We start from the raw sequence: 57,671 nt of genomic DNA, 5'->3' as shown, positions 1-57,671 counted from the left end.
TCTGGCCTTCGCTGAAGCCTAATGCCGCCATATCGTCCGGGTTGATAAAGACGACTTCACGCTGACCATAAACGCCGCGATAGCGGTCATCAAGGCCGTAAATCGTCGTGTTGTACTGATCGTGCGAACGCAGGGTTTGCAGCGTGAAGGGCACCTCCTGATCCAACTGCGGAAACAGCGAGTCAGGCAGCGCGGCAGGGCTGAACTCGGCCTTACCGGTCGGCGTGTTGAAGCGCAGTTCGGCGGCGGCATTACCCAGATAGAACCCACCAGGCTGATCGCATTTGCTGTTAAAGTCGGCAAAGCCAGGAATCGTGGCTGCGATGTGATCGCGAATCAGGTTGTAGTCCGCCGCCAGATCCAGCCACTTCACCTTTTCATCGCCCAGTACCGCATGCGCAATGCTGGCGACAATCGACGTTTCTGAACGTTGTGTATCCGCCAGCGGAATACCCACGCCTTCAGACGCGTGCACCATGCTAAAGGAATCTTCCACGGTAATATACTGATTGCCCGTCGCCTGCAAATCGCGCTCGGTGCGGCCCAGCGTAGGCAGAATCAGGCCCTCATGACCGGGAACCAGATGGCTGCGGTTCAGTTTGGTACTGATATGCACGGTCAGGCCACAACGTGACAGCGCTTCTTCGGTGCGCGGTGAATCCGGTGCCGCCGCCGCCAGGTTGCCACCCAGCGCGATAAGCACTTTGATTTCGTCACGCAGCATGGCATTCAGTGCTTCAACGGTGTTATGACCTGCCGCACGCGGTGGCTCAAAATTGAAGTGCTGACCCAGCGCATCCAGGAACGGTTTTGCCGGTTTCTCATCAATGCCCATGGTGCGGTTACCCTGCACATTACTGTGACCACGAACAGGGCACAGACCCGCACCTTTTTTACCTAACTGGCCAAACAGCAGCTGCAGGTTAGTAATTTCGCGCACGGTATCGACGGAGTGTTTGTGCTGAGTGATACCCATCGCCCAGGTACAGATGACCCGATCGGCGCTCTGGTAAATCGCTGCCGCTTCACGGATCTGCGCTTCAGTCAGGCCGGACTGCGCCACAATCTGCATCCAGTCGGTGTTATCCACGGCGTCAAAGTAGGCTTCAACGCCGTGCGTTTTGGCATTCAGGAACGCCTGATCGAACAGGCCGCTTTCGCCTGCCGCAATGCGCGCGCGATGCGTTTCCAGCAGGGCTTTAACCATGCCGCGCACCGCGGCCATATCGCCACCCAGGTGCGGCTGATAATAGGCCGAGCTGATGGTACCGGCTTTCGAGGTCACAATTTCCAGCGGCTTCTGCGGATCGGCGAATCGTTCCAGACCGCGTTCGCGCAGCGTATTGAAGGTCACAATTTTTGCACCGTGATCGGCAGCGTGACGCAGGCTGTGCAACATGCGTGGATGGTTAGTGCCCGGGTTCTGTCCAAAAACAAAAATCGCATCCGCGTGGTCAAAATCATCCAGACGAATCGTGCCTTTACCCACGCCAATGCTGCGCTTCAGTCCCGCACCGCTGGCTTCGTGACACATGTTCGAGCAGTCAGGGAAGTTATTGGTGCCCAGCATGCGGCCAAACAGCTGATAAAGCCATGACGCTTCATTACTGGCGCGACCTGAGGTGTAAAGCTCCATCTGGTCTGGATTGTCCATCGCTTTGATGTGCTGCGCGATAAGCGCATAGGCGTCATCCCAACTGATGGGCTCGTAGTGATCGGTTTCACGGTTGTAGCGCAGGGGATGCGTCAGGCGGCCCTGATACTCCAGAAAGTAATCGCTTTGAGCATAGAGCGTGGTCACGCTGTGTTTCGCAAAGAAGTCGGCATCCACAACGCGGCGTGTCGCTTCCCAGGTTACCGCTTTCGCTCCGTTTTCACAAAAGCTGAAAGTACTTTTATTGTCATCGCCCCAGGCGCAGCCCGGGCAGTCAAAGCCACGCGCCTTGTTCATGCGCATGAGATTGCGCAGGTTTTTCAGGGCAGCTTTACTGTCGAAAACAAAACGTGTCGTGGCTTCCAGTGAACCCCAGCCACCCGCGGCGGCGCGGTATGGTTTAATTTGGCGCTTAAATTTCATCATAGGTGCAGGCTTATTTTTTTGTTGGACGAATGTTGCAAGGATATATCCTGATAGTGAAGATTAGTGTGCGTTCGACGACATAGCTTGTCTAATTGATTGACTTAATGGTGCGATAGGTCGCGTTTATCGTGACGGCACAACAACTGTGATGCTGTTCATATTTTACCCTTTCATAACTTCTCCGTATCAGGTGTTATCGGCACATCGCGCTAATACTTGCTGTTTATGACACAAAAAGGCGCGAAACCATGAAACACCTGACCAGCCAGATTCATGCATTTGGCAAGGCGTTGATGATGCCTATTTCGGTGATCGCGGCAGCCGGTATTTTTCTGGGGCTGGCCGCGGCCATGCAGAACCCCGCAGTGACGGGGGAAGCCTTTGCGCAAATGCAGGTGGCCCAGCTCATTATCGGTTTTATTCGCAAAGTCGCAGGAGCGCTGTTTGCCAATCTGCCCCTGTTCTTTGCCGTCGCCAGTGCGATTGGTCTGGCAAAAGTCGAGAAACCGACCGCCGCCTTTGCGGCGGTGATTGGCTATATCGCCATGAACGTGGGGATTAATGCGACGCTGGCCGCAAAAGGCATAACGGCGGCCACCACCACGCCTCAGGCGCTGCAACAGGCGGGACTGGATCAAACGACCGCCATGATGACCTCGGCGGAATATATCCAGATGCTGGGGATTTTTACCTACAACATGAGCGTGCTGGGTGGCGTGGTGGCCGGCCTGCTCACCGTAATGTTGCACAATCGTTTTTATACGCAGCAACTTCCTACAGCGATCAGCTTCTTTGGCGGCCGACGTTTTGTGCCCATTGTCACCGTCGTGGTTCTGCCGCTGGTGGGTGTATTGCTGGCGCTGATCTGGCCAACCCTTGGAGAGGGCATCGCCTGGGTGGGTCAGATGATTGGCCACAGTGGTCAGTACGGTGCATTTCTGCTGGGGGCGGCTGAACGCCTGCTGATTCCCACCGGGCTGCACCATATTCTCAATGAAACGGTCCGCTTTACGCCGATTGGCGGTATGGCGGTTGTGGACGGACAGACCCTTGTCGGCGCATTGAATATTTTCAATGCCTCGCTGACACATCCTGGCCTCATCCCGGATGCCACGCTGCGAACGGCTACCCAGTTCCTGGCGCAGGGAAAAATACCGGTGATGATGTTCGGGCTGCCTGCTGCAGCACTGGCGATCTATCACACCGCACGTCCGGAGCATAAACAACGCGTGAAAGCGCTGGTGCTGGCCGGCGCGCTGACCTCCTTTACCACCGGGATCACCGAACCTCTGGAGTTCTGCTTTATTTTTGTGTCGCCCGTGCTCTATGTGTTGCATGCGTTTTTGACCGGCCTTTCATTTATGTTGATGTCAATGCTGCATCTGATGATTGGCAACGTGCAGGGCGGCATTATCGACCTGGTGGTCTTCGGTGTGCTGGGTGGCAGTAAAACCCACTGGTGGTGGACGCTGGTGCTTGGCGTGATCTACGCACCGATCTATTACTACGGGTTCCGTTTTGTCATTACCCGCATGAATGTCGAAACACCGGGACGGGAAACCGAGGAGGAAAAACCGCAGGTCGTTGATGGCAGTGAACGCACTCAGGTCATTATCAGTGGATTGGGTGGGGCTGCCAATATAGAGGACATCGATTGCTGCTTTACGCGCTTACGGGTGCGGGTAAAAGATATGAAAGAGGTGGTGGATCACACCCTGATGAGTACGGGCGCGAATGGCGTGAATCGCGTCAGTGAGCAGGATGTTCAGGTGATTTACGGTCCTCAGGTCGAAAAGATTGCGCAGGAAGTGAAATCGATGCTTGGCGTCGGCTGACGGCGGCCTCACTGGGCGCAGCAGGTGCGCCCTCCCTGTCTGACATATTACAGCATTCCGTTCCGTTCTAAGCTCCGTTTTTATCCGTTCCCCTCACGTTCACGATTAACACAAAAATATAAGCAATGCTTTATGTTTCATTTTGTGATCTGTGCTTGAATTTTACCGGTAACACTCTATGGTAAGAGGTGGAAAGTGCAATACACGCAATTAACAGGGGGTTATTTATGGCGAAAAACAGGTTAGTTAAAGTCCTTGAAATATCGGCAATTGTTGTTTTCACACTTGTCGTGATCTATTTACTGGCGACGGGCGTACTGTCGTCAACGGGCATTGATCACGCCTGGCCTTATCCAACGAAGTAACAACGGGCAACACCAGGGAAAACACCATAAAAAATAATAATTCTGCCAGCCTGACCTGAAAGAGTCCGGCCTGTTGCGCGCCCATTACGCCTTTCGTCTCGCCCCCAAAAGTATCTCCTGTCATCCGGACACTCGGGCTGTATTACTGCACTCTGCCTGTAGCGGAATCCTGAACGCACGCTGACTGGCATTCTGTTGCGCCCTCGGCACATAATAGACGTTCAACTGAGCGACGTTATGGCGGGCACAAAAAATCGACATCAAGCAACTCATCTACCTCTGCAACCTCGAACGCGAACGCCATTTTGGCCGTGCCGCTGAGGCGAGTTTTGTCAGCCAGCCTACCTTATCAATGCGGTTAAAAAATCTGGAACGCGAACTGGGGTTATCCCTGATCAACCGCAGCAATAACTTTGCCGGATTCACGCCAGAAGGGGATCGGGTGCTGGCCTGGGCGCGGGAAATCGTCTCCGTTTATCAGGGGCTGAAGCTGGAAGTCGAGTCACTGAAACACGGCGTTAACGGCACATTGCGGCTGGGTGTGGTACCGCAGTGCAGCGTGTCGCTGGCCCAGCTGCTCAAAGCGGTTCAGGTGCGCTATCCACAACTCGATTACCGTATTGCCGTCCTGAGCGCCGACCAGCTGCTGGAGGCGCTGAACAGTCATACGGTCGATGTCGGGATTGGTTTTTTTGAAATGGCGACGCTGCGTGAACTGCATTTTCAGGCCGCGTTGCTGGCGGACCGTGGCGTTGAAGCGGTGTTTCATCCCGGACATTTTCAGCACTTAAGCGAGGTTGAAAGCCTAGATCTGCCAACGCTGGCCCGTCAGCCGCTGTGTCTGGCTGAACCCACGCGCTATTTTCGTCGCTATCTGGATATGGCGCTGCGGGAGATGTCGCTGATGCCGCGCGTGGTGGTAGAAAGCGCCTCCATTATGCAACTGCTGCAGTGTACGCAGGTCGGGTTGGGCGTACTGGTTTCGCCACGCGGTCATCTGCTGCCCGCGTCTTTACACGGACTGGAACAGCGACCTGTCATAATGCCAAAGATGGCGCGCCAGGCGGCCCTGGTGGTCGCTGAACCGGGTCGGGCAACGCCGCTGGCACAGCACTTCTATGACGAAGCGCGCAGTCATCTGGATCTTTAGCGCGCCTCACCACAGGCATAAAATAAACGGCTGTTCCAGTTTGCCCGCGCGATGGCCTGGATAAGCGCGAACTGATCGGCAACGGACCAGCCGGATTCTTGCAATGGCTGGAGATCGGCGGCGCAAAAACGTTCTGGCTGGCGGGTCAGCAGGGCGGTTAACGCGCTGACCGCCCGGTCAGCGTCGGTCAGGTTAGCATTATCAACAGTGCCAGACTGGCCGCTACAGGGCGTTAACGACGGTGGACGCCAGCGATTTCCCAGCAGGCTTGCCGCTGTAGCCTCAACCCGGGCGGTGAAGACCGTCTCCTCCTGATGATTCAACCTGTGCCAATGCTCTAATAACGCCGGTGCGTGCGCCAGCAACCAGAGGGCGTCCTCTGGCGCAGACGATGTCTGGCATTGCGCCACGGCCTTATGCTGCGCCTCGCTGGCATAGCGGGGCTCAAGCGGTTTCAGGACTGGCTGCCAGACGCCGGGGGCATCGGTGGCTGGCGCATCCGGTGCAGGTGACATGCCGGGGATCCAGCGTACCGGCATGTTCAGCAGAGCATGAATACCGGCGATCAGGCGTGCCTGGTAACAGACAAAGCCGACCAAATGATTAAGCGTGACAATATCGGCTTCGCTCAGACCTGCGGCGTGAAGGGCGCGCACACTGTCGGCAGTAATCAGAGTGGGTTGCATGGCCAGCAGTCGGGCGTACTGGGTAATTTGTGTCAGGCGGTTATTGCTCTCGCGCGACGAGTCAGGGCCAGGCAGAGGATTGAGTCTTGCAGAGTAGTGATTGCAGAGCCGCTGAATGCCCGTAACCTGCGCCACGGTCAGCGCGCTGCTTAACCGATCGTAAAGCGTCAGCGTATGGGTCAGCGTAACGTCAACCTGGTCGGGAAACAGCAGGTCAACAATCTCATGAGCAATCTGAATGGCGGGTTGTCCGGCCTGCAACACCGGCTGAACAGAAGAGGTTTCCTGCGCTAACCCCAACAAGAACCGATCGTCGATATGCGCTGCTTCAGGAAAAAGCGGGGCAGCCGGAACGGTACGCGGACAGGTCTGGCTCTCGTAAAACCAGTGATCCTGGCCAGTATAGCGGCGTTGTTGCATCATCAGTCCTTTTGCAAAATCTGATGCGGCACATGCGGGACAGAGTCAGTGAACCGGTCGCAGGCCGCAGGGCTGACTTATCCTCGCCCACGGGCAGGGCACGGCAAAAGACCGATCGGTGATAATTAATAGCAATAAGGAATAACGAGGGCGCAGGCGGGGAAGGACAGGGCGAGCAGCGCTCGCCCATGAGGAAACTTATTTCAGTTCCAGTTCGTTCATCGCGGCGATGCTGAAACCGCCGTCGACGTGAACGATCTCGCCGGTGATACCACCCGCCAGATCGGAACACAGGAAGGCCGCAGAGTTACCGACGTCTTCGATGGTCACGGTACGGCGAATCGGGGTTACCGCTTCACAGTGAGCCAGCATCTTACGGAAATCTTTGATGCCTGAAGCCGCCAGCGTACGGATTGGACCGGCAGAAACGGCGTTCACACGCACGCCTTCTGGTCCCATGGCATTGGCCATGTAACGTACGTTTGCTTCCAGAGACGCTTTTGCCAGGCCCATTACGTTGTAGTTAGGGATAGCGCGCTCTGCACCCAGGTAGGACAGCGTCAGCAGCGCTGAGTTGGGGTTCAGCATCGCACGGCACTCTTTTGCCATGGCAACAAAGCTGTAGGCACTGATGTCGTGCGCAATTTTGAAACCTTCGCGGGTTACGGCATTCACGTAATCGCCATCCAGCTGGTCGCCTGGGGCAAAACCAATTGAGTGAACGAAACCGTCAAATTTCGGCCAGGTTTTTGCCAGCTCAGCGAACAGGGACTGGATGCTTTCATCTTCTGCAACATCACATGGCAGTACGATGTCAGAACCCAAATCTTTGGCGAACTCTTCCACACGACCTTTCAGTTTGTCGTTTTGGTAGGTGAAAGCCAGTTCTGCGCCCTGTTTGTGCATCGCCTGTGCAATACCGTAGGCGATGGAAAGTTTACTGGCAACACCAGTAATCAGAATGCGCTTACCGGAAAGAAAACCCATAGCTGTAATCCTTATGGTCATGGTAGTTGGCGGTCGCGTTGTTTAAATAATAGACGACCGACGTTAATCGACGTGCGGATTCTAGCACGTCTGCCTTAAATCAGGAAAACTGCGCACAGTTTTCCACAAAACCCCGAAAAATCAACGCTCGCGTCGCCACGCTTCGGCCGTTAACGCTTCGCCGAAATGGCTATTGATCAGACGTTTGGTCAGATCATGCAGCGGAGAAGCCAGCACGTCGGCCGTCCCGCCGCGTTCCACGACTTCGCCTTGATGCATGACCAACACTTTGTCGCTGATATGCTTCATCATCCCTAAATGTTGCGTCACGTAGATGTAGGCGATGCCGTGTTTTTCCTGCAGCTCCAGCATCAGGTTGACCAACTGTGAGCGCATGGTCATATCCAGTGAGGCTAGCGCTTCATCAGCAATAATCACTTTGGGTTGCAGAATTAATGCCCGCGCCAGGCCCAGACGCTGTTTTTGGCCTGGTGCCAGCATATGCGGATAATAACCGGCATGGTCGCGCAGTAATCCCACCTGACGCAGCGTGCCAATGATCCGTTTCTCGCGCGCCTCGGCGTCAAGATCGGTATTCAGGCGCAGCGGCAGCTCCAGAATCTGACTGACGCGCTGCCGGGGATTAAGCGACGTAGAAGGATCCTGGAAAATCATACGGATGCGCTGGCTACGGTAGCCATAATCCCCAAAGCTCAGCGCATGATCGTCAATAATGATTTCCCCCTCCGTTGGGGCAACGGTGCCGCTGAGCATTTTTGCCAGCGTTGATTTGCCGGAGCCATTTTCGCCGATGATCGCCAGCGTCTGCTTCTCCCGCAGCGTGAAGCTTACGGACTTCACCGCCTCGACATGCTGACGGCGAAACAGACCGGTGCGATAACGAAACGTTTTGCTCAGATTGCGCACTTCCAGTAGCGTTTCCATGCTATTGGCCCTCCACGTTGAGCGGAAAATGGCAGGCATAGAGATGCGAACGGGAGCCCGTCAGCCGTGGCGTTTCCACACATTTACGCTGTGCATATGGGCAGCGCGGCCCAAGACGGCAGCCAATGGGCAGGCTTTCAAGCGATGGAATCGCGCCGGATAAGGTATTCAGGCGGCTCTTGTGAGGAAGCGGTCGGCCAAAGTCTGGCATCGCACGAATCAGCGCCTGGGTATACGGATGGTGCGGCGTGGTCATCAGGTCTTCACTCTGCGCCGTTTCCACGGTTTGTCCGCAGTACATAACGTTGATCCTGTCAGCCCAGTGACTCAGAGTACGCAGGTCATGGCTGATTAGCAGAATCGTGGTGTTGTTGTTCTGATTCAGACGGCTCAACAGGCGAAAGATCTGCGCCTGCGTTGTCGGCTCCATGGCGTTGGTCGGTTCGTCGGCAATCAGCAGGCGCGGCTGATTCGCCAGTGCGATGGCAATCATCACTTTCTGACACTCGCCCTCGGTGAGTTCGTAGGGAAAGCTGCGCATGATGTCTTTGTGATCTTTAATACCGACGCGGTGCAGCAGCTCGATGGCGCGGTTTTTTCGCCAGAACCAAAAGCGCTTCATCCACGGTCCTTTGTACGTCCAGCGCGGAATCGCCTGCATCAACTGACGGCCGACACTTTCCGAGGGATCGAGACAGGACTGCGGTTCCTGGAAAATCATCGACACATTGTGACCTACGATGCGGCGACGCTCACGCGGCGACAAACGCAGCAAATCCACGTCATCAAAGACCATACGGTCTGCGGTGACGCGCCAGTTGTCGTTGGTCACGCCACAAATCGCCTTGGCAACCAGACTTTTGCCCGAGCCCGACTCACCCACCAGACCGCGAATTTCGCCTTCAGTCAGTGATAAATTGATGCGGTCTACCGCTTTGACCGGCCCGTCAGCGGTCATAAATTCAATCGTCAGATTACGAATATCCAGTAACGGCATTATTCCACTCCTGCCTCGACGGCCCGACGAATGCCGTCACCGAGCAGATTAACCATTAACACGCTGACCATCAGCGCGGCACCGGGAAGCATGACAGTCCAGGGCGCAACATACACCAGCTCCAGCGAATCACCCAGCATCGCACCCCACTCAGGCGAGGGCAACTGCGCGCCGAGGTCAAGAAAACCCAGTGCGGCGATATCGAGAATAGCCATCGACAGCGCGCGCGTAATTTCACTGATCAGCATAGGCAAAACGTTAGGCAAAATGGCGTGCCACAAAATATTGATGCTGGTGGCGCCATCCAGGCGAGCCGCAATCACATACTCTTTTTCCAGTTCGTCATGAACGGCGCTGTAGATTTCGCGCACCAGGCGCGGCATCAGCGCCAGCCACACGGCCAGTAATGCGTGCTCCAGGCGCGGCCCCAGAAACGCCACTACGATAATGGCCAGCAAGAGTGAGGGAATGGACAGCAGCGTATCCAGGACATGATTCAGCACCGCAGAACGCACACCGTGCGTCATGCCCGCCACAATCCCCAGCACCAGCGCCCAGAAGGTGGCAAACAGCGTGACGAGAATGGCCGATCCAACCGTGGGGGCCACGCCGTTCAGCAGGCGGCTCAGTAAATCACGCCCCAGATCGTCCGTCCCGAGAAAAAAGGAAACCTCACCGTAGCGCGACCAGGAGGGCGGTAGCAGTTGATAACCCAGAAATTGCTGGTCGATGTTGTAAGGGGCCAGAAAATGGCCGAACAGACACAGTAGCAGCAGCGCGCCAAAGCCGTACAGGCCAATCATCGCCGGCATATCGCCATAAAAATGGTGCCAGCTCTGGCGAAACGCACTGGGCAGGCGTTTTTCGGCGTAGATGTTATCGGACGGCATACCATTCCTTATGTTTCAGCGGATTCAGCGCCGCGCCGACGATGTCAGCGAGCACATTCACCACAATCACCAGTCCACCGGTCACCATTACGCCTGCTGAGATGGCCGCATAGTCCTGCTGACGGATGGCGTTAATCAGCCAGCGCCCCAGGCCAGGCCAGTTAAAAACCATCTCCGTAATCATCGCCAGCGTTAACATGCTGGAGAACTGTAAACCCAGGCGCGGAATGACAGGCGGAAGGGCGTTATGCAGCACATGACGGCGAATAACGGTAAAGCGCGAGAGCCCGCGGGTCGCCGCAGCTTTAACATAGTTTTTATCGACGACATCGCTGGTGCTGATGCGCAGTAAACGCACAATCTCAGTGGTCGGGGCCATCGCCAGCACGGTCACCGGTAAAATCAGGTGCATCAGCACGCTGATCATCATTTCATGCCGCCATGGTGAGGGGCTGAGCCAGGCATCGATTAAAGCAAAACCGGTTATGTTCTGGACCGGATAGAGCAGATCATAGCGACCGGAAACCGGCAGCCAGCCCAGCGTTAACGAGAAAAACAGGGTAAACAGCAGGGCGAGCCAGAAGACCGGGATCGAAAAACCCAGCAAGGCAAATGCGCTGATAACTTTGTCCTGCCATTTATGACGCAGGGCACCCGCACAAATCCCCAGCGGAATGCCGACGATTAAGGCAAGCGTAAAGGCCATCAGGCACAGCTCCATGGTGGCCGGAAAGACCTCGCGCAGTTGCAGGCCAATTTCCTGACCATTGGTGCTGGATACGCCAAAGTCCAGTTGCAGCATGCCTTTAAACCAAAACCACCAGGCATCGAACAGTGAGGCGCCTTCGAGCGGGGCATTCGGTGTGAAGTAGCTCAGGCTGAAACTCACCAGCGAGAGAAAAAACAGCGTAATCACCAGTAACACCAGCCGACGCAAAATATAAATGATCACTTATCGATCCTCCCGCTCATCACGATAAACGCCAGCAAAGGAAGCGTTACCAAACGGACTCAGTACCAGGCCTTTAATATCATGCCGGTAGGCTTGCAGGCGCAAGGATGAAGCCAGCGGCAGGACGGGCAGTTCCTGAGCTAAAATTTGCTGGGCTTTATCATAGCTTTCAATGCGTCCGGACAGCTGTTGCGACAGCAGAGCATTTTTCAGCGTGCTGTCAAACGCAGGCGAGCACCAGTGCGCATAGTTGGTCTGTGAGGCAATCGCCGCGCAGCTCAGCAGGGGACGAAAGAAACTGTCAGGATCGTTACTGTCGGTTGCCCAGCCTGCCAGGGTCAGGTCGTGGTTCATCGCCATCAACTGTGCTTCCTGAAAACGGCCTTCAACCGGCACGATAGTGACGTTAACGCCAATTTGTGCCAGATCGGCCTGAATCAGTTCTGCCGTTTTCAGCGGCGCGGGGTTCCAGGACTGCGAGGCGGCAGGCACCACCAGACGCAGGTGAAGATCGGTCACGCCCGCCGCTTCCAGCGCAGCCCTAGCCTTTTTCGGATCGTAGGCGGTGATGCTGGCATCCGTATCGTAAGCCCAGGAGGCACGCGGCAAAATCGAGGCCGCAGTTTCTGCCGTGCCGTAATAAATCGACTCCATCAGGCGTTCATTATTAATGGCCAGCGCCAGCGCGTGACGCACTTCCGGTCTGTCGAGCGGGGGTTTTCGCGTGTTGAAGGCCAGATAGGCGATGTTCATACCGGGCCGCAACGTCATACGTAGCCGGGGATCGTCGCGCAGAATGGAAATCTGGCTGGCGGCAGGATAGGCCAGCACATCGCACTCACCGGTCAGCAGTTTCGATAACCGGCCGGTGCCGCCCGCGCCAAGATCAATCACCACCTGTTGCAGGCGCGGTACGCCTTTCCAGTAGTAGGGATTGCGGGCCAGGCGAATATATTGCCCACTGCGGTATTCACTCAGCTGAAACGGGCCGGTGCCCACAGGTAGCCGATCCAGCGTTTCCTGATGACCTGTTTTGTCCAGGCTGTCTGCGTATTCCTTCGAGAGGATGGGCGCATAGTGGGTTGCCATGTGCCAGAGAAACGACGCATCAGGGCTGTTCAGGCGAATTTCGACCGTATAGTTATCGATCTTTTTCACGCTCTGCACGGCGTCAGCGAACTGCAGGCTGTCGAAATAGGGATAATAGCCGCCATTAACGTCATGCCAGGGATGTTTACGGTCAAACATGCGCGCAAAGCTAAAGACCACATCGTCGGCATTCATCGTGCGGGTAGGCGTAAAGTTTGAGGTGTGCTGAAACTGCACACCGTGACGCAAGTGAAAGCGATAGGTCGCGCCGTTATCACGCACCTCCCAGCTGTCGGCCAGGTCAGCCTGTAAACGATAGGTATAGGGATCGACATCAAGCAGGCGGTCATAGAGCTGCGCCGCCAGTGTGTCCACCGTTAAACCACTACTGGCCATCTGCGGGTTAAACGTATTTAGCGTCCCGTTGACGCAATAGACAAAGCCGCTTTGACGAATATCCGTGGCAGGTGCGGGCGCGGACCACACAGGCGCGCTCAACACGCTGAGACTCAGCAACAGCGAAGGCATTAGTTTTAACATAGAACTCAACGATTCTCGGGCATTGGGCAAAGTGTATCGCAAAGCGCGCGTGGTCCCAACTCTGCGTCATCGATTGCCGACGATTCGTACAGCAGGTGTAAACGACCCGCGCAAAAAGGCGCAGCGTTGGTGTGGAGATGAGAAAAATTCTCAATAACACTTTACAGATGCAAACAGGAATGATTATTATTCAGTTGCACTTCGACGGGGCTCTACCGAAGAAGAGCACGACATTGCTCACATTGCTTCCAGTTGCCCGCTTCGGCGGGCCCTTTTTTTACCCGCCTGAATGCATTACAGCATGCTCCGGCACGTTGTCAGCTTCTGTACGTATATAAAAGCCCGCTAATGTTGTCCGTCGCGCGCCTGAATACCGTGTTTTTTCATGATGGCACGGAGTTGATGATAGGTGACGCCCAGTAAGCTGGCCGCGCGGCGCTGATTATACTTTGCCTGTTGCAGGCTGATTTCCACCACGTCACGTTCCTGCTGGTTCTGCCACTGGCGCAGATCAAGCGGAAGTGAAGGCAGGGCGGTTGGCGACTCGGTAGCAGGCAAGGGGGCGGCCCTGTCTGCGGCTTCACTGCGGCGGGCAAACGGGTTAATGATGATTTCATCCAGCGCGGTATCGCTGGTGTTATGGCGATAGACGGATCGTTCGACCACGTTTTTCAGCTCGCGCACGTTGCCCGGCCAGTGATGCTCAAGCAAGGTTTGCTGTGCGCGGGGCGTAAAGCCGGGAAACAACGGCAGTTTGAGCTCCCGACACATCTGTATGGCAAAATGGTCAGCCATGACCAGAATGTCGCTGCGGCGCTCCCGAAGCGGCGGCAACTGCACCACATCAAAGGCCAGGCGATCCAGCAGATCGGCCCGAAACTTACCGGCTTCGGCCAGCGCGGGTAAATCTTCATTGGTGGCGCAGATCAGACGCACATTAACCTGAAAAACATGGTTTCCGCCCACGCGTTCCAGTTGGCCGTATTCAATTACCCGCAACAGTTTTTCCTGAACCAGCATGGGGGCTGTCGCCAGTTCATCAAGAAACAAGGTGCCACCATCCGCGCGCTCAAAGCGGCCCAGATGACGTTTTTGCGCACCGGTAAAGGCACCTGCCTCATGGCCAAAAAGCTCAGAATCAAGCAGATTCTCGTTCAGCGCCGCACAGTTAAGAGAGACAAAAGGGCCCTGCCAGCGGTCAGAAAGGTAGTGCAGACGGCTGGCAATCAGCTCTTTACCTGTCCCGCGTTCGCCCACCACCAGCACAGGCTTCTCCAGCGGCGCGAGCTTTGACACCTGCTCCAGCACTTCCAGAAAGTTATTTGATTCGCCCAGCAAATTGTCGTTGTTCACAGACATGATGAATTTCGCCACTGATTAATCAATTTAACTATATTAGGTCAGGCAAAAAAAACTGCCAGCTTATTATCGTAATTAAAATCAATAAGATAAAAATTGGCACGCATCTTGAATTAGTCCTCGCCAACAAGCTAAAACTATGACCATCAAGAGGAGCATCATTATGGGTATTTTTTCTCGTTTCGCTGACATCGTTAATGCCAACATCAATTCACTGCTGGAACGCGCAGAGGATCCGCAGAAACTGGTGCGCCTGATGATTCAGGAGATGGAAGATACGCTGGTCGAGGTGCGTTCGACGTCAGCCCGCGCGCTGGCCGAAAAGAAACAGCTGTCACGCCGTATCGAGCAGGCTGAGCTGCAGCAGGCTGAATGGCAGGAAAAAGCAGAACTGGCGATTCGCAAAGATAAAGAAGATCTGGCCCGTTCTGCGCTTATCGAAAAACAGAAGCTGACCGATCTGATCGCCTCGCTCAAACGCGAAGTCGAACAGGTTGACGAAACGCTGACGCGCATGAAAGGTGAGATTGCTGAGCTGGAGAAAAAACTGAGCGAAACCCGCGCGCGCCAGCAGGCGTTGACGCTGCGCCATCAGGCCGCCTCGTCATCCCGTGATGTCCGCCGTCAGCTGGACAGTGGTAAAATTGATGAAGCCATGGCGCGTTTCGAATCGTTTGAACGCCGAATCGATCATATGGAAGCGGAAGCGGAGAGCCACGGTTTTGGTAAACCTAAAACCCTGGATCAGCAGTTTACTGAGCTGAAAGCCGATGACGAAATCAGTCAGCAACTGAATGCGCTGAAAGCCAAAATGAACCGCAGCGAATAAACCGCCGCTGACAGTAGGAAAGGATTAAGGAGAGTCAATGAGCGCACTATTTTTGGCGATACCTCTTACAATATTTGTGCTGTTCGTGGCCCCCGTCTGGCTGTGGTTACACTACAGTAACAAGCGCAGCGGCGGAGCGGAGCTGTCACAGAGTCAGATGCAGCGTCTGCAACAGGTGACCCGGGATGCTCAGCGCATGCGCGAACGCATTGATGCGTTAGAAGCGATCCTGGATGCAGAACATCCTAACTGGAGGCAGCCATGATAAGAGGCCGTAAATTATGGCGTAAGCCTGACGAAGGAAAGCTGATGGGCGTCTGTGCCGGGCTGGCTGAGTATCTGGATGTGCCGGTGCGGCTGCTGCGTATCATTGTGGTGTTATCGCTGTTCTTTGGGCTGTTTGTGTTTACCGTGATTGCCTACTTTGCGCTGGGTTTTGTGCTGGACGTAAAACCTGCTGGCGTCGACAACGGTGAAGCTCAGCCCACAGCCAGCGAACTGCTTGACCAACTGGAAACCGCACTGCAACAGGATGAGCGTAATGTTCGCGATATAGAACGTTACGTCACCTCTGAAACGTTTAGTGTGCGCAGTCGTTTCCGTCAGATTTAATTATCGTCTGCTACGGGCCAGACCGGCCCGTCTGCTGATGACCGGGAGGTATTCATGACCGTTTCGCGCGCAGCAACGTTTCGCCATCGTGCCACACCTGCATTGAAGTCAGCCGCCAGATTCATCATTATCAATGCTGTTACTTACGGGCCTGCCGGCGTGACCGGCTGGGCCGTCAAATCGGTCGCGCGCCGTCCACTGCGCATTTTGCTTGGCCTGGCGCTTGAGCCGCTATTGAAACGCGTGATGAACCGGGTAGCGTCGCGCTTCATCAGGGAAAACGATGAAAAGACTGCAAACTGAACTGATAGCATTAATGAATCGCGGCGTCGACCGCCACCTTCGCCTGGCGGTCACCGGTCTCAGCCGCAGTGGTAAAACAGCTTTTATCACCTCGCTGGTCAACCAACTTCTTTCTGTCCACAGCGGCGCTCGTTTGCCGCTGTTTTCCGTTGTGCGTGATGAACGCCTGTTAGGGGTGAAACGCGTGCCGCAACGTGACATGGGCACGGCCCGTTTCACCTATGACGAAGGGCTGGCGCAGCTTTACGGTTCACCGCCTGCCTGGCCCACGCCCACGCGTGGCGTCAGCGAAATGCGCCTGGCGTTACGTTACCGTCCGCATGACTCGCTGCTGCGTCATCTGAAAGAGACCGCCACGCTCTATCTTGAAATCGTTGATTACCCCGGCGAATGGTTGCTTGATCTGCCGATGCTGGCACAGGATTACCTGACCTGGTCACGCCAGATGAACGGCTTGTTGCAGGGCGATCGCGCCCTGTGGGCGCAACCCTGGCGCGACCTGTGTCAGCGCCTCGATCCGCTGGCACCGGCTGACGAGAACCGTTTAGCCGACATTGCCGAGGCCTGGACTGACTACCTGCATCGCTGCAAAGCCGAAGGATTACACTTTATCCAGCCAGGCCGCTTCGTGCTGCCCGGCGATATGGCGGGCGCGCCCGCACTCCAGTTTTTTCCGTGTCCTACTGCTGACGATGCCCAGGCGGCGAAACTGGCGCAGGCGGACAAAGGCAGCAATTTCGCCATGCTGCAACAGCGGTTTCATTACTACTGCCAGCATGTAGTTAAAGGATTCTATAAAAACCATTTCGTACGCTTTGACCGCCAGATTGTGCTGGTGGACTGCCTGCAACCGCTCAACAGCGGCCCGCAGGCCTTTAACGATATGCGGTTAGCCCTTACGCAGCTTATGCAGAGTTTTCACTACGGTCAGCGCACGCTGTTTCGCCGTCTCTTTTCGCCGGTGATCGATAAGCTGCTGTTCGCCGCCACCAAAGCCGATCACATTACCCACGACCAGCACGGCAATATGGTGTCCCTGTTACAGCAACTGGTGCAGGATGCCTGGCAAAATGCCGCATTTGAAGGTATCAGCATGGACTGTACTGGTCTGGCTTCGGTACAGGCGACCCAGAGTGGACAGGTTGATCATCAGGGTGAAAAAATCCCCGCGTTGCGCGGGCACCGCTTAGCGGATGGCGAGGCACTGACGGTCTATCCGGGTGAAGTTCCCCCGCGCCTGCCGGGGGCGGCGTTCTGGCAACAACAGGGTTTTCAGTTTGAGCAGTTTCGCCCACAGCAACTGGATATCGATCGTCCTCTGCCGCATATCCGCATGGATGCGGCACTGGAGTTTTTACTGGGAGATAAATTGCGATGAGCGATCCGTTAAAGCCGCGTATTGATTTTGCAACGCCGCTGAACGACAAGCCGAATGACGTGTTGCGTCCGGCGCAAACCTTCGACGCGGAAGCCCGGAACGCGTTTTTAGCCGTTGCAGAAAGCGAGACGGCGGTGGAAGAGGAAAGCGCAGGGGAGCGCGCCGTCGAAGCGGCCCTGAAACCCAAACGCAGTTTGTGGCGCAACATGGTCGGTGCCGGGCTGGGCCTGTTTGGGATCAGCATCGTGGCGCAGGGCGTGCAGTGGATCAACAACGCCTGGCTGGCGCATGACTGGTTTGCGCTGGGCAGCGGGATGGCCGGGGGACTGATCGTGGCCGCGGGTGTCGGCGCGTTAACCGGCGAGTGGCGACGACTGTATCAGCTGCGTCAGCGTGCAGAAGAGCGCGATCTGGGTCGGGAACTGCTTAACAGCCACAGCGTGGGTAAAGGGCGGGATTTCTGCGAAAAACTGGCTCGCCAGGCCGAACTCGATCAGGCGCATCCTGCGTTACAACGCTGGCATGCTTCGCTCCATGAAACCCATAATGACGGTGAAACCGTGCGGTTGTATGCCCAACTGGTGCAGCCGGTGCTCGATCGCCAGGCCCGGCGGGAAATCAGTCGTCATGCCGCAGAATCCGCCCTGATGATTGCGGTGAGTCCGCTGGCGCTGGTCGATATGGCCTTTATTGCCTGGCGCAATATCAGGCTGGTCAACCGTATTGCCGCTATTTACGGTATTGAACTGGGCTACTTTAGCCGACTGCGCCTGTTCCGGTTGGTGCTGCTGAATATGGCATTTGCCGGCGCGTCTGAGCTGGTGCGTGAAGTGGGCATGGACTGGATGTCGCAGGATATCGCGGCGCGCCTGTCCGCCCGTGCCGCGCAGGGCATTGGCGCAGGCCTGCTGACCGCACGTCTTGGCATTAAAGCTATGGAGCTGTGTCGGCCGTTACCCTGGCTGGAAAACGACAAACCCCGCCTGGGCGACTACCGTCGTGAATTGATAGGCCAGATAAAAGAAGCGCTGCAGAAGGGCGGAGAGAAACGCCAGTAACGGTTGTGCACTGAAACGTGAGTGCAGATGCTGTGCCTTCTGTGCTTTATCTCCTGACAACGTTGAGCGAATGTCACTGTCAGGGCTCTCCCGCCATCGCCACAGCCTGCCGTTTAAAAAAAACGCGCTTGCATCAAGGCTGTCAACTTTTCCTGACAGCCCCCTTTCTGCGGCGTAGGGGTTTAGCGTATTATCGCCGGATAATAAACGGATAAGGCCCACGCAATGCGTTTAGAAGTGTTTTGTCAGGACCGAATCGGCCTGGCGCGCGAATTACTGGATCTTTTGGTGGCGCGCGGAATCGATCTTCGCGGCATCGAAGTGGCCTCATCAGGCCGCATCTATCTTAATTTCTCCACGCTTGAGTTTGAGCAGTTTAGTAACCTGATGGCAGAAATCCGTCGCACGCCGGGCGTAACGGATGTTCGCACGGTGCCCTATATGCCTTCAGAGCGTGAGCATCGGGTACTGAGCGCCTTGCTGGTTGCCATGCCCGAGCCGGTTTTTTCTGTTGATCTCAGAAGCAAGGTAGAACTGGCCAACCCGGCCGCGCAAAACCTGTTTAATCTGGATGAGAACAAGATCCGCAATGTGAATGCCGACCACCTGATCAACGGTTTTAATTTTGGCCGCTGGCTGGAAAGCGAACGTGTCCAGGCGCAGGCGCAGCATGTGGTCATTGAAGGGCGCGATTTTCTGATGGAAGCCCATCCCATCTATCTGTCTGCCGACAGCGAACAGCAGGATCAGCTGGTAGGTGCGATGGTAATGCTGAAGTCCACCGCGAGGATGGGGCGCCAGTTACAAAACCTGGTGGTGACGGACGAAACGGAGTTCGATCATATCGTCGCCGTGACGCCCAAAATGCGTCAGGTGGTGGAGCAGGCACGTAAACTGGCAATGCATGATGCGCCATTACTGATTATTGGTGATACCGGCACCGGTAAAGATATGCTGGCCCGTGCCTGCCATTTACGCAGTGCGCGTGGAAAAATGCCGTTTCTGGCACTTAACTGCGCTTCACTTCCCGATGATGTGGCGGAAAGTGAGCTGTTTGGTCACGCGGCGGGCGCGTATCCCAATGCGCTGGAAGGCAAAAAGGGCTTTTTCGAGCAGGCCAATGGCGGCTCGGTGCTGCTGGATGAAATTGGCGAAATGTCGCCCACGATGCAGACCAAGCTGCTGCGCTTCCTGAATGACGGCACCTTCCGTCGCGTCGGGGAAGAGCATGAAGTGCATGTCAACGTGCGCGTCATTTGCGCCACGCAGAAGAATTTATTCGAACTGGTGCAGCGTGGCGAGTTCCGGGAAGACTTGTTCTATCGCCTTAACGTCCTGACGCTTAACCTGCCGCCGCTGCGCGAGCGTGTGCAGGACATCATGCCGCTGACGGAAATGTTTGTGGCGCGTTTTGCCGATGAACAGGGGATTCCCCGACCACGCCTTTCTTCGCAGCTCAACGCGTTTCTGGTGCGTTACAACTGGCCGGGCAATGTGCGTCAGTTGAAAAACGCGCTGTATCGGGCGCTGACCCAGCTCGAAGGCCACGAATTGCGCCCTCAGGACATCGTACTGCCGGAACAGGCGCTTGATGTGTCGCTGGGAGAAGAGGCGATGGAAGGGACGCTGGATCAGATTACCCGTCGCTTTGAACGTTCCATCCTCACGCGTTTGTATCTTTCTTATCCCAGTACGCGAAAACTGGCAAAACGGCTTGGCGTTTCGCACACGGCGATTGCCAATAAGTTGCGGGAATACGGGTTAGGGCAGAAACGCGGGGACAGCGACGGCGAATAACAACACAGCGGATAAGCGGGCGCTTATCCGCTGTGTCCCGTCTTATTTCAGTGCGGCAAGCGCGGCATCATAATCCGGCTCGGTGGTGATCTCATTCACCAGCTGGCTGTACAGCACGTTGTCATGCTCATCCAGCACGATGACGGCACGCGCGGTCAGGCCCTGCAGGGCACCGTCAGCAATTTCCACCCCGTAATCCTGTTTGAACTCGCCACCGCGCAGCGTGGACAGCGTGACCACGTTATTCAGGTTATCTGCGCCGCAAAAGCGCGACTGAGCAAACGGCAGATCGGCTGAAATGCATAACACCACGGTATTATTCAGTTCGCCCGCCAGTTGGTTAAATTTACGTACCGAAGACGCACACACGCCAGTATCGACGCTGGGAAAAATATTCAGAATCTTGCGTTTTCCTGCATACTCAGAGAGTGAGACATTCGCGAGGTTTTTGGCCACCAGCGTAAAAGGTTTAGCGCTATCGCCGGGCTGCGGAAACTGGCCAGCAACCGCTACCGGGTTGCCCTGAAAGTGAACAGTCTGAGACATACGAATTCCTTCTAATGATGTTATCTGACAAAAAAATAGGGCATCAGTACAGATATAGCCTTTGTTTATGACATAAATTTTAAGGGTTTACGAGTGTAATTGTTGCCTGAATTTAAATGACAGTGATGAATCGCTGACAACAAGGAGCGCTAATGAGGACGGTAAAATGTTATCCCGAAGCCTGGCCGTTGCATATGCCGTTTGTCATCGCGCGCGGCAGCCGCACTGAAGCCAAAGTCGTGGTGGTGGAAATTGAAGAAAACGGAGTAAAAGGCACGGGAGAAGCCACGCCTTATACGCGCTATGGCGAAAGCGAAGCGCTGGTGCTGGAGCACATCGCGACGGTGATGCCCCAGCTTCAGCAGGGCCTGACCCGCGAGGCACTGCAAACGCTGTTGCCCGCAGGGGCCGCCCGAAATGCCATTGACTGCGCGCTGTGGGATCTGGCCGCCCGGCAGCAGCACCGCACGCTGGAACAGGTCGTCGGCATTGCACCGATCGCGTCAGTGGTCACCGCACAAACGGTCAGCATTGATACACCAGAGGCGATGGCCAGCAGTGCCCAGGCACTGTGGCAGCATGGCGCAACGCTGCTCAAAATTAAAATGGACAACAACTTTATCACCGAGCGCCTGATGGCGATCCGTGCGGCGGTGCCCGACGCCACGTTAATCGTGGATGCGAATGAGTCATGGCACGCCGAAGGGCTGGCGGCACGCTGCCAGCTGCTAGCCGATCTGGAAATCGCTATGCTGGAACAGCCGTTACCGGCTGGAGAAGACGAGGCGCTGGCAAATTTTATTCACCCTTTACCCATCTGTGCCGATGAAAGTTGCCACACGCGGGAAAGCCTGCCCGCGCTGCATGGGCGCTACGACATGGTGAATATCAAGCTTGATAAAGCCGGTGGGCTGACGGAAGCGCTGGCGCTGGCACAGGCTGCGCGCGATCAGGGCTTTACGCTGATGTTGGGCTGCATGATCTGTACGTCCCGGGCGATTCGCGCCGCCTTGCCGCTGGTACCTATGGTGCGCTTTGCCGATTTGGATGGTGCCACCTGGCTGGCTGTCGATGTCGAGCCCGCCCTGAAGGTACAGAAAGGGGCATTAATCACGGCTGCCAGCGCAGCAGATTAACCATCACCTCCAGCCACGTTTCCGTCGCCTCATCTACCGCAATGACGGGCATCTCTGCGGTCACGCACGGCAGACTCAGGTCGTGACACCAACTGCCAAAGGAGCCGGGCGTGGCATAGCCCACGCTGCTGACGCGCGGCAAACCCGTCTGCGCGGCCAGCCAGGCACCGACCTCGGCGTGATGCGGATCGTCGATACAGGCCAGCGGCTCATGCCAGGAAACCACCCAGGCCGGTTTTAGCTGATGAATCAGGCTGCATAACGCCTGGGTTTCCGGCTCTGAGGCGGGATGTGCCCCTGTCGAAAGCGTCACATCCCGCGCGTCTGCCGCGCTGTTCCAGCTGTACACCGTTTCACCTGACTGCCAGTTAGCCGCCGGGAAGTTACGGTTCAGGTCAACGCCATTAGCATTCGCCCGCAGCCCCAGCTGGCAGCCGTCGGGATTGACCGCCAGAACAACGTGATGACGGCGCAGGCCGTCAGGCAGGGTGCGCAGCGCCGCAGAAAGGGCCGCAATCGCGGCGTTTTCATCACCGTGCGTGCCAGCCAGAATCAGTCCACTGTTGCTGTCAGTCTGATTAGCGGGAAACCAGAGCAGCGGGGCACCCAGAACGGAACGCCCGTATTGCTGCCAGGAAATAGCCAGTTTTCCGCGCTGTGAGCGGGGATGCATTGACGGCATAGTGACATTCTCCAGAGGGTTTCCTTAAAAGTAGCGGAAAAGCAGCCGGGGGAAAATAGCTATTTATCAATCAGCAATTTGCGATAAAGTGGCCAGTAACAGGCTGACTCAGTGAGACGCTGATGCAGCACTTCTTTATCGTAAAGGGGTGAACATGATTATTCGCTTTTCTCCAACGCTAACCGCCCTGAGTCTGCTTAGCGCCACCTTACCCGTTTTTGCCGCAGAGGTGCCCGCAGGCGCGCAGCTCGCCGCAAAACAAGAGATTGTCCGTCACATCAAAGATGAGCCTGCGTCACTTGACCCGGCTAAAGCCGTGGGACTGCCCGAAATCCAGGTGATGCGCGATCTCTACGAAGGGCTCACCAGCCAGGATGCTCACGGGAAAATTGTGCCGGGCGTGGCACAAAGCTGGAGCAGCAGTGATAACAAAGTCTGGATTTTCACCCTGCGCAATAATGCACGCTGGTCTGATGGCGAGCCCGTCACTGCACAGGATTTTGTCTACAGCTGGCAGCGCGTAGTGGATCCTAAAACCAGTTCGTCTCAGGCCTCTTTTGTCGCGCTCAGTGGTTTAAGTGAGGCGGACGCTATCACTAAAGGGACGACAACACCGGACAAACTGGGCGTCACCGCGCTGGATAAACACCGCCTGAAAGTGACGCTCTCGCGCCCGGTGCCCTGGTTTCCGGCCATGGTGTCTAATGTGGCTTTCTATCCCGTCCCGCAACGCGTGATTGAGAAAGAGGGCGATCAGTGGACACAGCCCGGCAAGCTGGTCGGAAACGGCGCTTACCAACTTGACAGCCGAGTGGTTAACGAAAAAATCGTACTGGTGCGTAATCCCCGCTACTGGGATAACGCGCACGCCGTGTTAACTAAAGTGACCTTTTTGCCCATCAACGAAGAATCCAGCGCCACCAAGCGCTACCGCGCGGGCGATGTGGACATTACCGAATCGTTTCCTAAAAACATGTATGCCCTGCTGAAAAAGACGCTGCCGGGGCAGGTTTATACGCCGGATCAACTCGGAACCTACTATTACGCGTTTAATACGCAGCAGGGCCCTACGGCCGATGCGCGCGTACGCAAAGCGCTGTCATGGAGTATCGATCGCCAGGTTATCGCGGACAAAGTCTTGGGCACGGGTGAAAAACCGGCCTGGCACTTTACACCAGATGTGACAGCCGGATTTAAACCGCTGCCTGCCTTGCAGCAACAGCATAATCAACAAGAGATGGACGCGCAGGCCAGAGCGTTGCTGGCGGCGGCAGGATACGGGCCGGCGAAACCCCTGAAGCTGACGCTGCTGTATAATACTTCTGAAAGCCACCAGAAGATTGCCATTGCGGTTGCATCCATGTGGAAGAAGAATCTTGGCGTGGACGTGAAGCTGGAAAATCAGGAGTGGAAAACCTATATCGACAGCCGTAACTCTGGACGCTTTGACGTCATCCGCGCCTCCTGGGTGGGGGACTACAATGAGCCGTCGACCTTTTTAACTCTGCTGACATCCGGCAACAGCAGTAATATCCCGCGCTTCAAAAATGCCGAATATGATGCCGTGATCGCCAAGGCGAGCATGGAAACCAGTGACCAGGCCCGCAATGCAGATTACAACCGGGCCGAACAAATCATTGCGGAACAGGCCCCCATCGCGCCCATTTACCAGTACACCAATGGTCGCCTGATCAAGCCGTGGGTGAAAGGCTATCCGATCACCAACCCGGAAGACGTCGCCTACAGCCGTGAACTGTGGATTGAGAAACACTGATCTAAAGCGGTCTGCCACGGGCCGCCTTCTGACATCTTTGTACACAGGCTCAGGATTGCAACTCAACACCGCCACGCTAGACTGTATCGTATTGATTTTGATAGCGGGGTAACGGTGTGGACGGTGTGAAAGGAAAATCGCTTCAGGTAACAGATGCCATCATTTCCTGCCAGTTGGATGGGAAGGGCGGCATGATACCGATTGATGAAACCCAGGTGCTGCACGATGAGCATCCCTGCTGGCTGCATCTCAATTATACCCATCCCCGCAGCGCTGAATGGCTGCAATCCACGCCTCAGATCCCGGATGCCGTGCGTGATGCGCTGGCCGGTGAAAGCATGCGGCCTCGCGTGTCCCGGTTGGGGGATGGTTTTATGATTGTCCTGCGCAGCGTGAACCATAACAGCGATGCGCGCCCTGACCAGTTAGTGGCAATGCGGGTGTTTATTAACGATCAGCTCATTGTGTCCACCCGGCGACGTAAAGTGTTTGCCGTGGATGAAGTGCTGACCGATCTCGAAAACGGTAACGGCCCGGTCAACTGTGGCAGCTGGCTGGTCGAGGTCTGCGATGCGTTAACCGGTCACACCAGCGAATTTATCGAAGATCTGCATGACAAAATCATTGAGCTCGAAGATGCCTTACTGGACCAACGCATTCCCCCGCGGGGTGAACTGGGCCTGCTGCGCAAACAGCTGATTGTGATGCGCCGTTACATGGCTCCACAGCGTGATGTTTTTGCCCGGCTCGCCAGTGAGAAACTGCCCTGGATGGACGACAGTGAGCGCCGCCGCATGCAGGAGATTGCCGACCGGCTGGGGCGCGGCCTGGACGATCTGGACGCGGGCGTAGCCAGAACGGCCGTGCTGGCCGATGAAGTCGCCTCGGTAATGGCCGAATCCATGAATCGCCGCACCTATACGATGTCGTTGATGGCGATGATTTTTCTGCCCGCTACCTTTTTAACCGGGCTGTTTGGTGTCAACCTGGGCGGCATTCCCGGCGGCGGATGGCGCTACGGCTTCAGCGTGTTCTGTATTTTACTGGTCATACTGGCGTTAGGCGTGGCGGGGTATTTACGTAAGCGGCGTTGGCTTTGACAGACAAAGCCTGTGAATTGCCTTAGTGACAGAGGGCTTAACAGAAGTAAAGCTGATCGACATCAATACCTGCCGGAGGCAACTGACGCAAACTCTCTCCCGCAGGTGAATGCAACGTCAAGCGATGGGCGTTGCGCTCCATATTGTCTTACTTCCTTTTTTTGAATAACTGCATAGTACAGTTGATTCGACCTACGCCGGCCTTGTTGCCGGCTTTTTTTTTACCTGCTGGCTGAAAGGCCTAATCTTTCCTAAGCTTAATGTTCATTCGCTACAGAGGAGCACGGTATGAAGGCGATACATAACAGCGAGCCGATTCCAACCGATCCGCCCCCCATTCCTCAGCCGCAACCCGATCCGCCACCGGATCCGGAGTTTCCGCCGATAATGGACCCGCCGCCTCACCGCAACGTATAAAAAAAGGGCATGCGTTTACGCGCATGCCCTTTACCTTTAATGTATTCAGCAGCGTTATTTAATTTCTAAAACATCAAGGCGTTCACTGACATCGGGTGCATCGTCTTCATCGCTGCGCCAGCCAACCGGATTCACCGGCAGGGTTTCGCGATCGAAAGCGAGATCGCCGCCATCCACCACCGCATCCCCGTGCTGAATGCCTTTGAAATCAAACAGATTCACGTCGGCCATGTGTGACGGCACGACGTTCTGCATCGCGCTGAACATGGTTTCAATCCGGCCCGGATAGCGTTTATCCCAGTCGCGCAGCATATCTGCCACCACCTGACGCTGCAGGTTAGGCTGCGAACCACACAGGTTACACGGGATAATCGGGAACTGACGCGCTTCGGAGAAACGAATGATATCTTTCTCGCGGCAGTAGGCCAGTGGACGAATGACAATGTGTTTCCCGTCATCGCTCATCAGCTTCGGTGGCATGCCTTTCATCTTGCCGCCGTAGAACATATTTAAAAACAGCGTTTGCAGGATGTCATCGCGATGGTGGCCCAGCGCAATTTTGGTACAGCCCAGCTCTGTGGCTGTGCGGTACAAAATGCCACGACGCAGACGCGAGCACAGCGAGCAGGTGGTTTTGCCCTCTGGAATCTTCTCTTTAACGATAGAGTAGGTGTCTTCCTCGACAATTTTGTACTCAACACCTTGCGCCTCAAGATATTCCGGCAGGATATGCCCCGGAAAACCGGGTTGCTTCTGATCAAGATTGACTGCCACCAGACTGAAACTCACCGGCGCGCTCTTCTGCAGGCTACGCAGGATCTCCAGCATGGTATAGCTGTCTTTACCACCAGACAGGCAAACCATGATGCGGTCGCCTTCTTCGATCATATTAAAATCGGCAATGGCCTCGCCTACGTGACGACGCAAACGCTTCTGGAGCTTGTTGAGGTTGTATTGTTCTTTCTTGTTAATTTCTTGATTTTGCAGCATTACGTCGCTTCTCAATAATCAAAGGGGCACATTTGAGCCTGTTGCCGTGCCCCCTGATTTGCTTTATGACAGGTTATCACCCGCCGAAGATTGTCAGCAGGCAAAGTATGCCGCGTATGGTACGGATTACGCGTGCAATTTCCAATATCAATTATCGTTAAGCATAAACCTGATGGTGACTGACCACGATATTTTGCCTTCCGTCTTATTTTTGCCAACTGCACTGGCAAGAGAGATAAGATGAAAAGCAGAGAATAAACACGGTCAGATAAAGGCGTTATTCACGCCGACAACAAACCGCAATGAAAGCAGAAATGAAGATCTCATGGTGAGGGTAAGGATATGTCTACTGTCGGGTGGGATTTATCCCGCCCGACAAGAACGTGCATCTACGCTTTTATCGTGCGGAAGCGGCACAACGCAGCATCCATGTCCTACATCATCTCCAGCGACTGCACGCCCTTTACTTCCATGATTTTGTCATACAGATGCGCATCGCTGGATTTCCGGGAGAGGGTAACCTGAACGCTTAATTCACATAAACCGCTTTCCTCGTCCCGGTTAATGACCGAAATATTGCCATAGCGGATGCCTTCGCGTTGCATGACCAACAGCACCAGCGGCACGCTTTTCGCCTTGAGATAAACAATTAACGTATGGTGTTTACCAATCAGTAAATGACTCAAACGGCGGAAAACCTCGAGCACCACCAGAGCCAGCACGGTGCCGTAAATGCCGATTTCATACATGCCGCTCCCGATGACCAAGCCGATTGCGGCGGTAACCCAAAGCCCGGCTGCCGTCGTCAGGCCTTTAACCACCTGTTTCTGGATCAGAATCGTTCCGGCACCCAGAAAACCCATGCCGCTGACAACCTGTGCCGCGACGCGGCTGGGATCGAGTGCAACGTGATCCTTCATCAACATGTCGGCAAAGCCATATTTAGACACCAGCATAAACATCGCACTGCCAATTCCCACCAGAATATGAGTACGTAATCCGGCTTCTTTGGCACGCATCTGACGTTCCAGGCCAATCAGACCGCCCAGAATGCCCGCCAGCGCGATACGAATCAGCATATCCATTAACATTCTTTTTCTCCGTTCGACATCATGGTTAAACTATATTCCGCCACGTGACTATGTGATAACAGGATAATTCTGCTTGTAATAGGTCAGGATATTTTTTGTAAAAAGCTATTTCTTCTCTCGACCCCGTGTCAGGGCTGACATATTCTTGCTTAGCCTTTAACTCACCTTCCCGGAGTCTGATTGATGAAAGCCGCGACTTTTCTGCTGGCTGGTGCCGCGTTGTTATTGTCTGCCTGCAGCAGTAACAGCGATGACAACGAGCCGCCACAACAAGCCACCGCCGCCCACGTTCAGCCACGTGTGGTTATGTCTGCAATGGCGGAGGCCAGTTGTACCAATGCAGGGGGAACGCTGGCGTTTTCAAATCAACTGGACGGCTCGCGCATCGGCATGTGTCAGTTAGTCAACGGACGCCGCTGCAGCGAGCAGGCATTGCTCGGCGGTAACTGCGCCCGCTAAACGCGGAGGCCGGCTGTGACCGGCCTGCGTTATCAGGCCGTCACCCGGTTCGGACAGTCTTCGCCACGATGAAGCCGGCTGAGGTTTTCCAGCGTGGTTTCTGAAATCGCCGTCAGAGCTTCAGCGGTCAAAAAAGCCTGATGGCCTGTGAACAGCACGTTGTGGCAGGCTGACAGGCGGCGGAAAATATCATCCTGAATGACATCATTCGATTTATCTTCAAAGAACAAATCCCGCTCATTCTCATAAACGTCCATGCCTAACGCGCCAATTTTTTGCTGCTTAAGTGCATCAATGGCGGCCTGAGAATCAATTAACCCACCCCGACTGGTATTAATAATCATGACGCCATCGCGCATCTGCGCAAACGCGTTAGCATTAAGCAGATGATGGTTTTCCGGCGTTAACGGGCAATGCAGTGTAATCACATGCGACTCGGCAAACAGGGTTTTCAGATCGACATATTCCGCGCCCAGCGATAACGCCTGTTCCGAAGGATAGGGATCGAAGGCCAGTAAACGCATGCCAAATCCTTTTAAGATGCGCAGGGTGGCTATGCCTATTTTGCCGGTGCCAATAATGCCGGCGGTTTTGTTATGCATATTAAAACCGGTCAGGCCGTCCAGCGAAAAATTCGCATCGCGGGTGCGTTGATAGGCGCGATGAATACGGCGATTCAATGTCATCATCAGGCCGACGGCATGTTCAGCGACGGCTTCCGGGGAATAGGCGGGCACGCGAACCACTTCCAGACCCAGTTCAGCCGCGGCTTTCAGATCGACATTATTAAATCCGGCGCAGCGCAGGGCGATAAATTTCACCCCCAATTCCGCCAGTTCCTCCAGCACCGGGCGGCTACCGTCGTCATTCACAAAAAGGCAAACCGCATCACAGTCTACGGCGGTCTTGGCCGTGCTTTCGCTCAGCAAAAAATCATAAAAGACCAGATCGAAACCATACTGTTTATTGACCTGTTCAAAATATTTCTGGTCGTAGTGTTTAGTACTGTATACGGCGATTTTCATCGTGGTGCTCCTGGAAAAGGGATGCAACAAGGATAACGTTTTCTCTTACTTTTTGCTGACACCTCTTTAACCTTACCGGTCAAACCTTCACCTTCGGCGTGTTACGTGCCATCATTACGCCCAGGATATTGAAAAAAAAGGAGTCTTGTTTTCATGCCACGGAGTTTCCGTCGACGCCTGGCCGCGATTCTGGCGCTGATTTTATTGCTGCTGGGATTACTGCTGACTCTTACACAGTGGCTGCCGCGTCTGGTGGGCCTCTGGCTACCTGCAGGCACGCGCGTCGAACTGGAAAACAGCCCACGCTGGCATGACGGGCAACTCATTTTCCCATCTCTTCATTATTTAGCCGGTGACTGTCGCCTGGCGAGCGTCAAAAACGCGGCGCTGGGCCGGCAACAGTCGCGCTGGACGCTCAACGCACAACAGGTCACGTTGCAAAGCGAATGCCTGCAACAGCTGCCCGAATCACAAACCGCCTCAACCGCACCGAAAACGCTGGCAGAGTGGCAGGCCATGCTGCCGGGCGCAGATATTCACATTGATAAGCTGACGATCTCGCCCTGGCAGGACTATGCCGGTGGCCTGGATTTGACCCTCAATAAAGCCAGCCAGCAGCTGCATTACCGGGGCGATAATTTACAGCTTGAGGCCACGCTGGAAGGTCAGCAGCTGATGGTCAGACAATTGACGATCACCCATCCGGCGCTTCCCGAGCCGCTCAGCCTCAAAGGTCATTTTGAACTGCCGCAATACGCTAACGGCCTGCCGGTTAACGGCGAGATCGCGGGCGCGCTGGCCCTGGACGGGTTTCCGCAACCGCTAAAAGCGGCACTGAGCTGGCAGCATGAAAGCGGCCTGCTGAACATCACCACAGCGGATGCTGCCCGTCCCTTGCTGCGTCTTCCGTGGCAGGCCAGCCGTGGCCGCATCACTATTGAGAAGGGTGAATATTACTGGCCACTCACGGCGCAACCCTTGTCGGGCTTTGTGACGCTGACGCTGGATAACTTGCAGGCCGGGCTGGATGCCACAACGGTCACTGGCCGCCTTAACCTGCTGACGCAGGGGCGGGGCGGCAAAGGCAATGTCGTTCTGGGCATAGGTCCCGGTCATCTCAGCCTGACGCAAAGCCAGCTGCCGTTACAACTGACCGGCGACAGTAAATTTGCTGCCATGCAGCTGTTCGGCAGTATTCCTGGGCAACTGACCGGATCATTACTGAATCCCGAACTGATTGTTAAACCCAACGCACTGTTGCGCCTGCGCGGGCGTTTACTTTCAACGCTGAACGTGGATGAAGCGCGCTGGCCGCTGGCGGGGGTGCGCTTATCGTCCCGGGGCATTTCTGGACGCCTGCAGGCCATTCTGCGCGCGCACGATCCCAGCTTTGGCCGCTTCACCCTGCATCTGGACGGCGGGGCCCGTGACTTCTGGCCGGATACGGGTGAATGGCGCTGGCGCTACTGGGGAGAAGGCGAGATGCATCCGTTACAGGCGAAATGGGATGTCAGGGGAACCGGTGGCTGGCGCGGCACGCTTATCCATCTTGATACCTTGTCGACCGGTTTTAACCAGATGCAATACGGCAGCGTGCGGGTGGAAAAGCCGCGTTTAATCCTGACTGCCCCGGTGAACTGGCAGCGAGAGGCGGACAATCCTTCCTTTGACGGAAAATTTCAGATGCAGGCCGGTCAGACGCACTTCAGCTACGGGGGCTGGCTGGCTTACTCAACGCTGGATTTTGCCGCCCGCGGGCGCGATCCCGGTCATTTTGTCTGGGGCGGCGAACTGAAAGCCGGCAAGGTCGGCCCGGTACGGGTTAACGGGCGCTGGGATGGCGAGCGCCTGCGCGGTCAGGCCTGGTGGCCCACGCAGTCGCTGACGGTTTTTCAGCCGTTGCTCAGCCCCGATCTGAAAATGAAAATTCGCGCGGGCGAACTGCGCGCTCAGGTGGCGTTTTCTGCCGCCGCTCAGCAGGGTTTTCACGCGGGCGGACACTGGACGGTGAAAAACGGCAGCGTCTGGACGCCAGACAGCCAGATTAACGGCATCGATTTCTCGCTGCCATTCCGTCTGCAAAACCAACAGTGGCATTTTGGCTTACGTGGGCCGGTTTCATTGCGCATCGCAGAAATCAAGAATCAGTTTGCCATGCAGAATATTCAGGCTGACTTACAAGGCGCCTGGCCATGGCGGGAAAACGATCCGCTCTGGTTGCAGGATGTCAGCATGGATCTGCTGGGCGGGAAAATTACGATGCCGTCTCTGCGGATGCCACAGCACAGCCCGGCGCGCGTGTCGCTTCGGGATATCAGCCTGAGTAAACTCGTCAGCGCGATTAAACCCAGGCAGTTCGCGATGTCGGGCAGGGTGAATGGCGAATTACCGCTGTGGATCACGAATGCGCGCTGGATCATCGAAAATGGCTGGATTGCCAACAGCGGGCCGCTGACCTTCCGGATGGATAAAGACATGGCCGATGCCATCACCCAAAATAATATTGCGGCAGGCGCCGCGATGGACTGGCTGCGCTATATGGAGATTTCGCGTTCCTGGGCCACGCTGAATCTGGATAATCTGGGCGAACTGACCATGGTCGCGCAGGTGCAGGGCACCAGCCGTTTCAGCAACCGCAACCAGACCGTAAATTTAAACTATCGTCATCAGGAAAACCTGTTCCAGTTGTGGCGCAGCCTGCGCTTTGGCGATAATTTGCAATCCTGGGTGGAGGAAAATGCCACTCTGCCGTCGAAAAAGGAACCCTCACCATGAGCCTCAGGGCCTTACTGCTGCTGATAGCCGGACTCCCGCTGACGGGCTGTGTACCGCGCATCGAAGTTGCCGCGCCAAAAGATCCGATTACCATCAACATGAATGTGAAAATCGAGCATGAGATCCACATTAAAGTGGACAAGGATGTGGAAGCGTTACTGAAAAATCAGAGCGACCTGTTTTGAGGAGAGCCCGCATGAAACGCATCGGCATCACATGCTTACTGGCCCTTACGATGAGCCTGCCCGCCTGGGCATTGACGCTGGATGAAGCCCGTCAGTCAGGTCGGGTGGGAGAAACACTGTCAGGATATATTGCGCCGCGCGCAGATGACAGCGACACGCTGGCACTGGTTAAACGCATTAATGACGGTCGTGCTGCACAGTATCAACGTCTGGCAGAGCAGAACAACCTGACAACGGATGAGGTGGCCAGAATCGCCGGACAGAAGCTGGTAAACCGTGCCGCAGCGGGGGAATATGTACGCGGCATCAACGGACAGTGGCTCAGGAAATAGCCGGGCGACAACGTTGTACGGCAGGCATAAAAAAACCGGGCTCAGCCCGGTTTTCCAGATAAGATCGGCGAATCAGGCTGCAACGATGTGTTTGATCGCGTCTTTTGCTTCGGCGGTGGCTTTTGTCGCGACTTCCGGGCCATAGGCAATGCCTTCGGCAAACACAAACTCGACATCAGTGATACCGATAAAGCCCAGGAACAGCTTGACGTAAGGAGTCAGCAGGTCAGAAGCGGTATCTTTGTGAATGCCACCACGGCTGGACAGAATCACGGCGCGCTTGCCTTTGACCAGGCCTTCCGGGCCGGCTTCGGTATAACGGAAAGTCACGCCAGCACGGGCGATCAGGTCGAAATAGTTCTTCAACTGCGTCGGGATGTTGAAGTTGTACATTGGGGCAGCAATCACCACCACATCATGTGCCTGCAGCTCTGCAATCAGCGCATCAGACAGTGACAAGGCTTCCTGCTGACGCGGAGACAGCGGCGCATCGGAAGGACGCAGCGCGCCCACTAACTCACCATCCAGCACCGGTACCGGGTTTTCTGCCAGGTCACGCACGGTCACCTGATCGCCTTTGGCCTTTGCCTGCTCAGCATAGAAGTCAGCCAGCTGACCAGATTGTGAATAGCCTGCAAGAATGCTTGATTTCAGAACTAATACTTTGCTCATCGTAGTTTCCTGTCTGTTACGCGGAAGGCTTTCCGCTCAATGGCTTACACTTTACAAACATTGAACGGAGCGGGAAAGCGCAATATTTCGAGAGCTATATTCGAATTAATTGAACAACCCGTCATGCGCGAGGTCCGCGCGGCAAACGGGAATGTGCTATGATAGGCGCAATTATTATCGTTAATCAGCGGGTTATCTTAGCACTGTACGCTGAGTCCATACCGCCTGAGTAAGGTACGTCATTACTATGTCTTCTCCGGTTTCATCTCCCTTAACGCCGCTTTGGTCGCGGCTTGATGCCCTGATGCTGCGCGACCGGCAGCGGCTGCAACGCCGGTTGCACGGTGCCAGAAAAGTGAAAAATCCTGATGCCCAACACGGTATTGCCGCCGAACTGGAGCAGGATATTCTCGCGGCTGAGCAGCGCGTGGCCCAGCGTATTGCCGCCACACCGCGCATCACGTTCCCGGATAATCTTCCGGTCAGTCAGAAACAGCAGGATATCGCGGATGCGATTCGCGCTCATCAGGTCGTGATCGTGGCAGGTGAAACCGGCTCGGGAAAAACCACCCAGTTGCCCAAAATTTGCCTGGCGCTGGGACGCGGTATCACCGGTTTAATTGGCCATACGCAACCTCGTCGTCTTGCGGCGCGCACCGTCGCGAACCGCATTGCCGAAGAGCTGGAAACGTCGCTGGGCGGCTGCGTCGGCTACAAAGTGCGCTTTAATGATCAGGTCGGTGAAACCACGCAGATTAAGCTGATGACCGACGGGATTCTGCTGGCGGAGATCCAGCAGGATCGCCTGTTAATGCAGTATGACACCATCATCATTGATGAAGCGCACGAACGCAGTCTGAATATCGACTTCCTGCTGGGCTATTTGCGTGAGCTGCTGCCGCGCCGTCCCGATCTTAAAGTCATTATCACCTCGGCGACCATCGATCCGCAGCGCTTCTCCCGCCACTTTAACAACGCGCCGGTGATTGAAGTATCGGGCCGGACTTATCCGGTGGAAGTCCGTTATCGTCCGGTCGTCGAAGAGGCGGACGATGTGGAACGCGATCAGCTTCAGGCGATCTTTGATGCGGTTGATGAGCTGAGCCAGGAGGGCCGGGGCGATATTCTGATCTTCATGAGCGGCGAGCGGGAGATTCGCGATACCGCCGATGCGCTGATGAAGCGCGATTTGCCGCATACCGAAGTGCTGCCGCTGTATGCGCGTCTGTCGAACAGTGAGCAAAATCGGGTATTTCAGTCACACAGCGGGCGACGTATCGTGCTGGCGACGAACGTTGCCGAAACCTCGCTCACCGTGCCGGGCATCAAGTACGTCATCGATCCGGGCACGGCGCGCATCAGCCGCTACAGCTACCGCACCAAAGTTCAGCGTCTGCCGATAGAGCCCATTTCTCAGGCTTCCGCGAATCAGCGTAAAGGACGTTGCGGCCGCGTATCGGAAGGGATCTGTATCCGGTTGTATTCTGAAGCGGATTTCCTGAGCCGTCCGGCCTTTACCGATCCCGAAATTCTGCGCACCAATCTGGCCTCAGTCATTCTGCAGATGACCGCGCTGGGACTGGGCGATATTGCGGCGTTCCCGTTTGTGGAAGCGCCGGATAAACGCCATATCCAGGACGGCGTCAGATTGCTGGAGGAGCTGGGCGCGCTGACCCTGAGCGAAGAAGGCCATTATAAGCTCACCGGCTCCGGCCGCCAGCTGGCGCAACTGCCTGTGGATCCGCGCCTGGCACGCATGGTGCTGGCTGCCCGGCAGTACGGCTGTGTGCGCGAAGTGATGATTATCGCGGCAGGTTTGTCGATACAGGATCCGCGCGAACGCCCGGCAGAAAAGAAGCAGGCCTCCGATGAAAAACACCGGCGTTTTGCTGACAAAGAGTCTGATTTTATGGCCTTTGTTAACCTGTGGAACTACCTGGGCGAGCAGCAAAAAGCGCTGTCCGGCAATGTCTTCCGTCGCCAGTGTAAAGCCGATTTCCTTAACTACCTGCGCGTACGGGAATGGCAGGATATCTATACCCAACTGCGTCAGGTGGTCCGTGAACTTGGTATTCCGGTGAACAGCGAACCGGCGGAGTATCGCGAGATCCACTGCGCGTTACTGACCGGTTTACTGTCGCATATCGGCCAGAAAGATGCGGAAAAGCAGGAGTTTACCGGTGCACGCAATGCGCGCTTTGCCATTTTTCCGGGCTCAGGTTTATTCAAAAAACCGCCCAAGTGGACAATGGTGGCGGAGCTGGTGGAAACCAGCCGACTCTGGGGCCGTATTGCCGCGCGTATCGATCCGGAATGGATAGAACCGCTGGCACAGCATCTGATCAAACGTAGCTACAGTGAACCGCACTGGGAGAAATCGCAGGGCGCCGTCATGGCCAGTGAGAAAGTCACCTTGTACGGCTTGCCGATTGTGGCCGCGCGCAAGGTCAACTATGGCGCGATCGATCCTACGCTGAGTCGCGAATTGTTTATTCGCCACGCGCTGGTGGAAGGCGACTGGCAAACGCGCCACGCATTTTTCCGTGCTAATCAGAAGCTGCGCAGTGAAGTGGAAGACCTGGAACATAAATCGCGTCGCCGCGACATTCTGGTAGATGACGAAACCTTGTTTGCCTTTTACGACCAACGTGTAGGGAAAGAGGTGGTTTCCGCACGCCACTTTGACAGCTGGTGGAAACAGGTCAGCAAAACCACCCCGGAACTGCTCAATTTTGATAAGCAGATGCTGATCAAAGCGGGCGCCGATACGGTCAGCCAGCTCGACTATCCCAATGTCTGGCATCAGGGCAATCTCAAACTCAGGTTGAGTTATCAGTTTGAACCCGGTGCGGATGCCGATGGCGTGACGGTCCATATTCCGCTTCCGCTGCTGAACCAGGTCGATGAAGCCGGCTTTGAGTGGCAGATTCCCGGTGTACGGCGTGAACTGATTATTGCGCTGATTAAATCGTTACCGAAGCCGCTGCGTCGTCATCTGGTGCCCGCGCCAAACTATGCCGAGGCGTTTTTAGGCCGCGTGACCGCAATGGAAATGCCGCTGCTTGATGCCCTGTCGCGCGAGTTCCGCCGGATGACGGGCGTGACGCTGGAGCGGGACGACTGGCAATGGGAACAGGTGCCCGATCATCTGAAAATGACCTTCCGGGTGGTAGACGAACACAACCGTAAGCTGCAGGAAGGTAAAGATCTCGCGGCGCTGAAAGTGCTGCTTAAAGGCAAGGTGCAGGAAACGCTGTCCAACGTGGCGGATGATGGTCTGGAACAGCGCGGTTTACATCTCTGGAGCTTTGGCGATTTGCCTCGCAGCTACGAGCAAAAACGCGGCAACTACCAGGTGAAAGCCTGGCCCGCGCTGGTCGATGAGAAAGACAGTGTGGCCATCCGGTTATTCGACAGTGAGCATGAGCAGCAGAAAATGATGTGGCGCGGTCAGCGTCGGTTGCTGTTGCTTAATATTCCGTCGCCGGTGAAATATCTGCACGAAAAATTGCCGAATAAAGCCAAGCTGGGCCTCTATTTTAATCCCTATGGCAAAGTGATGGAGCTGATCGATGACTGTATTGCCTGCGGTATCGATAAGCTGATTGCCGAGGCGGGTGGACCGGCCTGGGAACAGGCGGCCTTCGATGCGCTGCGCGAGAAGGTCCGCGCCGAGCTGAATGATACCGTGGTGGAGATAGCAAAGCAGGTTGAGCAGATTCTGACGGCGGTCTTCAATATCAATAAGCGCCTTAAAGGTCGGGTTGATATGACACTGGCGCTGGCGCTGGCCGATATTAAGGCGCAGATGAATGGGCTGGTGTACCGGGGATTTGTGACCCAAAATGGCTGGCGGCATCTGGCAGATACCTTACGTTACCTGCACGGTATTGAGCGTCGGCTGGAAAAATTGCCGGTTGATCCCCACAGCGACCGCGCCCGTATGCTCCGGGTTCAGGCCGTTGAACAGGCTTGGCAGGCCTGGCGCAACAAACTGCCGCCGCAGCGTCAGGATGATGAGGATGTGCTGCATATTCGCTGGATGCTGGAAGAACTCCGCATCAGTCTGTTCGCACAGCAGCTTGGCACGCCTTATCCCATTTCAGATAAGCGCATCATGCAGGCGATGGAGCAGATCACCGCCTGACGGCGGCAAACAGGGTCTTGTAAGAATAAAAAAGCCCGCATTCTTAAATGCGGGCTTTTTTGTGTAACGGTGAGAGCTACTGCGCCAGCGCTTCCAGCCGGTCTTTAAATGACGTCACGGCAATCGCGCGGTTGTCAGCCAGATAACGGTCTTTCGCCGCCGGGGCAGAACTCTGCACCGCTATCAGTTGCCAGCCCTTATCGCCTTTCAGCAGGAGCGGAGAACCGCTGTCGCCAGGCAAGGTATCGCACTGATGCGATAAAACCGCCCGTTGCGCCCAGCCGGTAATCAGGCAGTCGCTGTGTGAATACAGGCTGTCGAGATGATCGGCGGGATAACCTGCCTGGGTCACCTTGCGGCCCGCCGCTTTCAGCGCTTCGGTTAAGTCACTACGCGAACCTTCAAACAGCGGAATCGGCGTAATGGCAGAAGGGGGATTGCGCAAAATAATCAAACCGTAATCGAACGGCGCTGCATTGCTGGGGACGATCCAGCCTTCGCCATCCGCTTTCAGCTTATGCACCAGCGACGGTTCAACGCGCGCATCGATGTCATGAATTTCGTAGCGCCAGCCTTTTTTGGTAGACATAAAACGTAGCGCTACGGGTTTATCAAATTTACCTGGAGGTGTCAGTAAACAGTGGCCCGCCGTCAGGGCAAGATGGGGAGAAATTAACGTGGCTGTGCACAGATTACCGCTCTCGGTTTCCAGTTGTCCTATCGCATCCCAGGGGGCCGCGCTGACATCGGTAATGGCCTGGCGATGATCTTTGCCAAAAAACAACATTTTAATTTCGGCGGGTGTCGGTGAATCATCATTATCATCAGCATGAACAAACGCGGTGAAACTGAAAAGTCCAACGATTAACAGGGTAGCCAGGCGCATAGAACTCTCAATAGCGAGAAAAAGAAAACGTTTTTGTTATTACTAAAGTGACATAACTATAGTCAGTGAGGCGTGAAAAAGGGAGTTTTTTCAGTGAATCAGTACGCTACAGCGACTAAATAAAAAAACTGGCCGCGATAACGCCACATAAGATCATCACAATCAGAATAATTTCGAAGCGATAGCGACGGACCATATTAGCCACTCCAGTAAAGAAACACCCGGCAGAACCGGGTGTTTTTAATTATTAACGCTTACTCGGACCCTAAAGGGCGACCTTATTTTTTAGCGGCTTTTTTGTGGTGCTTTTTAGCTGCCTGGGCTTTCTGAGCTGGCTTTTTGGTGTGTTTTTTAGCGGCCTGAGCTTTCTGGGCTGCTTTTTTGTGGTGCTTTTTAGCAGCCTGAGCTTTCTGGGCAGCTTTTTTGTGGTGTTTTTTAGCAGCCTGGGCTTTCTGAGCTGGTTTTTTGGTGTGTTTCTTAGCAGCCTGCGCTTTCTGTGCAGTGTCTTTCTTCGCTACTTTCTTCTTAGCGGCCTGCGCTTTCTGGGCAGCTTTTTTGTGGTGTTTCTTAGCAGCCTGCGCTTTCTGTGCAGCTTTATGATGCTTCTTATGGACAGCAGCTTTGTGCTCAGCTTTAGCAGGTGCAGCGGTGGTGGTCGCAGCCGCTGGAGCAGCAGTTGCAGGAGCGGCAGTTGTCTCAGCAGCGAAAGCAACTGAAGACAGACCCATAGCAGCGGCGATTACCAGTGCAAATAATTTTTTCATTGCAAAATCCTCGGACTATTTTTTCATGTGTAGCCCACTGCGGGGCCGGTGAGAAGACTATATGAAAATAAAACTGGCGCGTCCGTGGGTGATTGGTATCGCTGTGTAACCGATTGTACAAAGGGGATGTACGGGAGGAAAAGGCGGCCCTCAGGCCGCCTGCTACCTTAACTGTTCAGGTAACGTTGCTCAAGATGTTTGCGGAAATAGTCTGGGTTGAGCGCTTCGCCAGTAGCATTGACAATCAACTGTTCGGTGGTGAAACGGCTGCCATGTTGCCAGATATTCTGCTGCAGCCAGTCAAATACCGGCTGCAGGTCGCCATGCTGTATCAGCTCGGCGGATTGCGGAATTGCGTTTTGTAACGCCTGGAACAGCTGCGCAGCGTACATCGCCCCGAGTGTGTATGTCGGGAAATAGCCGAAGGCGCCATCGGTCCAGTGAATATCCTGCATGCAGCCATCGCGGTAGTTGCCGCGCGTATCCAGACCCAGGGATTGTTGCATCTTTTCATCCCACAGCGCCGGAATGTCTTCAACCTCAATCTCGCCTTCAATCAGCGCGCGTTCGATCTCGTAGCGCAGAATGACGTGCGCCGGATAGCTCAGTTCGTCCGCGTCCACCCGAATCAGGCCCGGTTTAACCTGCTGCGTCAGCCGGACAAAGTTATCTGCCTGAAGGGCGGGCTGGTCACCGAGCTGACTGATGATTTGCGGCAGGATACGCTGCAGGAAAGGTGCGCTGCGTCCCAGTTGCATTTCCATAAACAGACTTTGTGACTCATGGATGGCCGTGGATCGCGCCAGCGCAACCGGCTGACCGCGCCATTGCTCAGGCAAATTCTGTTCGTAGCGCGCGTGGCCAGTCTCATGAATGACGCCCATCATGGCGCTCAGAAACTCATCCTGATTGTAGCGGGTAGTAATACGCACATCCTCGGGCACGCCGCCGCAGAAAGGGTGCGCGCTAATGTCCAGGCGGCCATGGTTAAAATCAAACCCCAGCTCGGCCATCACGCGTAAACCCAGTTCGCGCTGTGAGGCTATCGGGAACGGTCCCTGTGGCGTGATCACCGGCTGCTGAGCCTGTTTTTCGACGACCTGCTGCAACAAGTGTGGAAGCCAGGTTTTTAACTGCCCGAAGGTATGATCCAGCGTGGCGCTGGTCATGCCCGGTTCAAACACGTCAAGCAGCGCGTCATAGCGGGAGCAGCCGTTCGCTTGCGCACGCAGTTCAGCTTCCTGACGGCTTAAGCGTACGACCTCTTTCAAATTGGTCGCAAAACCCTGCCAGTCGTTTGCCGGACGCTGTGTGCGCCAGGCATGCTCACAGCGCGATCCCGCAATGGATTTGGCTTCGACCAGTTCAGCAGGCAGTAATGTTGCCTGAACATAAGCGCGGCGCATTTCGCCCAGATTGGCGCGTTCAACATCATTCAGCGATTGCTGTTCTGCCTGATCCAGCCAGTCGCCAATGCGTTTATCCGTCAGAATCTGATGTTGCAGCACACTCATTTCCGCCAGCGCTTCGCCTCGTGCGGCGCTGCCGCCGGTGGGCATCATGGTTTGCATGTCCCATCCGGCGATGGCGCTGAGATGACTGAAACGCGACAGGCGCTGGAAGGTCTTACAAAGGTGTTGATAGGCTGAAGTCACACAAAGCTCCTGAATGCGTTAACGTCGTGGAAGTTCCCGAAAGGGGAGATCGAGCGGCCAGCTAAAACGCAGGCTGGCACCACCAAGCGGGCTGGTTTCAACGGAAACCCGGCCGCTGAGCGCATGGGCGATGGAGTGAACGATGGCCAGGCCAAGTCCACAGCCGCCCGTTGCGCGGTCGCGACTCGGATCGAGCCGGACAAAGGGTTCAAATACACGTTCACGTTCTTCATGGGGGATCCCCGGACCGTCATCGTCGACCTGCAAATTACCGACTGCGCCGTCAAACCATAAGCTGACCCTCAGGCGCTGGTTTGCATAGCGCAGCGCATTATTGACAAGGTTGTCCAGCACGCGCTCCATAAGCCGGGTGTCTGAAACGCCGTAATTTTCCCGCTGGGGTAAATCCAGCTCAATCTGCGTATCCGGGTTGATGGCCTGGAAGTCTTCCATGCGTTCACGCAACCAGCTGGCCAGATCCAGCGACTGCAAATTAAGGTCGACGCGTGGACGATCCAGACGGGCATAGGTCAGCAGCTCTTCAATCAGGCTTTCCAGCTGACTCACATCACGATTCAGCGCCGCGGATTCGGCTTCGCTCAGGTTATCGCTCATCTCCAGACGATAGCGCAGCCGCACAAGCGGTGTACGCAACTCGTGAGCGATACCATCAATAAGCTGTTTCTTGCTGGCGACGAGCGTATTGATATTCTCAGCCATTTGGTTAAACGCCACGCCAACGCGAAACAGGCTGGAGGTGCTGTCGAAATGAGTACGCACGTCCAGTTGCCCCTGACCAAAACGCTGAGCGGCATGTTCGAGTCGCAGCATCTCTTTCCAGTGCGGACGCAGCCAGATAAATACCGGCAGCCCAAGCGACATGCCAATAAATACGACCAGTGCCATATCCAGCAGGCGCATTTGATGCAGATAAAAAAGGTAAGGTATAGGTCCGACGGTCAGGACATAATGACTACGCGGAATGTGTTGCAGGAAGGTGTATTTGTCGTCCAGCGCAACGATTTCGCCCGCACGCAGACGGCGTAACTCATTTTCATCCAGTTCGAACCGGCTCATGGGCTCAATATGCAGCTCAAATGACAAACCGAGATCCAGACTTTTGATCGTCTTATTCCAGTCGCGCGGCGGGATTTCACGCAGTTCACTGCGAATCAGGTAGAGCGAGCTGGCCATCAAGTCGTTCATGGACTGGCGGCCTGCGCGTTCGGCGGTAAATTTATAGACCAGCCCGACCATCAGCGACATCACCAGAAAACAGACAAACAGCAGCAGGTAGAACTGAATAAAAAGTTTTTTCATACCGAACGCGTGTCCCAGGCCTGCGGCGCAAACAAATAGCCTTTGTTGCGGATGGTTTTGATACGGAATGGCTCTGTTGCGCTGTCGTGCAGTTTTTTACGCAAACGCGAGATGGCGACATCAATACTGCGATCCATGCCATCGTAACTGACGCCGCGTAAGGTTTTCAGCAAGGCATCACGGTTAAGAATTTGTCCAGCATGGCTGGCCAGCACCCAAAGCAGATCAAAATCCGCCGTGGACAGGGCGATATTTTCTTCAAACAGCACGACCTGGCGATTCAGGGCATCGATGGTCAGTGAGCCAAAGCGCAACATGCGTGTATTTTTCGTCGGCGCAGGGGCTTCTTCACTTTGCACCTGTTGTGACTGACGCAGGTGCAGACGCAATCGCGCCAGCAAAACGGCTGGGGGGGCCGTTTTCAGAATATAGTCCTGCGCGCCCATCTCCAGCGCGAGGATATGGTTCATATCACTGTCAAGGGAGGTCAGCAGCACGATCGGCCCCTGCCAGTTTGCCCGTAAGTCACGGCAGATTGACATGCCATCTTTGCCGGGCAGCATGATGTCGAGCATGACCAGGTCGGGTTGCTGTTCGGCAATGGTGGCTTCAGCCCGATCGCCGCGCGTCTCAACAATCACCTCAATATCATGACGTCCCAGGTAGGCGGCAATGAGCGAACCGACCTCCGGTTCATCTTCTACGTAAACGATTTTATGCATAATTCACACTAACGTAAAAAGGAGGGATAAAGCATAACTTTTCCTGGCGCAGAGCTCTATCCAATCACACGAAATATCCTTGAGTAACTGGTATATAATCCGCAAAATATGCAATCATTAACCCTGCGTTTAATATGAGTTCCGGATTCATTGTGATCACCTTGAGGAGCCAAAGTGTTTGATAAAGAGCTGGCATCAGCGGTATACCGTGATCGCATCCGCTTTAACTACAGTGATTTCCTGTCGGCATCCTGCAAAAAACGTTGGAGCTTTGTGGATGCCATCTATGGCGTACTGCCCATATTCGGCATGGTGACACGCAAATCTGCGCACAGTTTACAGGCAAGTGAAGATCACCTGAAAGAATTAGCCTTGCAAATCATATCAACCCAGGTCAGCGACGAAATCAACATCGCCCGCCTGATTACGTTAGCCGAGCAGCAGCACATTGCCCGCGTGGATATCCAGCTTCCGTATCCGCTGTCAGAGAAACAGCTGGAGGCGATTCATGAAGAGTACCGTAAGCCCGTGACGCTGACACAGCAGGATGACCTGCTGTGCGTGGTTCTCGGTCAGTCTCACTAAGTCAGTAGGGCCCACATCGCAGGCAGGGTTGCCACCATGATGCAGACCATGGCAACCCGCTCAACGGGCCGCAGTGCCACCGCATGTCCGCCCCGACGTGCGAACATAAACAGCAAAATGCCCGGCGCATAGAGCACGACAGACATAAACAGATGCAGTGGACCGGAGGCATACAGCAACCAGATGCCGTACACGCTGGCACCGATGCCTGTCACGAGCGCCCAGGGTTTATGTTGCCCTTTGACCACCTTGATCAAATACAATCCCACCAGCAAATAGGGCACCAGAATCATTTCTGAGGCAATGGTCAACAGCATGTTGTAATCCGCACCGGTCAGGGCGATCAGGATCAGGCAAACCTGCACACTACCGTTTGTCAGCCACAGTGAGGCGGCTGGCGCATTACGGACGTTCTGGCGGGCAATACTGCGGGGGAAGGCACCTTGCTGCGCGGCAATAAACGGCACTTCTGCCGCCATAATGGTCCAGCTCAGATAGGCACCGCAGACAGAAATAATCAAGCCCACGACAATGATTGCGTTACCCCAGCTTCCCGTCAGTTGCGTCATCAGGCCCGCCATTGAAGGGTTACGCATTTCAGCCAGCGCCGCGCGCGGCACGATCCCTAACGACAGCAGGGTGACCAGCAGATAAACCAGCAGGGCGGCCAGCACGGCCAGCAGCGTCGCCCGTCCGACATCTTTTTTATGGCGAGCACGCGACGAGACCACTACAGCACCTTCCACGCCGATAAACACCCACAGCGTGATTAACATGGTCTGTTTGACCTGTTGCCATAACGGAACGCCGAGGCTCAGCCCGGAAAAATCAAAATGGAAGCGGTCATAATTGAAGGCCATGACGGCCAGCACCACAAACAGCAGCAGCGGCACCAGTTTGCCCAGTGTCGCCAGCAGGTTAATGCTGGCGGCGGTCTGAACGCCCCGCAATACCAGCCAGTGAACCAGCCACAGCACTACGGATGCGCCCAGCATCGCCTGCCAGGTATTCCCGTTACCAAAAATAACCCTGTCTGGCGTATCGGTGAAGAAACTCAGGGCAGAGAAAACAATAACCAGATAGGACACGTTGGCGATAACCGCACACAGCCAGTAACCCCAGGCGGAACAAAATCCCGTCAATTCACCGAATCCAGCGCGGGCGTAGGTAAAGATACCGCCATCCAGATCGGGTTTGAGTCGCGTCAGCAGCAGCATCGCCAGCGACAGGAAAATAATCCCTGCGCCGGTGATCAGCCAGCCAGTCAGCAACGCGGCCGGACCTGCGACCGCCGCCATATTTTGTGGCAAGCTGAAAACACCCGCACCCAGCATGGAGCTGAGTACCAGCGCGGTCAGGGCACTGAGGCCTAATTTTTTCTCCAAAACATTCTTCCTGCGAGCATAAGTGGCTGGGTGACCAGCATAAACACCCTATTATATCGGTGTTGTGTTGCGTAAATCGCGTGTAATACGCTGAAAAACAGGCGGAGGATTTTACGGAGTGCGGTGAAGGATGGCAATGCGTGACTATGCAAAATTGCGCAGGGATTATGCAAACAGTTGGGCGGCTTGCGCCGCCCTTAATTGCTTATTTGAACAGATCGGCAGTCACGGTCAGGTTACCCCCGCTCTGGTTCTGCCACTGGCGTGTGATGTGGTAGAACTTCGCACCTTTGCCAGCCGCACGTTTGGCGGCTTCCTGCGAAACTTCGGTTGGTGTGCCGAAATGGCCGCTGAAGGTGACCGTATCAAACGGCTGCATCTGTGCCGCGGTGACTGCGTTCAGCTCCTGGATTTCCCGACCGTCTGGCAGCGTCACAGAATAGCGTTTACCGGTTGAACTCTGCGTCTCAAAGAAGCGGCCCACGGCATTGCTTGGGGTTTCAGAGGATGCTACGCCCGGAATCTCGACTTTTTTCGCCTCAGCACCGCCCGCGGCCAGCGCGGCTTTACCTGCCTGAGAATCCGCCGGAATGCTATCCGGGCTCTGCACGGCGCGCTGTTTTGCATCCGCCTTATAGATGTAAGCGGTAATGAACTGGTTGCCACCGGTATTGGCATCAACCTGACGCACAATAAAGAAGGACGCAGCGCCTTTTTCTTTCGCGGCTTTAGAAATTGCCTCGTTCACATCGGGCTGGCTGGGGAAAAAGCCGGTCACCGTCACGGTATCAAAGGGTTCAAGGCGATAGGCTTCCGCTTTCGGCAGCTCTTTCAGGCCATTAAACATCCGGTAGTCGGTTTCCTGACTCGCTTTAGGCGCATTCGCCTTATACAGATCCGCGGTTACGCGCCAGTTACCACTGTTACCGTTGCTGTCGTTAATACCTTGAATGTAATACGAATCTGCATTCAGTTCATCAGCACGTTTGGAGACGGCATCCGCCGCATCGCCAATTGCATTAAAACGACCGGTGATATTAATACGTTCGAATGGCTTCAACGCGGCCGCTTGTTCTGGCGTCAGCTCTTTAGCGGCAAACGCATTTCCCGCCAGCAGAGATAACAATGTAGATGCCAGAATAGTGTTCTTCAGCTTCATAAAAATGATCCTTCGCCTTACGCAAAATGAGTACGAAAACGTGCTGGACTCTTGATGTATAACAGAATAGCTGCTGATTATTACATGTTATAAACACGCTGTCGCAGCCAATTTTTGCGATTTCTCTCTCGTTGTGATCCGGTTTTTTTTATCACGGCATCACGAATCGGTATTTTACCTTACGCTTAAGACAGGCAGATGAATTAAACGTTCGTAACTTTATAAAAACCGTTAATACGTTGTTAAATTTAGGTTTTTCCGAAAGGGATATTCGTATCGAAGGGCGCTTAGTTAGTTATTTATCTGCCAGTGATTCGATCAGACAGTGACGTTATGCGGCATAACGAGGCCAAAACTGGATATTACCGCGAATGTGACATTGGTGCGTCTGTGCAGTAGATCACCTGTAACATTTTCAGTAGGTTTAGACACGATTATGCCCTTGCATTTATTCACACCGCCTGAACGCGGATGACGTCAGAGCAGTCTGTACCACAAGGGTCATCATCCTTTAATCGATGAAAGGGAACACTATGTTAATTGGAATACCCAAAGAGCGGTCAGCCAATGAGTCGCGCGTGGCTGCCACGCCGAAAACCGTTGAACAACTCATCAGGCTGGGTTTTAGCGTCACGATTGAACAGGGTGCGGGTAAGCCTGCCAGTTTTGATGATGACAGCTATGTCAACGCCGGCGCCACGCTGACCGATCGCCAGCAGGTCTGGCAAGCCGATATTGTGCTGAAAGTGAATGCACCCGGTGAAGACGACATTGCGCTGATGCGCGAGGGCAGCACGCTGGTCAGTTTTATCTGGCCTGCTCAGCACCCTGAACTGCTGGATAAACTGGCTGCGCGTAAGGTCACCGTTATGGCGATGGACGCCGTGCCCCGTATTTCCCGTGCGCAGTCGCTGGATGCGCTGAGCTCAATGGCCAATATTGCAGGTTATCGGGCCATCGTGGAGGCGGCACACGAATTTGGTCGCTTTTTCACCGGTCAGATCACCGCTGCCGGGAAAGTCCCGCCTGCCAAAGTGATGGTGATTGGTGCGGGCGTGGCGGGTCTGGCGGCAATCGGTGCCGCAGGCAGCCTGGGCGCGGTTGTTCGCGCCTTTGACACGCGTCCGGAAGTGAAGGAACAAGTGCAAAGTATGGGCGCAGAGTTCCTTGAACTGGATTTCAAAGAAGAGGCGGGCAGTGGTGATGGTTACGCCAGAGTCATGTCGGATGCTTTTATTAAAGCAGAAATGGCGCTGTTCGCTCAGCAGGCCCAGGAGGTGGATATTATTGTCACCACGGCGCTGATTCCGGGTAAACCTGCGCCGACGTTGATCACAAGGGAAATGGTGGCCAGCATGAAGCCTGGCAGCGTCATTGTTGACCTGGCGGCACAAACCGGCGGCAACTGTGCGCTTACCGTCGCCGATCGGGTCACTGTAACGGACAACGGCGTAAAAATTATCGGGTATACGGATCTGCCCAGCCGGTTACCGACGCAATCATCTCAGCTCTACGGCAGCAATCTCGTCAACCTGATGAAATTGCTTTGTAAAGAAAAGAATGGCGAGATCGTCATTGACTTTGATGATGTCGTCATCCGCGGTGTCACGGTGATTCGAGACGGCGAGATCACCTGGCCTGCGCCGCCAGTTCAGGTCTCCGCCGCGCCGAAGACCGCGGCTGCCGCTGCACCGGCGCAAACGAAAAGCCCGGCGACACCCGTTTCCCCCCGGCGTAAATATGGGCTGCTGGCAGGCGCTGTCGTACTCTTCGCCTGCCTCGCGAATGTTGCCCCCAGTGAATTCCTGTCACATTTCACCGTCTTTGCGCTGGCCTGTGTGGTGGGCTACTACGTGGTCTGGAATGTGAGTCATGCGCTGCATACGCCGCTCATGTCAGTCACCAATGCGATTTCGGGCATTATTGTGGTAGGGGCAATATTGCAAATGGGGCACGGCGGCTGGGTGAGTTTTCTTTCTTTTATTGCCGTATTGATCGCCAGCATCAATATCTTCGGTGGCTTCACCGTCACGCAGCGTATGCTGAAAATGTTTCGTAAGGGGTAAGCTATGTCTGGCGGATTAGTGACGGCAGCCTATATCGTTGCTGCAATTCTGTTCATTATGAGTCTGGCGGGTCTTTCAAAACATGAGACCTCAAGACAGGGCAATATATTTGGTATCAGCGGCATGGCGATTGCGCTGATCGCGTCTGTATTTGGTCCCGACAGCAGTCATGTTGTCTGGATTTTACTGGCGATGGTTATTGGCGGTGCCATCGGTATTCGGCTGGCGAAACGGGTAGAAATGACCGAAATGCCCGAGCTGGTGGCGATACTGCACAGCTTCGTCGGCCTGGCCGCCGTACTGGTAGGCATTAACAGCTATATCGATCATGCTCCTGGCTTGCCGGCAGTTATTGAAAACATCCATCTCAGCGAAGTCTTTATCGGCATCTTTATCGGTGCGGTCACCTTTACGGGCTCGCTGGTCGCCTTTGGCAAGTTGTGTGGCAAACTCTCGTCGCGGCCCTTAATGCTGCCTCAGCGTCATAAGCTGAATCTGCTGGCGCTGGTCGTCTCGTTTTTACTGCTACTGTGGTTTGTTAACACGCAAAGTCGCGGTGCGCAGGTGTTTGCGCTGGTGATCATGCTTATCATTGCGTTGGCGTTTGGCTGGCACCTGGTGGCCTCCATCGGTGGTGCAGACATGCCGGTCGTTGTTTCGATGCTCAACTCTTATTCCGGTTGGGCGGCCGCAGCGGCAGGGTTTATGCTCAGTAACGATCTGCTTATCGTGACCGGTGCGCTGGTAGGTTCCTCGGGGGCAATTCTCTCTTACATAATGTGTAAGGCCATGAATCGCTCGTTTATCAGCGTTATTGCCGGTGGATTTGGCAGCGATGGCACAGCTTCAACGACAAGTGATGAGACCGGCGAACATCGTGAAATCAGCGCAGAAGAAACGGCAGAGATGCTCCGATCTTCCCGTTCCGTGATCATTACGCCCGGCTACGGCATGGCCGTTGCACAGGCACAGTATCCGGTAGCGGAAATCACGGAAAAACTCCGCGCCCGCGGCATCAACGTGCGTTTTGGTATTCATCCGGTCGCCGGCCGTTTGCCTGGCCATATGAACGTTCTGCTGGCAGAGGCGAAAGTGCCTTATGACGTGGTGCTGGAAATGGACGAAATCAACGATGATTTTAGCGATACCGATACAGTACTGGTTATCGGGGCCAACGACACGGTTAATCCTGCGGCGCAGGATGATCCGGGCAGCCCGATTGCCGGTATGCCGGTGCTGGAAGTGTGGAAAGCGCAAAACGTTATTGTGTTCAAACGCTCAATGAATACGGGCTATGCCGGTGTGCAAAATCCGCTGTTCTTTAAAGAAAATACTCACATGCTATTTGGGGATGCCAAAGCCAGCGTAGAAAGTATTCTGAAAGCGCTGTAAAAGAAAAGGGCGACGATAACCGTCGCCCTTTTTACTGAAGGCCGCGTTAATCGTGCTCGTCTTCGTCGTCAAGCGTAATGGGTGAGACAAAATCATCCGGCTTAATCGCCAGCAGGTCACAGCGCAGGTGATCGATCACCTGCTCAGCCGTATTCCCCAGGAAAGCTGCCGACAGTCCGGTCCGTCCAATCGTCCCTAACACCACAATGCCCGCGCCAAGGTGGGCGGACAATTCCGGGATCACTTCTTCCGGCAGGCCTTTTTCAACGTGGGTAAACTCTTCACTGATGGAGAATTTTTGTCGCAGGGCCTTCATGGCTACCAGATGCTGGCCGCGAATGGCATCGTTGTAGACGCTGGGATCAAAGTCGGGCAGTTCGATAGCAATGTTGATTGGCGTAATCGGATAGGCGCCCACCAGATGCACTTCGGTATGATTGACGCTTTCGGCCAGTTTAACGGTTTCGCGAATGAGTTTCTGATTAAGCGCATCGTGGTGCGGTTCTTCGCTGGCCAGATTGACCGCCACCAGCGCTTTGCCGCCTTCGGGCCAGGGTTGATCCTTAACCATCCACACCGGGCAAGGGCACTTACGTAACAGGTGCCAGTCTGTCGGTGTAAAAATAACGGCTTCCAGCCGGTCGTGCTGGTGCGCCATTTTCAGCACTAAATCATGTTGATGCGCCAGCACTTCCTGGATGATTGCTTCATAGGGCCGGTTGTGCCAGATGACTTTAATGTCTATATCCACACCAGCATCCAGATAAGCCTGCGCCTGTTCACGAATCCATTCCGAGCGCTGGCTGATCACACCCTGACGCATCGCGGTGCGTTCATCTGGTGACAGCAGGGTGGTCATTTCGTATGAAAAGTCGTAGATGGGCAGAAATGCTTTGATTTTGCCGCCGATAAGCTGGTTGAGATAGACCGCACGTCGCAGCGCGGGCTGGTCATCCTGCTGAGGATCAATGGCGACCAGAATGTTTTGATACTGGGACATAGGCTACTCTCCTTAGACCGACGCGACTGGTTTAAAGATAGCCTATGTTAAGTGCACTAAGAAAGTGAAAAGATGTAGCCGGATCAACAAAATAAGATTTGTTAACCCGGCCTGAGGATTACGCCGCCTGGTGGCTCTGACCGGCCAGCGCTTCCAGCATCGCGTGGTTCTCAATGGTGATATATTTGCCTTTTACGGCCAGCATACCCGATTTCTGGAAACGCCCCAGCAGTCGGCTAATGGTTTCAACGGTTAACCCCAGATAATTCCCGATATCGCCGCGCGTCATCGTCAAACGGAACTCACGCTGTGAGAAGCCGCGCTGGCCATAGCGGCGGGATAAGTTCCAGACGAAGGCGGCCAGGCGCTCTTCCGCGTTTTTCTTGGACAGCAGCAAAATCATGTCCTGGTCGCCTTTAATTTCACCGCTCATCAGGCGCATCATCTGCTGACGCAGGGCAGGCATTTTGCCGGACAGGTCATCCAGCGTATCGAAAGGAATTTCGCAGACCATCGCCGTTTCCAGTGCCTGGGCGAAGCTGGGATGACTGGCGTTCATAATGGCGTCAAATCCCACCAGATCGCCGGCCAGGTGAAAACCGGTGATTTGTTCATCTCCCTGCTCGGTGATGGTATAGCTTTTAATGGTGCCGGAACGGATTGCGTAGAGCGACTTCAGCTCATCACCCGCTTTGAACAGCGTATGGCCTTTTTGAATGGGTTTTTTTCGCTCAATAATATTATCAAGCTGATCCAGCTCATGTTCATTAAGGGTGAAAGGGATGCATAGCTGACTGATGCTGCAATCCTGGCAGTGAATCGCACAACCGCCTGACTGAATACGTTTTTCAGGGAACATAGTAGTTTGCTCGACGATAATTGACTGGGGTCAATTTTACCATTTTCTCGGTGTAAGGGAACTCATCCGAGCAGTTTTTAGGCATACAAAAAGTGTGGTTTCCGCAATACTGCTAAAGGCTGTTATGACAGGGTTTTTTGATGTCATCTTATTAAGATCGTAAACAAATCTTTACGGATTTTTGATCTCATACAGAATTTATCTTAATCTGAAAGGCCAGAAGGGACGATAAAAACGGGATTAGCGCAGGCTTTACCGATTTTGCTACTATTTGGTTTCAAGTCAATTTTGCGTCATATCATTTACCAGGGGCGAGCCATGAACCTTGACGATGACAATCTGTTTCGTGACGCGATGAATGACGTTACGCCACTCAAAGATGCAGAAAATACGCGCTTGAATCACAGCGCCGCCAGCAAAAAAGTGCCGCCTCGGTCACCAGAACCTGAAGACGAAAACTTTTTAACCCGCGGTTACCTGGACATCATTCCTCTTGAGCAGCAACTTGAGTTTAAAGCTGAAGGCATCCAGCAGGGCGTGCTGAATAAATTACGCAAGGGGCAATATGCGCTGGATGCCAGCCTGAATCTGCTACGCCAGCCTGTTGAAACCTGCCGTCAAAATTTGTTTACCTTCATGCAGGATGTCCGTAAAGCCGGATACAGAAACCTGCTGATTATTCACGGCAAAGGCCGGGACAATGAATCTCATGCCAACATTGTGCGCAGCTATCTTGACCGCTGGTTGCGTGAATTTGACGACGTCCAGACCTTTTGTGTCGCACAGAAGCAGCATGGTGGCTCCGGTGCGCTGTATGTCGGTCTACGCAAAACGGAAAAAGCGCGTCAGGAAAACTGGGAGCGCCATGCTAAACGCAGTCGCTAGCTGTGAAACTTACGAATGGTACTCATCAACACTTCGGCGCTCAGGCTTAAGGTGTTACCGGTGCGCGTGATTATCCCGACGGGTTCACCCGGGCCGGGAGAGGTGATGGGCAACGATATCAGGGCATTGTGGCTGAGATCTTCTTTGACGGCCCCGGAAGGCACAAACCAGATGTAGTCATAGCGTAGCGCCAGCTGACGGGCCAGCGACGTTGAAGACGTTTCGACGCAATGGGGCGGCAGACAGCACCCTTGCTCATCCAGCATCTGCTGTGCCAGGCGGCGCGGCGCGGTGCCTTCCGGGGAAATCACAACAGGCCACTGCATGGCACGTGAAAGCGTGACGTTGTCACTTAAAAGCGGATGCTCCGGTCTGACGACCAGCTTTAATGACTCCAGAAACAGCAGTTCATAGGTCAGGCCGGTCATCATCTCTTTATCCGCCATTCGGCCGATGCCCAGATCAAACTCGCCCGCTCTCAGCCCCGCCAGCAACACATTATTATGTAAGGTGGCAACCTGAATGGTCGTGTTGGGACGCAGTTGATGAAAACGGTCAAGAATCTGTGGCAACATGCCCATCGCCGCCGTGGTTAAGGCACCAAGACGAATGACTACCGGACGCTCGTTGATCTGTTCATTAAAACTCTGGCCGGCATGATTCAGCGCTTCTAACACTTTTACCGCATGGATAAGAAACTGTTCTCCCATGGTGGTCAGTTGTGCGCCCAGCCGACCGCGTTCGAACAGGCGGACGCCAGTGAGTTCTTCAAGTTCGTTGAGGGTTTTAGAAAGCGCAGGTTGACTGAGACTTAAGGTCTCGGCTGCACGCCCCAGGGTTCCCTGCTGCGCGACGGCAACAAAGGCATGTAAATGGCGCAAGCGAATGCGCTGATTGAAAAGGATATTTTTTTCCATTTACCCAACTTAATGACATTGCCAGGTGACAGGCAACTATTTAAGCTGGATTTTGTTAACTTTGCTGCAAATTTTTATTAACAATGTGTACTTTTTGCAGCGGAGCGTTTTAAGTGGTTGATTATTAATGATGGCGTTGTTTTTCTGCCTGACACAACGTTTTTCACGGTTGCTGAAAAAACATCAACTTACCGCATTGCTTCTGCTTCGGCCGGAAATTTCATGCGTTTTATCGTTAACGATCAGCTATCATAAGTGCCGTTTTTTTTACCAAATCTGATAGTTGTTTAAGTCAGCCGTTGAGGAGTTTACCCGTGAGCAGTGTCGAGGCGGTAGATGTTCGCCAGTTAATTAATCAGGGTACTCTGAGTGGTGGCCAAATTCGGTTAATTGTACTCTGTTTTATCGTGGTTGCGCTTGATGGTATGGATATTGCCCTGATGGGCTTTATCGCGCCGACGCTGAAAACCGCCTGGCACGTCAGTACTCATCAGTTGGGTGTCGTGATCAGTGCAGCGCTGATTGGTCTGGCGCTGGGGGCGATGGTCGCCGGGCCGCTGGCCGACCGCTTTGGCCGCCGGTTAATGATCATTTTCAGCGTCCTGTTTTTTGGTCTGTGGACGCTGGTGACCGCATTTTCCCATAGTATCGAACAGATGATCCTGTTCCGTTTTTTGACCGGGCTGGGGCTGGGAGCGGCCATGCCCAATGTCAGTACGCTGGTGGCTGAATATGCGCCGGAGCGCCGCCGTTCATTCATTATCACCGTGGTGTTTTGTGGCTTTACCTTTGGGGCCGCCAGCGGCGGCTTTGCCGCGTCATGGTTGTTACCGCGTTATGACTGGCATTCCGTTCTGTTGCTGGGCGGCATTCTTCCTTTGCTGGTCCTGCCGGTCCTGATCCGTCAGCTTCCTGAATCGGTACGTTTCCTGATTAGTCGCGGTGCGCCCGCGCAGCACATTCGCGCCATTCTTGAACGTATTCTTCCCGGCAGTACGAGCCCGGATACGCATTTCCATGCGACCGAAGCGGAAAAATCACCTGCTGAACACAGCGCCATCGCAACGGTCATTTCTCCACGCTACCGCATCGGCAGCCTGATGCTCTGGGGCGGCTATTTTATGGGGCTGTTCCTGGTGTATCTGATCGGCAGCTGGCTGCCATCCCTGGTCAATACACAGGGAATGTCCGTGACGGAAGCGGCGATAATCACCGCGATGTACCAGGCAGGCGGCACGCTGGGATCGCTGTTTGCCGGCTGGCTGATGGATCGCTTCAATGCCAGTCTGTCGCTGGCTGTGATCTACTTCTGCGGCGGTATCGCTATTGTCGCGCTGGGTTTTTCACCGCCGCAGGTCGTTATCATGAGCGCCATTGCCTTCTGCAGCGGTTTTTGTTTTAACGGAGCGAATACCGGCATGAATGCGCTTTCCGCCAGCTACTATCCTACCCATGCCCGCGCAACCGGTTCCAGCTGGATGCACGGGGTGGGCCGAATCGGTGCCATCCTCAGTGCCTTTGTCGGGGCTGAAATGTTGTCACTCGGCTGGTCGTTCAGCGTTATTTTCTTGCTGCTCGCCATACCGGCACTGCTGACCACCGTGATGCTGGTGGTGAAAAATCGCTACGGTTTTAAGCCGATCACAAATTCATGATATTTTCCGCTGGCCGCAGCGCGTTGGATTACAGTAGCTGCAACGCTCATGCTGTCAGGTGGTAAATATGGATAACTTTATCAGTGCGGATACGATTCGCACGGGCTTCTCCCAGGCCATGTCGGACATGTATCAGCATGAAGTGCCGCTCTACGGGACGCTGATGCAGTTGGTGAAAGCAGTTAATGAGGCAACGCTTGCGGCTGATAGCGTGCTAGAGCAACGGCTGACCGAGGCCGATGAACTCAGCCGCCTCAGTCTGGAGCGCCACGGGGCCATTCGCGTCGGTAGCGCGGACGAGCTTGCCATGCTGCGCCAGATGTTTGCCGTCATGGGCATGTTTCCGGTGGGCTATTATGATCTGTCGCAGGCGGGCGTACCGGTGCACTCCACCGCGTTTCGCCCCATTGATGATGAAGCGCTGCAGCGCAATCCTTTTCGTATTTTTACCTCGCTGTTACGGCTGGAGCTGATTGCCGACCCGGCGCTTCGGGATGAAGCCGCACGGATATTAGCCTCGCGCGATATTTTCACGCCGGAATGCCGAAACCTCATCGCGCTGCATCAACAGCAGGGCGGACTGACGGCGCCCCAGGCGCAGGCGTTTATCAACGAAGCGCTGGAAACCTTCCGCTGGCATTCACACAGCCTTGTGGAGAGCCGCACCTATCAGGCGCTGAACCAGCAACATCGGTTGATCGCGGATGTGGTATGTTTTCCGGCCTGCCATATCAATCATCTTACGCCACGCACGCTGGATATTGATTGTGTTCAGGCGCTGATGCCGACGTATGGCATTGATCCCAAAACGGTGATCGAAGGTCCGCCCCGGCGCAAGGTGCCTGTTTTGTTACGCCAGACCAGCTTCAAGGCACTGGAAGAACCCGTCATTTTCACCGACGGTTTTCAGGGCACGCACACGGCGCGCTTCGGTGAGATCGAACAGCGCGGCGCGGCCTTAACGCCGCAGGGCCGCGCGCTTTACGATCGTCTGCTCAGCGAAGCCGGGAGCGGTGCGGATAATCAGCAGCACCAGCAGCAGCTCACGGCGACCTTTGCGGCTTTCCCGGATGATGAAAACGCATTACGTGAAGCCGGCTTAGCCTGGTTTACTTATCGGCTCAGCGAAAAAGGGCGAGCGGAACCGCCGCAGCGTGGGGAATCACTGGCAAGTCTGATTGAGCAGGGGCGGATTCTGGCGGACCCTATTATTTATGAAGATTTTCTGCCTGTCAGTGCGGCAGGGATTTTTCAGTCTAATCTCGGGGACAAAACGCCGACACGTTCGGCGGGACAGGCAAGCCGGAGCAGCTTTGAAACCGCACTGGGCTGCCCCGTGCAGGATGAAATGGTGCTGTATGCAGAGCGGCAGCGGGCGTCCTTACAGCGCTGCGGCATTACCTTATAATATGAACGGGGCGGAACCGCCCCGTTTTTCCTTTACTGCAGGCGCGTATCACGGACCAGCGTAAGTCTTCCCGCCCCCAGAAACATCACCACCAGAGCGCCGAACAGGTAAAGTGCTTCCGTTTCCAGTGCCCAGGCACCGACATCGGTGCGATGCCATACTGCGCCGGTTTTGACCAGCAGCGTGGCGACAACCATATTCACGGCAATGATAAACGCCGCTGGCCGGGTCATGAAGCCTGCGATCAGCATCAGCGGCGCAATCATTTCCCCCATCCAGGCACCCCAGGCGATAAAGCCCGGCAGACCGTGTTGTCGCAGCAAATGGGCAATCCAGCCCACGCCATGCACGAGCTTAAACTCACCATGAAACAGCAATAATCCCCCCAGAGTCAGACGTAGCAACAGTTTGCCGAGATCGGGATGATCGGTCATGCGCACAAAAACCTGATTGATACCGCTAAACATTGTCAGTTCCTCAAAGGCGTTTTCGTTACGCTCTCCACTAAAAACATTTTCATGACAGGGGTCAATCACGGCGACGCCTTCGGGCGATTTTTCAGCGCATTTACCGTTTTGCTTAACAACGCGTCAGAACTGGACAACATCAGATTGCCTGAAATAATGAAAAGGCACGCTAACAAGGAACACTGCATGAAAAATGACGGCCTGAAAATCGCGCTGACTGACGGAGAACTGCAGGGCACCCTTGATGACGGGATCTTTGTATTCAAGGGCATTCCGTATGCGGCACCGCCTGTCGGCGCGTATCGCTGGCGCGCGCCACAACCGGTTACGCCCTGGCACGGTGTACGCAATGCACAGCACTTTTCTGCAGCGAGTTGGCAGAATCGTGACTACTGCCTGGCGATTGGCGGAGGTGATCCTGGTGTATTCAGTGAAGACTGCCTGTACCTCAACGTCTGGACGCCAGAGCTGCAGCCAGAGGTTCCACTCCCGGTCATGGTCTGGCTTCACGGCGGTGGCTTTACGATCGGTTCAGGTGGGCTGGCACCCTATAGTGGAAAACCCTTAGCCTCGCGGGGTGCGGTGGTGGTGACCCTTAATTACCGTTTGGGACATCTGGGTTTTTTTGCTCATCCCGCACTGGAAAAAGAGCAGGCTGACACGGGCCATATCAACAATTTCGCGCTGCTTGATCAGATCGCGGCATTACGATGGGTACAGCAGCATATCGCCGCGTTTGGCGGGAATGCCAGCAACGTGACGCTGTTTGGCGAATCGTCGGGCGCCCGCAGTGTGCTTTCGCTTTGCTGCTCACCGCTGTCCCGGGGGTTGTTCCACAAAGGGATCGTGCAAAGTGCCTATAGCCTGCCAGACGTCACCCGCGACGCGGCACGTGAAAAAGGCGTTAAGGTGGCGACCACGCTGGGTTTACCGGCGGATGCCA

53 protein-coding genes (2 of these 53 running past the window's edge) are annotated in these 57,671 nt (G+C 54.9%); 26 read left to right on the top strand and 27 right to left on the bottom strand.

Features of this window, described 5'->3' with window-relative positions:
- Positions 1–2,077 carry the 5' portion of an FdhF/YdeP family oxidoreductase gene (locus tag G5574_RS02610; RefSeq protein WP_039341548.1) on the bottom strand. The gene continues 227 nt to the left of window position 1, outside the view, so only the first 2,077 of its 2,304 coding nucleotides appear in the window; its start codon is at positions 2,075–2,077; its stop codon lies off the left edge, out of view.
- 251 nt (positions 2,078–2,328) lie between these two features.
- On the opposite strand from G5574_RS02610, the gene G5574_RS02605 reads away from it, so the two are divergent.
- From G5574_RS02605 to G5574_RS02595, 3 genes are all read left to right on the top strand, one after another.
- The gene (locus G5574_RS02605; protein WP_164481994.1) at positions 2,329–3,915 is read left to right on the top strand and encodes a PTS transporter subunit EIIC; all 1,587 of its coding nucleotides are present in this window, start codon (positions 2,329–2,331) and stop codon (positions 3,913–3,915) included.
- Between the two features lie 227 nt (positions 3,916–4,142).
- Positions 4,143–4,280, top strand: a complete 138-nt coding sequence (locus G5574_RS02600; RefSeq protein WP_164481993.1) for a hypothetical protein — start codon at positions 4,143–4,145, stop codon at positions 4,278–4,280.
- 253 nt (positions 4,281–4,533) lie between these two features.
- On the top strand, positions 4,534–5,430 hold the full coding sequence (locus G5574_RS02595; protein ID WP_164483184.1) for a LysR family transcriptional regulator: 897 nt from the start codon (positions 4,534–4,536) through the stop codon (positions 5,428–5,430).
- Here G5574_RS02595 and G5574_RS02590 read toward each other — a convergent pair.
- The 8 genes from G5574_RS02590 to pspF form a co-directional block, all read right to left on the bottom strand.
- Positions 5,427–6,536, bottom strand: a complete 1,110-nt coding sequence (locus G5574_RS02590; RefSeq protein WP_164483183.1) for a carboxymuconolactone decarboxylase family protein — start codon at positions 6,534–6,536, stop codon at positions 5,427–5,429. The two genes, G5574_RS02595 and G5574_RS02590, sit on opposite strands and share 4 nt — an antisense overlap.
- A 198-nt stretch (positions 6,537–6,734) precedes the next feature.
- Positions 6,735–7,523 carry an enoyl-ACP reductase FabI gene (fabI, locus tag G5574_RS02585; RefSeq protein WP_006119311.1) on the bottom strand — a complete coding sequence of 263 codons (789 nt, stop codon included), beginning with the start codon at positions 7,521–7,523 and terminating at the stop codon, positions 6,735–6,737.
- Between the two features lie 141 nt (positions 7,524–7,664).
- Positions 7,665–8,468 (bottom strand): putrescine export ABC transporter ATP-binding protein SapF, encoded by an 804-nt coding sequence (sapF, locus tag G5574_RS02580; protein ID WP_039340210.1) that lies wholly within the window; start codon positions 8,466–8,468, stop codon positions 7,665–7,667.
- 1 nt (position 8,469) lies between these two features.
- Positions 8,470–9,465, bottom strand: a complete 996-nt coding sequence (gene sapD, locus G5574_RS02575) for a putrescine export ABC transporter ATP-binding protein SapD (protein ID WP_006119309.1) — start codon at positions 9,463–9,465, stop codon at positions 8,470–8,472.
- Complete coding sequence (gene sapC / locus G5574_RS02570; protein WP_164481992.1) at positions 9,465–10,355, bottom strand: putrescine export ABC transporter permease SapC; 891 nt, start codon at positions 10,353–10,355, stop codon at positions 9,465–9,467. Before sapC ends, sapD begins: the two co-directional genes overlap by 1 nt.
- A complete protein-coding gene (gene sapB, locus G5574_RS02565; protein WP_039340214.1) occupies positions 10,342–11,307 on the bottom strand; it encodes a putrescine export ABC transporter permease SapB in 966 nt (321 codons plus the stop codon). The genes sapC and sapB overlap by 14 nt, the downstream gene beginning before the upstream one ends.
- Positions 11,308–12,936 carry an ABC transporter substrate-binding protein SapA gene (sapA, locus tag G5574_RS02560; protein WP_039340216.1) on the bottom strand — a complete coding sequence of 543 codons (1,629 nt, stop codon included), beginning with the start codon at positions 12,934–12,936 and terminating at the stop codon, positions 11,308–11,310.
- 345 nt (positions 12,937–13,281) lie between these two features.
- Positions 13,282–14,295: a phage shock protein operon transcriptional activator gene (gene pspF, locus G5574_RS02555; RefSeq protein WP_033741793.1), complete on the bottom strand. Its 1,014-nt coding sequence runs from the start codon at positions 14,293–14,295 to the stop codon at positions 13,282–13,284.
- Between the two features lie 163 nt (positions 14,296–14,458).
- On the opposite strand from pspF, the gene pspA reads away from it, so the two are divergent.
- The 7 genes from pspA (at position 14,459) to tyrR (ending at position 20,272) form a co-directional block, all read left to right on the top strand.
- Positions 14,459–15,124 carry a phage shock protein PspA gene (gene pspA / locus G5574_RS02550; RefSeq protein ID WP_006119300.1) on the top strand — a complete coding sequence of 222 codons (666 nt, stop codon included), beginning with the start codon at positions 14,459–14,461 and terminating at the stop codon, positions 15,122–15,124.
- Positions 15,125–15,161: 37 nt separating this feature from the next.
- Positions 15,162–15,389: an envelope stress response membrane protein PspB gene (pspB, locus tag G5574_RS02545; RefSeq protein ID WP_006119299.1), complete on the top strand. Its 228-nt coding sequence runs from the start codon at positions 15,162–15,164 to the stop codon at positions 15,387–15,389.
- Positions 15,386–15,736, top strand: coding sequence for an envelope stress response membrane protein PspC (gene pspC / locus G5574_RS02540; protein WP_039340218.1), 351 nt, complete (start codon positions 15,386–15,388; stop codon positions 15,734–15,736). The genes pspB and pspC overlap by 4 nt, the downstream gene beginning before the upstream one ends.
- 54 nt (positions 15,737–15,790) lie before the next feature.
- Positions 15,791–16,039, top strand: coding sequence for a phage shock protein PspD (gene pspD / locus G5574_RS02535; protein ID WP_006119296.1), 249 nt, complete (start codon positions 15,791–15,793; stop codon positions 16,037–16,039).
- Positions 16,020–17,417 (top strand): YcjX family GTP-binding protein, encoded by a 1,398-nt coding sequence (locus G5574_RS02530; RefSeq protein ID WP_164481991.1) that lies wholly within the window; start codon positions 16,020–16,022, stop codon positions 17,415–17,417. Before pspD ends, G5574_RS02530 begins: the two co-directional genes overlap by 20 nt.
- A complete protein-coding gene (locus G5574_RS02525; RefSeq protein WP_164481990.1) occupies positions 17,414–18,475 on the top strand; it encodes a YcjF family protein in 1,062 nt (353 codons plus the stop codon). Before G5574_RS02530 ends, G5574_RS02525 begins: the two co-directional genes overlap by 4 nt.
- 225 nt (positions 18,476–18,700) lie before the next feature.
- A complete protein-coding gene (gene tyrR / locus G5574_RS02520; protein ID WP_058701845.1) occupies positions 18,701–20,272 on the top strand; it encodes a transcriptional regulator TyrR in 1,572 nt (523 codons plus the stop codon).
- Between the two features lie 42 nt (positions 20,273–20,314).
- Here tyrR and tpx read toward each other — a convergent pair whose 3' ends face one another.
- Positions 20,315–20,818 (bottom strand): thiol peroxidase, encoded by a 504-nt coding sequence (gene tpx, locus G5574_RS02515; RefSeq protein ID WP_006119290.1) that lies wholly within the window; start codon positions 20,816–20,818, stop codon positions 20,315–20,317.
- A gap of 152 nt (positions 20,819–20,970) precedes the next feature.
- Here tpx and ycjG point away from each other — a divergent pair, with 152 nt between their 5' ends.
- Positions 20,971–21,954, top strand: coding sequence for an L-Ala-D/L-Glu epimerase (ycjG, locus tag G5574_RS02510; RefSeq protein WP_164481989.1), 984 nt, complete (start codon positions 20,971–20,973; stop codon positions 21,952–21,954).
- On the opposite strand, the gene mpaA is transcribed toward ycjG, so the two are convergent.
- Complete coding sequence (mpaA, locus tag G5574_RS02505; protein WP_164481988.1) at positions 21,929–22,636, bottom strand: murein tripeptide amidase MpaA; 708 nt, start codon at positions 22,634–22,636, stop codon at positions 21,929–21,931. The genes ycjG and mpaA overlap by 26 nt on opposite strands.
- 154 nt (positions 22,637–22,790) lie before the next feature.
- Here mpaA and G5574_RS02500 point away from each other — a divergent pair, with 154 nt between their 5' ends.
- The 3 genes from G5574_RS02500 (at position 22,791) to G5574_RS23855 (ending at position 25,927) form a co-directional block, all read left to right on the top strand.
- Positions 22,791–24,410 carry a peptide ABC transporter substrate-binding protein gene (locus G5574_RS02500; protein WP_164481987.1) on the top strand — a complete coding sequence of 540 codons (1,620 nt, stop codon included), beginning with the start codon at positions 22,791–22,793 and terminating at the stop codon, positions 24,408–24,410.
- Between the two features lie 116 nt (positions 24,411–24,526).
- On the top strand, positions 24,527–25,510 hold the full coding sequence (gene zntB, locus G5574_RS02495; RefSeq protein ID WP_006119281.1) for a zinc transporter ZntB: 984 nt from the start codon (positions 24,527–24,529) through the stop codon (positions 25,508–25,510).
- A gap of 288 nt (positions 25,511–25,798) precedes the next feature.
- Positions 25,799–25,927, top strand: coding sequence for a hypothetical protein (locus G5574_RS23855; RefSeq protein ID WP_255421282.1), 129 nt, complete (start codon positions 25,799–25,801; stop codon positions 25,925–25,927).
- A gap of 54 nt (positions 25,928–25,981) precedes the next feature.
- Here G5574_RS23855 and ttcA read toward each other — a convergent pair whose 3' ends face one another.
- Entirely contained in the window at positions 25,982–26,917 is a 936-nt protein-coding gene (gene ttcA, locus G5574_RS02490) for a tRNA 2-thiocytidine(32) synthetase TtcA (RefSeq protein ID WP_054633709.1), read from the bottom strand.
- 434 nt (positions 26,918–27,351) lie between these two features.
- Entirely contained in the window at positions 27,352–28,008 is a 657-nt protein-coding gene (locus G5574_RS02485) for an MgtC/SapB family protein (RefSeq protein ID WP_006119272.1), read from the bottom strand.
- Between the two features lie 183 nt (positions 28,009–28,191).
- Here G5574_RS02485 and G5574_RS02480 point away from each other — a divergent pair, with 183 nt between their 5' ends.
- A complete protein-coding gene (locus G5574_RS02480; RefSeq protein WP_006119270.1) occupies positions 28,192–28,467 on the top strand; it encodes a putative hemolysin in 276 nt (91 codons plus the stop codon).
- Positions 28,468–28,499: 32 nt separating this feature from the next.
- Here G5574_RS02480 and G5574_RS02475 read toward each other — a convergent pair whose 3' ends face one another.
- The gene (locus tag G5574_RS02475) at positions 28,500–29,492 is read right to left on the bottom strand and encodes a 2-hydroxyacid dehydrogenase (RefSeq protein WP_006119268.1); all 993 of its coding nucleotides are present in this window, start codon (positions 29,490–29,492) and stop codon (positions 28,500–28,502) included.
- A gap of 153 nt (positions 29,493–29,645) precedes the next feature.
- On the opposite strand from G5574_RS02475, the gene G5574_RS02470 reads away from it, so the two are divergent.
- From G5574_RS02470 to G5574_RS02460, 3 genes are read left to right on the top strand one after another with little or no spacing between them, the layout of a single operon-like run.
- A complete protein-coding gene (locus G5574_RS02470) occupies positions 29,646–32,267 on the top strand; it encodes a YdbH family protein (RefSeq protein ID WP_164481986.1) in 2,622 nt (873 codons plus the stop codon).
- Positions 32,264–32,452 carry a YnbE family lipoprotein gene (locus tag G5574_RS02465; protein WP_006119266.1) on the top strand — a complete coding sequence of 63 codons (189 nt, stop codon included), beginning with the start codon at positions 32,264–32,266 and terminating at the stop codon, positions 32,450–32,452. Before G5574_RS02470 ends, G5574_RS02465 begins: the two co-directional genes overlap by 4 nt.
- Before the next feature lie 11 nt (positions 32,453–32,463).
- Entirely contained in the window at positions 32,464–32,784 is a 321-nt protein-coding gene (locus tag G5574_RS02460; protein ID WP_033741770.1) for a YdbL family probable chaperone protein, read from the top strand.
- A gap of 72 nt (positions 32,785–32,856) precedes the next feature.
- Here G5574_RS02460 and azoR read toward each other — a convergent pair whose 3' ends face one another.
- Positions 32,857–33,456 carry an FMN-dependent NADH-azoreductase gene (azoR, locus tag G5574_RS02455; RefSeq protein ID WP_006119264.1) on the bottom strand — a complete coding sequence of 200 codons (600 nt, stop codon included), beginning with the start codon at positions 33,454–33,456 and terminating at the stop codon, positions 32,857–32,859.
- Between the two features lie 247 nt (positions 33,457–33,703).
- Here azoR and hrpA point away from each other — a divergent pair, with 247 nt between their 5' ends.
- A complete protein-coding gene (gene hrpA / locus G5574_RS02450) occupies positions 33,704–37,603 on the top strand; it encodes an ATP-dependent RNA helicase HrpA (protein ID WP_039340242.1) in 3,900 nt (1,299 codons plus the stop codon).
- A gap of 76 nt (positions 37,604–37,679) precedes the next feature.
- On the opposite strand, the gene G5574_RS02445 is transcribed toward hrpA, so the two are convergent.
- The 6 genes from G5574_RS02445 to rstA form a co-directional block, all read right to left on the bottom strand.
- Positions 37,680–38,489, bottom strand: coding sequence for a trypsin-like serine peptidase (locus tag G5574_RS02445; RefSeq protein ID WP_006119261.1), 810 nt, complete (start codon positions 38,487–38,489; stop codon positions 37,680–37,682).
- A 115-nt stretch (positions 38,490–38,604) separates the two neighbouring features.
- Complete coding sequence (gene ydgU / locus G5574_RS24070; protein ID WP_013025881.1) at positions 38,605–38,685, bottom strand: small membrane protein YdgU; 81 nt, start codon at positions 38,683–38,685, stop codon at positions 38,605–38,607.
- 82 nt (positions 38,686–38,767) lie between these two features.
- Positions 38,768–39,253 carry an acid resistance repetitive basic protein Asr gene (gene asr, locus G5574_RS02440; protein ID WP_006119259.1) on the bottom strand — a complete coding sequence of 162 codons (486 nt, stop codon included), beginning with the start codon at positions 39,251–39,253 and terminating at the stop codon, positions 38,768–38,770.
- 167 nt (positions 39,254–39,420) lie between these two features.
- Positions 39,421–40,908, bottom strand: coding sequence for a carboxypeptidase M32 (locus tag G5574_RS02435; RefSeq protein WP_164481985.1), 1,488 nt, complete (start codon positions 40,906–40,908; stop codon positions 39,421–39,423).
- 18 nt (positions 40,909–40,926) lie between these two features.
- Positions 40,927–42,228, bottom strand: coding sequence for a two-component system sensor histidine kinase RstB (gene rstB / locus G5574_RS02430; protein ID WP_006119257.1), 1,302 nt, complete (start codon positions 42,226–42,228; stop codon positions 40,927–40,929).
- On the bottom strand, positions 42,225–42,950 hold the full coding sequence (gene rstA / locus G5574_RS02425) for a two-component system response regulator RstA (protein WP_006119256.1): 726 nt from the start codon (positions 42,948–42,950) through the stop codon (positions 42,225–42,227). The genes rstB and rstA overlap by 4 nt, the downstream gene beginning before the upstream one ends.
- A gap of 174 nt (positions 42,951–43,124) precedes the next feature.
- On the opposite strand from rstA, the gene G5574_RS02420 reads away from it, so the two are divergent.
- Positions 43,125–43,535: a hypothetical protein gene (locus tag G5574_RS02420; protein WP_006119255.1), complete on the top strand. Its 411-nt coding sequence runs from the start codon at positions 43,125–43,127 to the stop codon at positions 43,533–43,535.
- Here the strand turns inward: G5574_RS02420 and G5574_RS02415 are convergent.
- Together G5574_RS02415 and ydgH are read right to left on the bottom strand one after the other, a co-directional pair.
- On the bottom strand, positions 43,532–44,920 hold the full coding sequence (locus G5574_RS02415; RefSeq protein WP_033741762.1) for a basic amino acid/polyamine antiporter: 1,389 nt from the start codon (positions 44,918–44,920) through the stop codon (positions 43,532–43,534). The genes G5574_RS02420 and G5574_RS02415 overlap by 4 nt on opposite strands.
- Before the next feature lie 205 nt (positions 44,921–45,125).
- Complete coding sequence (ydgH, locus tag G5574_RS02410; protein WP_006119253.1) at positions 45,126–46,079, bottom strand: DUF1471 family protein YdgH; 954 nt, start codon at positions 46,077–46,079, stop codon at positions 45,126–45,128.
- A gap of 533 nt (positions 46,080–46,612) precedes the next feature.
- Between ydgH and pntA the strand changes: the two genes are divergently transcribed.
- Both pntA and pntB read left to right on the top strand, forming a co-directional pair.
- Positions 46,613–48,145 (top strand): Re/Si-specific NAD(P)(+) transhydrogenase subunit alpha, encoded by a 1,533-nt coding sequence (pntA, locus tag G5574_RS02405; RefSeq protein WP_164481984.1) that lies wholly within the window; start codon positions 46,613–46,615, stop codon positions 48,143–48,145.
- A 3-nt stretch (positions 48,146–48,148) separates the two neighbouring features.
- Positions 48,149–49,537: a Re/Si-specific NAD(P)(+) transhydrogenase subunit beta gene (gene pntB, locus G5574_RS02400; RefSeq protein ID WP_033741760.1), complete on the top strand. Its 1,389-nt coding sequence runs from the start codon at positions 48,149–48,151 to the stop codon at positions 49,535–49,537.
- A 46-nt stretch (positions 49,538–49,583) separates the two neighbouring features.
- Here the strand turns inward: pntB and uspE are convergent, their stop codons facing one another.
- Both uspE and G5574_RS02390 read right to left on the bottom strand, forming a co-directional pair.
- The gene (gene uspE, locus G5574_RS02395) at positions 49,584–50,537 is read right to left on the bottom strand and encodes a universal stress protein UspE (RefSeq protein WP_006119247.1); all 954 of its coding nucleotides are present in this window, start codon (positions 50,535–50,537) and stop codon (positions 49,584–49,586) included.
- Positions 50,538–50,655: 118 nt separating this feature from the next.
- Entirely contained in the window at positions 50,656–51,396 is a 741-nt protein-coding gene (locus G5574_RS02390) for a fumarate/nitrate reduction transcriptional regulator Fnr (RefSeq protein ID WP_006119246.1), read from the bottom strand.
- Between the two features lie 318 nt (positions 51,397–51,714).
- On the opposite strand from G5574_RS02390, the gene smrA reads away from it, so the two are divergent.
- Positions 51,715–52,281, top strand: a complete 567-nt coding sequence (gene smrA, locus G5574_RS02385; RefSeq protein WP_164481983.1) for a DNA endonuclease SmrA — start codon at positions 51,715–51,717, stop codon at positions 52,279–52,281.
- On the opposite strand, the gene G5574_RS02380 is transcribed toward smrA, so the two are convergent.
- Positions 52,278–53,198 (bottom strand): LysR substrate-binding domain-containing protein, encoded by a 921-nt coding sequence (locus tag G5574_RS02380; protein WP_033741756.1) that lies wholly within the window; start codon positions 53,196–53,198, stop codon positions 52,278–52,280. The two genes, smrA and G5574_RS02380, sit on opposite strands and share 4 nt — an antisense overlap.
- Positions 53,199–53,512: 314 nt before the next feature.
- On the opposite strand from G5574_RS02380, the gene G5574_RS02375 reads away from it, so the two are divergent.
- Positions 53,513–54,853: an MFS transporter gene (locus G5574_RS02375; protein WP_033741755.1), complete on the top strand. Its 1,341-nt coding sequence runs from the start codon at positions 53,513–53,515 to the stop codon at positions 54,851–54,853.
- A 67-nt stretch (positions 54,854–54,920) separates the two neighbouring features.
- Positions 54,921–56,261, top strand: coding sequence for a 2-oxoadipate dioxygenase/decarboxylase HglS (gene hglS, locus G5574_RS02370; protein ID WP_164481982.1), 1,341 nt, complete (start codon positions 54,921–54,923; stop codon positions 56,259–56,261).
- A gap of 32 nt (positions 56,262–56,293) precedes the next feature.
- Here hglS and G5574_RS02365 read toward each other — a convergent pair whose 3' ends face one another.
- Complete coding sequence (locus G5574_RS02365) at positions 56,294–56,728, bottom strand: DoxX family protein (RefSeq protein ID WP_164483182.1); 435 nt, start codon at positions 56,726–56,728, stop codon at positions 56,294–56,296.
- Positions 56,729–56,914: 186 nt separating this feature from the next.
- Between G5574_RS02365 and G5574_RS02360 the strand changes: the two genes are divergently transcribed.
- Positions 56,915–57,671, top strand: partial view of a carboxylesterase/lipase family protein gene (locus tag G5574_RS02360; RefSeq protein WP_164481981.1) — the start only. Its footprint extends 761 nt past the window's final position; the window shows 757 of its 1,518 coding nt (coding positions 1–757); the start codon lies at positions 56,915–56,917; its stop codon lies off the right edge, out of view.

Source organism: Pantoea stewartii, assembly GCF_011044475.1.
Taxonomy (GTDB): domain Bacteria; phylum Pseudomonadota; class Gammaproteobacteria; order Enterobacterales; family Enterobacteriaceae; genus Pantoea; species Pantoea stewartii.
This window is presented reverse-complemented; position numbering and strand designations above follow the sequence as displayed.

Coding starts and splice junctions, on each gene's coding strand:
- G5574_RS02470 (WP_164481986.1), top strand. CDS start 29,646: ATGCCACGGAGTTTCCGTCGACGCCTGGCCGCGATTCTGGCGCTGATT.
- G5574_RS02365 (WP_164483182.1), bottom strand. CDS start 56,728: ATGTTTAGCGGTATCAATCAGGTTTTTGTGCGCATGACCGATCATCCC.
- azoR (WP_006119264.1), bottom strand. CDS start 33,456: ATGAGCAAAGTATTAGTTCTGAAATCAAGCATTCTTGCAGGCTATTCA.
- uspE (WP_006119247.1), bottom strand. CDS start 50,537: ATGTCCCAGTATCAAAACATTCTGGTCGCCATTGATCCTCAGCAGGAT.
- pspB (WP_006119299.1), top strand. CDS start 15,162: ATGAGCGCACTATTTTTGGCGATACCTCTTACAATATTTGTGCTGTTC.
- sapC (WP_164481992.1), bottom strand. CDS start 10,355: ATGCCGTCCGATAACATCTACGCCGAAAAACGCCTGCCCAGTGCGTTT.
- G5574_RS02445 (WP_006119261.1), bottom strand. CDS start 38,489: ATGCGCCTGGCTACCCTGTTAATCGTTGGACTTTTCAGTTTCACCGCG.
- hglS (WP_164481982.1), top strand. CDS start 54,921: ATGGATAACTTTATCAGTGCGGATACGATTCGCACGGGCTTCTCCCAG.
- asr (WP_006119259.1), bottom strand. CDS start 39,253: ATGAAAAAATTATTTGCACTGGTAATCGCCGCTGCTATGGGTCTGTCT.
- G5574_RS02460 (WP_033741770.1), top strand. CDS start 32,464: ATGAAACGCATCGGCATCACATGCTTACTGGCCCTTACGATGAGCCTG.
- rstB (WP_006119257.1), bottom strand. CDS start 42,228: ATGAAAAAACTTTTTATTCAGTTCTACCTGCTGCTGTTTGTCTGTTTT.
- pspA (WP_006119300.1), top strand. CDS start 14,459: ATGGGTATTTTTTCTCGTTTCGCTGACATCGTTAATGCCAACATCAAT.
- tpx (WP_006119290.1), bottom strand. CDS start 20,818: ATGTCTCAGACTGTTCACTTTCAGGGCAACCCGGTAGCGGTTGCTGGC.
- G5574_RS02590 (WP_164483183.1), bottom strand. CDS start 6,536: ATGCAACAACGCCGCTATACTGGCCAGGATCACTGGTTTTACGAGAGC.
- rstA (WP_006119256.1), bottom strand. CDS start 42,950: ATGCATAAAATCGTTTACGTAGAAGATGAACCGGAGGTCGGTTCGCTC.
- ttcA (WP_054633709.1), bottom strand. CDS start 26,917: ATGCTGCAAAATCAAGAAATTAACAAGAAAGAACAATACAACCTCAAC.
- pntA (WP_164481984.1), top strand. CDS start 46,613: ATGTTAATTGGAATACCCAAAGAGCGGTCAGCCAATGAGTCGCGCGTG.
- G5574_RS02475 (WP_006119268.1), bottom strand. CDS start 29,492: ATGAAAATCGCCGTATACAGTACTAAACACTACGACCAGAAATATTTT.
- smrA (WP_164481983.1), top strand. CDS start 51,715: ATGAACCTTGACGATGACAATCTGTTTCGTGACGCGATGAATGACGTT.
- G5574_RS02530 (WP_164481991.1), top strand. CDS start 16,020: ATGAAAAGACTGCAAACTGAACTGATAGCATTAATGAATCGCGGCGTC.
- hrpA (WP_039340242.1), top strand. CDS start 33,704: ATGTCTTCTCCGGTTTCATCTCCCTTAACGCCGCTTTGGTCGCGGCTT.
- tyrR (WP_058701845.1), top strand. CDS start 18,701: ATGCGTTTAGAAGTGTTTTGTCAGGACCGAATCGGCCTGGCGCGCGAA.
- sapD (WP_006119309.1), bottom strand. CDS start 9,465: ATGCCGTTACTGGATATTCGTAATCTGACGATTGAATTTATGACCGCT.
- G5574_RS02485 (WP_006119272.1), bottom strand. CDS start 28,008: ATGTTAATGGATATGCTGATTCGTATCGCGCTGGCGGGCATTCTGGGC.
- G5574_RS02380 (WP_033741756.1), bottom strand. CDS start 53,198: ATGGAAAAAAATATCCTTTTCAATCAGCGCATTCGCTTGCGCCATTTA.
- G5574_RS02480 (WP_006119270.1), top strand. CDS start 28,192: ATGAAAGCCGCGACTTTTCTGCTGGCTGGTGCCGCGTTGTTATTGTCT.
- sapF (WP_039340210.1), bottom strand. CDS start 8,468: ATGGAAACGCTACTGGAAGTGCGCAATCTGAGCAAAACGTTTCGTTAT.
- G5574_RS02390 (WP_006119246.1), bottom strand. CDS start 51,396: ATGTTCCCTGAAAAACGTATTCAGTCAGGCGGTTGTGCGATTCACTGC.
- G5574_RS23855 (WP_255421282.1), top strand. CDS start 25,799: ATGAAGGCGATACATAACAGCGAGCCGATTCCAACCGATCCGCCCCCC.
- pspD (WP_006119296.1), top strand. CDS start 15,791: ATGACCGTTTCGCGCGCAGCAACGTTTCGCCATCGTGCCACACCTGCA.
- G5574_RS02600 (WP_164481993.1), top strand. CDS start 4,143: ATGGCGAAAAACAGGTTAGTTAAAGTCCTTGAAATATCGGCAATTGTT.
- ydgH (WP_006119253.1), bottom strand. CDS start 46,079: ATGAAGCTGAAGAACACTATTCTGGCATCTACATTGTTATCTCTGCTG.
- G5574_RS02525 (WP_164481990.1), top strand. CDS start 17,414: ATGAGCGATCCGTTAAAGCCGCGTATTGATTTTGCAACGCCGCTGAAC.
- pntB (WP_033741760.1), top strand. CDS start 48,149: ATGTCTGGCGGATTAGTGACGGCAGCCTATATCGTTGCTGCAATTCTG.
- fabI (WP_006119311.1), bottom strand. CDS start 7,523: ATGGGTTTTCTTTCCGGTAAGCGCATTCTGATTACTGGTGTTGCCAGT.
- ycjG (WP_164481989.1), top strand. CDS start 20,971: ATGAGGACGGTAAAATGTTATCCCGAAGCCTGGCCGTTGCATATGCCG.
- ydgU (WP_013025881.1), bottom strand. CDS start 38,685: ATGGTCCGTCGCTATCGCTTCGAAATTATTCTGATTGTGATGATCTTA.
- sapA (WP_039340216.1), bottom strand. CDS start 12,936: ATGTTAAAACTAATGCCTTCGCTGTTGCTGAGTCTCAGCGTGTTGAGC.
- mpaA (WP_164481988.1), bottom strand. CDS start 22,636: ATGCCGTCAATGCATCCCCGCTCACAGCGCGGAAAACTGGCTATTTCC.
- G5574_RS02605 (WP_164481994.1), top strand. CDS start 2,329: ATGAAACACCTGACCAGCCAGATTCATGCATTTGGCAAGGCGTTGATG.
- pspC (WP_039340218.1), top strand. CDS start 15,386: ATGATAAGAGGCCGTAAATTATGGCGTAAGCCTGACGAAGGAAAGCTG.
- G5574_RS02465 (WP_006119266.1), top strand. CDS start 32,264: ATGAGCCTCAGGGCCTTACTGCTGCTGATAGCCGGACTCCCGCTGACG.
- G5574_RS02500 (WP_164481987.1), top strand. CDS start 22,791: ATGATTATTCGCTTTTCTCCAACGCTAACCGCCCTGAGTCTGCTTAGC.
- pspF (WP_033741793.1), bottom strand. CDS start 14,295: ATGTCTGTGAACAACGACAATTTGCTGGGCGAATCAAATAACTTTCTG.